Annotated in this window: 57 protein-coding genes, 9 tRNA genes, 3 pseudogenes, 1 riboswitch and 1 other annotated feature; of the genes and pseudogenes, 21 read left to right on the top strand and 48 right to left on the bottom strand. The window is 40.9% G+C overall.

What is annotated here, in order from left to right:
* Positions 1-2: 2 nt before the first annotated feature.
* Both D2908_RS07165 and D2908_RS07160 read right to left on the bottom strand, forming a co-directional pair.
* A complete protein-coding gene (locus tag D2908_RS07165) occupies positions 3-182 on the bottom strand; it encodes a type II toxin-antitoxin system HicA family toxin (RefSeq protein ID WP_165847463.1) in 180 nt (59 codons plus the stop codon).
* Between the two features lie 147 nt (positions 183-329).
* On the bottom strand, positions 330-527 hold the full coding sequence (locus D2908_RS07160; protein ID WP_049531865.1) for a hypothetical protein: 198 nt from the start codon (positions 525-527) through the stop codon (positions 330-332).
* 307 nt (positions 528-834) lie between these two features.
* Between D2908_RS07160 and D2908_RS07155 the strand changes: the two genes are divergently transcribed.
* Positions 835-2,106, top strand: coding sequence for a replication-associated recombination protein A (locus D2908_RS07155; protein ID WP_117305954.1), 1,272 nt, complete (start codon positions 835-837; stop codon positions 2,104-2,106).
* A 264-nt stretch (positions 2,107-2,370) separates the two neighbouring features.
* A tRNA-Lys gene (locus D2908_RS07150) sits at positions 2,371-2,443 on the top strand.
* Between the two features lie 83 nt (positions 2,444-2,526).
* Here the strand turns inward: D2908_RS07150 and D2908_RS07145 are convergent.
* Positions 2,527-3,183 (bottom strand): annotated as a pseudogene (locus tag D2908_RS07145) (hypothetical protein).
* Positions 3,184-3,421: 238 nt separating this feature from the next.
* On the opposite strand from D2908_RS07145, the gene D2908_RS07140 reads away from it, so the two are divergent.
* Positions 3,422-3,955: a hypothetical protein gene (locus tag D2908_RS07140; RefSeq protein WP_117305953.1), complete on the top strand. Its 534-nt coding sequence runs from the start codon at positions 3,422-3,424 to the stop codon at positions 3,953-3,955.
* Positions 3,956-4,010: 55 nt separating this feature from the next.
* Here the strand turns inward: D2908_RS07140 and D2908_RS07135 are convergent, their stop codons facing one another.
* The 5 genes from D2908_RS07135 to D2908_RS07115 form a co-directional block, all read right to left on the bottom strand.
* The gene (locus tag D2908_RS07135; protein ID WP_117305952.1) at positions 4,011-4,679 is read right to left on the bottom strand and encodes a hypothetical protein; all 669 of its coding nucleotides are present in this window, start codon (positions 4,677-4,679) and stop codon (positions 4,011-4,013) included.
* A gap of 83 nt (positions 4,680-4,762) precedes the next feature.
* The gene (locus D2908_RS07130) at positions 4,763-5,611 is read right to left on the bottom strand and encodes a hypothetical protein (protein ID WP_117305951.1); all 849 of its coding nucleotides are present in this window, start codon (positions 5,609-5,611) and stop codon (positions 4,763-4,765) included.
* Positions 5,608-6,573 carry a hypothetical protein gene (locus D2908_RS07125; protein WP_117305950.1) on the bottom strand — a complete coding sequence of 322 codons (966 nt, stop codon included), beginning with the start codon at positions 6,571-6,573 and terminating at the stop codon, positions 5,608-5,610. The genes D2908_RS07130 and D2908_RS07125 overlap by 4 nt, the downstream gene beginning before the upstream one ends.
* Positions 6,574-6,579: 6 nt before the next feature.
* Entirely contained in the window at positions 6,580-7,455 is an 876-nt protein-coding gene (locus D2908_RS07120) for a beta-carotene 15,15'-monooxygenase (protein WP_117305949.1), read from the bottom strand.
* 217 nt (positions 7,456-7,672) lie between these two features.
* Entirely contained in the window at positions 7,673-7,834 is a 162-nt protein-coding gene (locus tag D2908_RS07115) for an antitoxin YezG family protein (RefSeq protein ID WP_240628277.1), read from the bottom strand.
* Positions 7,835-8,213: 379 nt separating this feature from the next.
* Here D2908_RS07115 and D2908_RS07110 point away from each other — a divergent pair, with 379 nt between their 5' ends.
* The 3 genes from D2908_RS07110 to D2908_RS07100 all read left to right on the top strand — a co-directional run bounded on the left by D2908_RS07110 (position 8,214) and on the right by D2908_RS07100 (position 10,016).
* Positions 8,214-8,645 (top strand): Rrf2 family transcriptional regulator, encoded by a 432-nt coding sequence (locus tag D2908_RS07110; RefSeq protein ID WP_084864588.1) that lies wholly within the window; start codon positions 8,214-8,216, stop codon positions 8,643-8,645.
* 95 nt (positions 8,646-8,740) lie between these two features.
* A complete protein-coding gene (locus D2908_RS07105) occupies positions 8,741-9,745 on the top strand; it encodes an NADP-dependent oxidoreductase (protein WP_117305948.1) in 1,005 nt (334 codons plus the stop codon).
* Positions 9,746-9,845: 100 nt separating this feature from the next.
* On the top strand, positions 9,846-10,016 hold the full coding sequence (locus tag D2908_RS07100) for a hypothetical protein (protein WP_206269741.1): 171 nt from the start codon (positions 9,846-9,848) through the stop codon (positions 10,014-10,016).
* Positions 10,017-10,320: 304 nt separating this feature from the next.
* Here the strand turns inward: D2908_RS07100 and mgaSpn are convergent, their stop codons facing one another.
* A complete protein-coding gene (mgaSpn, locus tag D2908_RS07095; protein ID WP_117305947.1) occupies positions 10,321-11,799 on the bottom strand; it encodes a virulence factor transcriptional regulator MgaSpn in 1,479 nt (492 codons plus the stop codon).
* Positions 11,800-12,084: 285 nt separating this feature from the next.
* Here mgaSpn and D2908_RS07090 point away from each other — a divergent pair, with 285 nt between their 5' ends.
* The 5 genes from D2908_RS07090 (at position 12,085) to D2908_RS07070 (ending at position 14,044) form a co-directional block, all read left to right on the top strand.
* Entirely contained in the window at positions 12,085-12,321 is a 237-nt protein-coding gene (locus D2908_RS07090; protein ID WP_117305946.1) for a GlsB/YeaQ/YmgE family stress response membrane protein, read from the top strand.
* Between the two features lie 75 nt (positions 12,322-12,396).
* Positions 12,397-12,969, top strand: coding sequence for an alkaline shock response membrane anchor protein AmaP (gene amaP, locus D2908_RS07085; RefSeq protein ID WP_049497566.1), 573 nt, complete (start codon positions 12,397-12,399; stop codon positions 12,967-12,969).
* An 11-nt stretch (positions 12,970-12,980) separates the two neighbouring features.
* Positions 12,981-13,151: a DUF2273 domain-containing protein gene (locus D2908_RS07080; RefSeq protein WP_049497564.1), complete on the top strand. Its 171-nt coding sequence runs from the start codon at positions 12,981-12,983 to the stop codon at positions 13,149-13,151.
* A 57-nt stretch (positions 13,152-13,208) separates the two neighbouring features.
* Complete coding sequence (locus tag D2908_RS07075; RefSeq protein WP_117305945.1) at positions 13,209-13,817, top strand: Asp23/Gls24 family envelope stress response protein; 609 nt, start codon at positions 13,209-13,211, stop codon at positions 13,815-13,817.
* Between the two features lie 23 nt (positions 13,818-13,840).
* A complete protein-coding gene (locus tag D2908_RS07070; RefSeq protein WP_049497560.1) occupies positions 13,841-14,044 on the top strand; it encodes a CsbD family protein in 204 nt (67 codons plus the stop codon).
* 153 nt (positions 14,045-14,197) lie between these two features.
* On the opposite strand, the gene D2908_RS07065 is transcribed toward D2908_RS07070, so the two are convergent.
* Entirely contained in the window at positions 14,198-14,653 is a 456-nt protein-coding gene (locus D2908_RS07065; RefSeq protein WP_117305944.1) for a GNAT family N-acetyltransferase, read from the bottom strand.
* 69 nt (positions 14,654-14,722) lie between these two features.
* On the opposite strand from D2908_RS07065, the gene D2908_RS07060 reads away from it, so the two are divergent.
* Entirely contained in the window at positions 14,723-15,382 is a 660-nt protein-coding gene (locus D2908_RS07060; protein ID WP_117305943.1) for an A24 family peptidase, read from the top strand.
* Here the strand turns inward: D2908_RS07060 and trpA are convergent.
* The 14 genes from trpA to D2908_RS06980 form a co-directional block, all read right to left on the bottom strand.
* Positions 15,354-16,130 carry a tryptophan synthase subunit alpha gene (trpA, locus tag D2908_RS07055; RefSeq protein WP_117305942.1) on the bottom strand — a complete coding sequence of 259 codons (777 nt, stop codon included), beginning with the start codon at positions 16,128-16,130 and terminating at the stop codon, positions 15,354-15,356. The two genes, D2908_RS07060 and trpA, sit on opposite strands and share 29 nt — an antisense overlap.
* Positions 16,123-17,346 (bottom strand): tryptophan synthase subunit beta, encoded by a 1,224-nt coding sequence (gene trpB / locus D2908_RS07050; protein WP_117305941.1) that lies wholly within the window; start codon positions 17,344-17,346, stop codon positions 16,123-16,125. The genes trpA and trpB (D2908_RS07050) overlap by 8 nt, the downstream gene beginning before the upstream one ends.
* Entirely contained in the window at positions 17,324-17,923 is a 600-nt protein-coding gene (locus tag D2908_RS07045; protein ID WP_117305939.1) for a phosphoribosylanthranilate isomerase, read from the bottom strand. Before D2908_RS07045 ends, trpB (D2908_RS07050) begins: the two co-directional genes overlap by 23 nt.
* A complete protein-coding gene (trpC, locus tag D2908_RS07040; protein WP_117305937.1) occupies positions 17,910-18,677 on the bottom strand; it encodes an indole-3-glycerol phosphate synthase TrpC in 768 nt (255 codons plus the stop codon). The genes D2908_RS07045 and trpC overlap by 14 nt, the downstream gene beginning before the upstream one ends.
* The gene (trpD, locus tag D2908_RS07035; RefSeq protein ID WP_117305935.1) at positions 18,674-19,678 is read right to left on the bottom strand and encodes an anthranilate phosphoribosyltransferase; all 1,005 of its coding nucleotides are present in this window, start codon (positions 19,676-19,678) and stop codon (positions 18,674-18,676) included. Before trpD ends, trpC begins: the two co-directional genes overlap by 4 nt.
* 10 nt (positions 19,679-19,688) lie before the next feature.
* Entirely contained in the window at positions 19,689-20,255 is a 567-nt protein-coding gene (locus tag D2908_RS07030; protein WP_117305934.1) for an aminodeoxychorismate/anthranilate synthase component II, read from the bottom strand.
* On the bottom strand, positions 20,252-21,613 hold the full coding sequence (trpE, locus tag D2908_RS07025) for an anthranilate synthase component I (RefSeq protein WP_117305932.1): 1,362 nt from the start codon (positions 21,611-21,613) through the stop codon (positions 20,252-20,254). Before trpE ends, D2908_RS07030 begins: the two co-directional genes overlap by 4 nt.
* A 71-nt stretch (positions 21,614-21,684) precedes the next feature.
* Positions 21,685-21,916 (bottom strand) — a binding site (T-box leader).
* Positions 21,907-23,085, bottom strand: a complete 1,179-nt coding sequence (trpB, locus tag D2908_RS07020) for a tryptophan synthase subunit beta (RefSeq protein ID WP_117305930.1) — start codon at positions 23,083-23,085, stop codon at positions 21,907-21,909. (Overlaps the previous feature by 10 nt.)
* Positions 23,086-23,512: 427 nt before the next feature.
* A complete protein-coding gene (locus tag D2908_RS07010; RefSeq protein WP_165847462.1) occupies positions 23,513-24,742 on the bottom strand; it encodes a DegT/DnrJ/EryC1/StrS aminotransferase family protein in 1,230 nt (409 codons plus the stop codon).
* Between the two features lie 42 nt (positions 24,743-24,784).
* Positions 24,785-25,477: a sugar transferase gene (locus tag D2908_RS07005; RefSeq protein WP_117305924.1), complete on the bottom strand. Its 693-nt coding sequence runs from the start codon at positions 25,475-25,477 to the stop codon at positions 24,785-24,787.
* A 198-nt stretch (positions 25,478-25,675) separates the two neighbouring features.
* Positions 25,676-27,418, bottom strand: coding sequence for an ABC transporter ATP-binding protein (locus D2908_RS06995; RefSeq protein WP_117305922.1), 1,743 nt, complete (start codon positions 27,416-27,418; stop codon positions 25,676-25,678).
* Complete coding sequence (locus D2908_RS06990; RefSeq protein ID WP_117305920.1) at positions 27,408-29,153, bottom strand: ABC transporter ATP-binding protein; 1,746 nt, start codon at positions 29,151-29,153, stop codon at positions 27,408-27,410. The genes D2908_RS06995 and D2908_RS06990 overlap by 11 nt, the downstream gene beginning before the upstream one ends.
* Positions 29,154-29,358: 205 nt before the next feature.
* The gene (locus D2908_RS06985) at positions 29,359-29,994 is read right to left on the bottom strand and encodes a DUF421 domain-containing protein (protein ID WP_117305918.1); all 636 of its coding nucleotides are present in this window, start codon (positions 29,992-29,994) and stop codon (positions 29,359-29,361) included.
* Positions 29,991-30,446 (bottom strand): DUF3290 family protein, encoded by a 456-nt coding sequence (locus D2908_RS06980; RefSeq protein WP_117305916.1) that lies wholly within the window; start codon positions 30,444-30,446, stop codon positions 29,991-29,993. Before D2908_RS06980 ends, D2908_RS06985 begins: the two co-directional genes overlap by 4 nt.
* 134 nt (positions 30,447-30,580) lie before the next feature.
* Here D2908_RS06980 and D2908_RS06975 point away from each other — a divergent pair, with 134 nt between their 5' ends.
* The 4 genes from D2908_RS06975 (at position 30,581) to D2908_RS06960 (ending at position 34,053) form a co-directional block, all read left to right on the top strand.
* Complete coding sequence (locus D2908_RS06975; RefSeq protein WP_117305914.1) at positions 30,581-31,408, top strand: exodeoxyribonuclease III; 828 nt, start codon at positions 30,581-30,583, stop codon at positions 31,406-31,408.
* 11 nt (positions 31,409-31,419) lie between these two features.
* Positions 31,420-31,806, top strand: a complete 387-nt coding sequence (locus tag D2908_RS06970; protein ID WP_117305912.1) for a VOC family protein — start codon at positions 31,420-31,422, stop codon at positions 31,804-31,806.
* A gap of 178 nt (positions 31,807-31,984) precedes the next feature.
* A riboswitch (purine riboswitch) is annotated at positions 31,985-32,080 on the top strand.
* 129 nt (positions 32,081-32,209) lie between these two features.
* On the top strand, positions 32,210-32,791 hold the full coding sequence (locus tag D2908_RS06965) for a xanthine phosphoribosyltransferase (RefSeq protein ID WP_117305911.1): 582 nt from the start codon (positions 32,210-32,212) through the stop codon (positions 32,789-32,791).
* The gene (locus D2908_RS06960; protein WP_049497528.1) at positions 32,791-34,053 is read left to right on the top strand and encodes a nucleobase:cation symporter-2 family protein; all 1,263 of its coding nucleotides are present in this window, start codon (positions 32,791-32,793) and stop codon (positions 34,051-34,053) included. Before D2908_RS06965 ends, D2908_RS06960 begins: the two co-directional genes overlap by 1 nt.
* A 29-nt stretch (positions 34,054-34,082) precedes the next feature.
* Here the strand turns inward: D2908_RS06960 and D2908_RS06955 are convergent, their stop codons facing one another.
* The 3 genes from D2908_RS06955 to D2908_RS06945 form a co-directional block, all read right to left on the bottom strand.
* Positions 34,083-34,487: a PaaI family thioesterase gene (locus D2908_RS06955; RefSeq protein ID WP_000651223.1), complete on the bottom strand. Its 405-nt coding sequence runs from the start codon at positions 34,485-34,487 to the stop codon at positions 34,083-34,085.
* 69 nt (positions 34,488-34,556) lie between these two features.
* Positions 34,557-36,038 (bottom strand): UDP-glucose--hexose-1-phosphate uridylyltransferase, encoded by a 1,482-nt coding sequence (locus D2908_RS06950; RefSeq protein ID WP_117305909.1) that lies wholly within the window; start codon positions 36,036-36,038, stop codon positions 34,557-34,559.
* An 18-nt stretch (positions 36,039-36,056) separates the two neighbouring features.
* Positions 36,057-37,235, bottom strand: a complete 1,179-nt coding sequence (locus D2908_RS06945; protein ID WP_117305907.1) for a galactokinase — start codon at positions 37,233-37,235, stop codon at positions 36,057-36,059.
* A 171-nt stretch (positions 37,236-37,406) separates the two neighbouring features.
* Between D2908_RS06945 and galR the strand changes: the two genes are divergently transcribed.
* Complete coding sequence (gene galR, locus D2908_RS06940; RefSeq protein ID WP_117305905.1) at positions 37,407-38,408, top strand: DNA-binding transcriptional regulator GalR; 1,002 nt, start codon at positions 37,407-37,409, stop codon at positions 38,406-38,408.
* Positions 38,409-38,580: 172 nt separating this feature from the next.
* Here the strand turns inward: galR and D2908_RS06935 are convergent, their stop codons facing one another.
* The 3 genes from D2908_RS06935 to D2908_RS06920 all read right to left on the bottom strand — a co-directional run bounded on the left by D2908_RS06935 (position 38,581) and on the right by D2908_RS06920 (position 41,298).
* Positions 38,581-39,618, bottom strand: a complete 1,038-nt coding sequence (locus D2908_RS06935; protein ID WP_117305903.1) for a zinc-binding dehydrogenase — start codon at positions 39,616-39,618, stop codon at positions 38,581-38,583.
* Positions 39,619-39,972: a stress response transcriptional regulator NmlR gene (gene nmlR, locus D2908_RS06930; RefSeq protein ID WP_117305901.1), complete on the bottom strand. Its 354-nt coding sequence runs from the start codon at positions 39,970-39,972 to the stop codon at positions 39,619-39,621.
* Between the two features lie 435 nt (positions 39,973-40,407).
* Positions 40,408-41,298 carry a cation diffusion facilitator family transporter gene (locus tag D2908_RS06920; RefSeq protein ID WP_117305899.1) on the bottom strand — a complete coding sequence of 297 codons (891 nt, stop codon included), beginning with the start codon at positions 41,296-41,298 and terminating at the stop codon, positions 40,408-40,410.
* 132 nt (positions 41,299-41,430) lie between these two features.
* On the opposite strand from D2908_RS06920, the gene D2908_RS06915 reads away from it, so the two are divergent.
* Both D2908_RS06915 and D2908_RS06910 read left to right on the top strand, forming a co-directional pair.
* On the top strand, positions 41,431-41,985 hold the full coding sequence (locus D2908_RS06915; protein WP_117305897.1) for a TetR/AcrR family transcriptional regulator: 555 nt from the start codon (positions 41,431-41,433) through the stop codon (positions 41,983-41,985).
* A gap of 26 nt (positions 41,986-42,011) precedes the next feature.
* A pseudogene (locus tag D2908_RS06910) lies at positions 42,012-42,344 on the top strand (glucuronide permease).
* A gap of 85 nt (positions 42,345-42,429) precedes the next feature.
* On the opposite strand, the gene D2908_RS06905 reads toward D2908_RS06910, so the two are convergent.
* From D2908_RS06905 to D2908_RS06865, 10 genes and pseudogenes are all read right to left on the bottom strand, one after another.
* Positions 42,430-43,950, bottom strand: a complete 1,521-nt coding sequence (locus D2908_RS06905; protein WP_117305895.1) for an ABC transporter permease/substrate-binding protein — start codon at positions 43,948-43,950, stop codon at positions 42,430-42,432.
* Positions 43,943-44,671: an ABC transporter ATP-binding protein gene (locus D2908_RS06900; protein WP_117305893.1), complete on the bottom strand. Its 729-nt coding sequence runs from the start codon at positions 44,669-44,671 to the stop codon at positions 43,943-43,945. Before D2908_RS06900 ends, D2908_RS06905 begins: the two co-directional genes overlap by 8 nt.
* Positions 44,672-44,742: 71 nt before the next feature.
* Positions 44,743-44,862 (bottom strand): annotated as a pseudogene (locus D2908_RS10150) (polyketide cyclase); the annotation flags it as partial.
* 50 nt (positions 44,863-44,912) lie between these two features.
* On the bottom strand, positions 44,913-45,356 hold the full coding sequence (locus D2908_RS06895; RefSeq protein WP_117305891.1) for a MarR family transcriptional regulator: 444 nt from the start codon (positions 45,354-45,356) through the stop codon (positions 44,913-44,915).
* Positions 45,357-45,500: 144 nt separating this feature from the next.
* Positions 45,501-46,694 (bottom strand): O-antigen ligase, encoded by a 1,194-nt coding sequence (locus D2908_RS06890; protein ID WP_117305889.1) that lies wholly within the window; start codon positions 46,692-46,694, stop codon positions 45,501-45,503.
* A gap of 137 nt (positions 46,695-46,831) precedes the next feature.
* Positions 46,832-48,274, bottom strand: a complete 1,443-nt coding sequence (gene gtfA, locus D2908_RS06885; protein WP_117305888.1) for a sucrose phosphorylase — start codon at positions 48,272-48,274, stop codon at positions 46,832-46,834.
* Between the two features lie 240 nt (positions 48,275-48,514).
* Positions 48,515-49,348 (bottom strand): carbohydrate ABC transporter permease, encoded by an 834-nt coding sequence (locus D2908_RS06880; protein WP_117305886.1) that lies wholly within the window; start codon positions 49,346-49,348, stop codon positions 48,515-48,517.
* Positions 49,349-49,361: 13 nt separating this feature from the next.
* Complete coding sequence (locus D2908_RS06875; protein WP_165847461.1) at positions 49,362-50,228, bottom strand: sugar ABC transporter permease; 867 nt, start codon at positions 50,226-50,228, stop codon at positions 49,362-49,364.
* A gap of 13 nt (positions 50,229-50,241) precedes the next feature.
* The gene (locus tag D2908_RS06870; protein WP_117305883.1) at positions 50,242-51,501 is read right to left on the bottom strand and encodes an extracellular solute-binding protein; all 1,260 of its coding nucleotides are present in this window, start codon (positions 51,499-51,501) and stop codon (positions 50,242-50,244) included.
* A 32-nt stretch (positions 51,502-51,533) separates the two neighbouring features.
* Positions 51,534-53,696 carry an alpha-galactosidase gene (locus D2908_RS06865; RefSeq protein WP_117305881.1) on the bottom strand — a complete coding sequence of 721 codons (2,163 nt, stop codon included), beginning with the start codon at positions 53,694-53,696 and terminating at the stop codon, positions 51,534-51,536.
* A 107-nt stretch (positions 53,697-53,803) separates the two neighbouring features.
* Here D2908_RS06865 and D2908_RS06860 point away from each other — a divergent pair, with 107 nt between their 5' ends.
* Positions 53,804-54,664: an AraC family ligand binding domain-containing protein gene (locus D2908_RS06860; protein ID WP_117305879.1), complete on the top strand. Its 861-nt coding sequence runs from the start codon at positions 53,804-53,806 to the stop codon at positions 54,662-54,664.
* A complete protein-coding gene (gene birA / locus D2908_RS06855) occupies positions 54,661-55,602 on the top strand; it encodes a bifunctional biotin--[acetyl-CoA-carboxylase] ligase/biotin operon repressor BirA (protein WP_117305877.1) in 942 nt (313 codons plus the stop codon). The genes D2908_RS06860 and birA overlap by 4 nt, the downstream gene beginning before the upstream one ends.
* 293 nt (positions 55,603-55,895) lie before the next feature.
* On the opposite strand, the gene D2908_RS06845 is transcribed toward birA, so the two are convergent.
* The 8 genes from D2908_RS06845 to D2908_RS06805 all read right to left on the bottom strand — a co-directional run bounded on the left by D2908_RS06845 (position 55,896) and on the right by D2908_RS06805 (position 56,695).
* Positions 55,896-55,983, bottom strand: a tRNA-Ser gene (locus tag D2908_RS06845).
* Between the two features lie 6 nt (positions 55,984-55,989).
* Positions 55,990-56,063 (bottom strand) — tRNA-Ile (locus D2908_RS06840).
* Positions 56,064-56,193: 130 nt separating this feature from the next.
* Positions 56,194-56,266: transfer RNA gene (locus D2908_RS06830), tRNA-Phe, on the bottom strand.
* Between the two features lie 3 nt (positions 56,267-56,269).
* Positions 56,270-56,343: transfer RNA gene (locus D2908_RS06825), tRNA-Met, on the bottom strand.
* 10 nt (positions 56,344-56,353) lie between these two features.
* A tRNA-Ser gene (locus D2908_RS06820) sits at positions 56,354-56,443 on the bottom strand.
* Positions 56,444-56,455: 12 nt separating this feature from the next.
* A tRNA-Ile gene (locus tag D2908_RS06815) sits at positions 56,456-56,529 on the bottom strand.
* A gap of 13 nt (positions 56,530-56,542) precedes the next feature.
* Positions 56,543-56,616: transfer RNA gene (locus D2908_RS06810), tRNA-Met, on the bottom strand.
* 5 nt (positions 56,617-56,621) lie between these two features.
* Positions 56,622-56,695 (bottom strand) — tRNA-Pro (locus D2908_RS06805).
* Positions 56,696-56,768 lie beyond the last annotated feature (73 nt).

Below are 56,768 nucleotides of genomic sequence, written 5' to 3'. Positions count from 1 at the left end.
TTTTACAACCCAGCTTGCTTTCTTATCCCTCTTTCAGTGTACTTATTCAGCTCACCATGAGGGATTGTGATAAGTCTTTCCCCTTGCTTCTCCATTTTAATATGGGAGCCTTTACCGCCTTTGGTCTTTATCCAACCATGAGCCGTAAGGAGTTTAACCATCTCTTTTTGTGTCATAGGCATAGCGCTTTTACCTCCTGACAACACCATTATAACACGTGCTACACGTATTGTAAAGAATGAGACGTATTATTCTCTTATACCATCAAAGATCCTAGATTCAGTTCTAAGAGCTTCTAATTTATTCATACCTATTTTTCTAATTCATAATTATTTAGAATGAACTTCTTGGTAAGCAAAATCAAGTTTAGGTTTAATGTTTTCGTACAAATCCAAAATCTCTTTTGGAGTATCTTCCCGGAAGAGAAATTTTCTTTTTCCTGAAATAACTTGATCACTAAGAATCCAATGACGAATTTGTTTTGTAAAAATCAAAACTTCCTGACTTGGTAATTCCATCATTTCCATTCCTTATCACCTCTCTTTTCATTATAGTTCATGCAATAACATTTAGCAATGTTATTTCTCAAATCAGCAATTCCACTTCTTTAGACTCAACTATCCTATTTTGAGTTTTAAGGGAAATCCATTCTCTCATGCTGATACCTCTCCTCATCAAATTAAATAGTCAAAAAATTTCTATCTCACACCCTGAATATTACAAAACCATTGAAATATCACAACTAATAGGCTAGAATGGACATAGTAAGATGTATTAGATGAGTCATTCTACTCAAAAAATATGACACTAAAATCCACGTTAGAAAGGACTGCTATGCCAGACAATCTCGCGCTTCGCATGCGCCCTAAAACTATCGACCAGGTCATCGGTCAGGAACATCTGGTCGGACCTGGAAAAATCATCCGCCGCATGGTGGAGGCCAACCGCCTGTCCTCCATGATTCTCTATGGCCCTCCGGGAATCGGAAAAACCAGCATTGCCTCAGCTATTGCTGGAACTACCAAGTATGCCTTTCGAACTTTCAATGCGACAGTTGATAGTAAAAAGCGACTGCAAGAAATTGCTGAGGAAGCTAAATTCTCAGGTGGCCTTGTACTGCTACTAGACGAGATTCATCGTCTTGACAAGACTAAACAAGACTTCCTCTTGCCTCTCTTAGAAAGCGGACTGGTCATCATGATTGGGGCGACGACTGAAAATCCTTTCTTTTCTGTCACTCCAGCCATCCGTAGCCGTGTTCAGATTTTTGAGTTGGAACCCTTGTCTAACCAGGATGTCAAAGGAGCCATTCAAATAGCCCTGACTGACTCTGAGCGTGGTTTTGATTTTCCAGTAGAACTAGATGCGGATGCGCTGGATTTCATCGCAACATCTACAAACGGAGACCTTCGTTCTGCCTTCAACTCGCTGGATTTAGCTGTTCTCTCTACTCCTGAGAATGATAAGGGCATCCGCCATATCACTCTAGACATCATGGAAAATAGTCTTCAGAGAAGCTACATCACTATGGACAAGGATGGAGACGGACACTACGATGTTCTCTCAGCCCTGCAAAAGTCTATCCGTGGCTCAGATGTTGATGCCAGTCTTCACTATGCTGCCCGTTTGATTGAGGCTGGTGATTTACCAAGTCTCGCTCGCCGTTTGACTGTTATCGCTTATGAAGATATCGGTTTGGCCAATCCTGAAGCCCAAATTCACACCGTGACTGCTCTGGATGCTGCACAAAGGATTGGTTTCCCAGAAGCACGCATTCTCATCGCCAATGTCGTGATTGATTTGGCACTTTCTCCAAAATCCAACTCTGCCTATGTGGCTATGGACAAGGCACTTGCTGACCTCAAAACATCAGGACATTTGCCTATTCCGCGACACCTGCGTGATGGTCACTATAGCGGTAGCAAGGAATTAGGCAACGCACAAAACTATCTCTATCCACATAACTACCCAGGTCACTGGGTCAAGCAAGACTATCTGCCAGAAAAAATTCGTAATCAGCACTATTTCCAAGCAGAAGATACTGGTAAATATGAACGGGCTTTGGCTCAAAGAAAGGAAGCCATCGACCGTTTGCGAAAAATCTGAAATCCTTTTCAAAAAATTGCACTTTCCTCTTGATTTTTTTTAAAAAAGTGGTATCATATAAATATAGAAACGCTGTGGTGTACGACTTCACACTTAAGTGTTGACCGACTATTTTTTGTATTATTAGGGAAACAAAAGTCTTCTAACAGCATGTAGGCCGTCTCACACGGAAACAGCTTCAGTTAGAGCGAGTTGCCCACCTGCTTAATTGCGCGGGTTCAATACAAACCGTGAAGTTTCGGCACCAATACAGCTTTTTTCTTTGCCTCCTTAGCTCAGCTGGCAGAGCAGCGGACTCTTAATCCGTGGGTCACAGGTTCGATCCCTGTAGGGGGCATCTAAATACAACAGGAAAAGCCTTGTAATATAGGGCTTTTTTGTTTTTCTAAGTATTTAGGAGCCATCCCAAAAGATAGATGCTCAATGTTCCACTTCTTCCTTAAATCGTACTTTTCCTTGACTATATAATCGCATAATCCTCACAAAGCGAACGGCATTGTTTTGGTTATACATAAGAAAAATTATAAAGAATAATATGCCAGCAAACCACACACCATAGCTTTCATTAATCGGTTGACCAAATTTTAGAGGAAGAGTCAAGAAATACAAAAAAATAATAGATAGACACTATATTTATTAGATAGCGAGCAAATCGATAAGGTAGAGCAGACAGTTGTCTGGGATCAAACTGATTTTTCGCAAACAAATTATGAGATGCGGCATAGTAAAAGACTTTCTCTGTCGTCGGCTGTGCTTTGCGAACATTTTTATAGAGTGCTCGTTCAAGTAAAGCAACCAACGAGAAAAACTGCATCAACCAAAATAGAAAAATACAAGTTAGACTAAACCAGTTATAGACACCAATAAACTTGAGGGAAAAGAAGCCCGAAATTGCAGGTCCACCTGCTAGTAAGAGAATTACCAAATCAGGAATAAAGGCATTCGTTTCCCAGCTTTTTCAGTATTGAGCAACCTACTCTTTGGAGCAACTAGAGCCTCTCCTGTCTTTTGGTCATAATAAACAGCCTGTCCATCACATTCGCCGATAAAGACACGACGGCGTCCGAGAAAAAACATACTTACCTCTTTCTATTTATGAAAACAAGTCTTCAAATTTTGGAATTTTATTATCCTAGTATACCATAAACCAACTTACTAGGTCATAGGATAGCTAAGAGCCACATCTTGCAAAAGGGTTGACAGAACTTCACTCCATAGGATATGATGAGAATACCTAAAATTTTATCTCTCCACGTCCTATACGCATTCTACTGAAAAAGTGTTGGCGAGTTCAATTCTATAGATGGAGGTTTCTATGAAAATCTATTATTCAAAATTTGTCGGTGGTGGCTATCTACTCTTTGCATCGGGTGTATTCTTTCAATTTTTCTTTTTTCTCGCGCATGGATTGATCGACTTTTCGCAGCTTAGTCTTCTCACTGTGGTTCCAACCATCCTCTTTTTCGCTGCTATCTATTCAACGATTGCAGGCATCAAAAGACTGACTAGTCGCAAAGTCTCCTTTGAATTCACCTTTGAGGGGATTTATGTCTATCCTGGACTCTTCTCCTCAAAAGAAATCTTCATCCCTAAAGAAGAATTGTTGCGAGCATCGTATGTCGAAGTGGATGTCAGTGACCCCGACCATGTCAACAGCAAGGCTTACTATATTGATTTTGACCTGAGAGAGGTGACCCAGCTAGAGGATATCTCTAAGTCAAACGTCATCATCGATACAAGTGTTCTGAAATTGTGTCTCGCCCTTAGCCTCTGTCGATTTAGAGAGGAAGAAAAAGCCGAGTTGGCGACCTATCTAAAAGAAAACTACGGAATTGATTTCTTATATTAGAAAGTAAAAAAGCCCTGATGTAGGGCTTTTTGCGTTGCTAGCGATTTAGCACATGCTACGCTCCACTTTCATCCTGTTCTTTCTTAAATCGCACTTTTCCTTGGCTATATAATCTCATAATCTTCACAAAGCGAACTGGATTGTTTTGATTATACACTAACACGAGTGCAAAGAGTAATAATCCAGCTATCCAAAATTCATAACCTAATTCAATTTCCTGACCAAATTTTTGAGTATAGCTATAAAAAACATATAACAGGTAGATATTAGTGGCAACTATTAGAAAACGAACAATTCGGAAGATTTTAGTAGACAACTTAGCTGGATCAAAGTTATCTTCCCCCACCATCAGGTTATGAGAAGCCGCATAGTAAAAAACCTTTTCTGTCGTCGGCTGGGCCTTGTGTACATTTTTATAGAGAGCTCGTTCGAGTAAAGCAACCATAAACAAAAACTCAGCCAACCAAAATAATAGGATAAAGGTCAAACTGGTCCAGTTATAGACCCCTATACTCATAGCTGCAAGGAAGCCAAAGCCACCCGTTCCACCGGCCATGAAGAAAATCACCAATTCAGGAATATAAGCGTTGGTCTTCCGAGCCCCTTCAGTATTGAGTAGGACACTCTTGGGAGCAGCTAAAGCCTCTCTCGTCTTTTGGTCATAATAGACCGCTTGACCATCACATTCGCCGATAAATACACGACGGCGTCTGAGAAAAAACATATTGACCTCTTTCTATTTCCTTTGTTATATTTCCTTCTTAACTCTACTATTTCTGTACCGTTCAACTGCCTTCAGCCATCGAATCATATTATTTTGCCACAGCAATAGAGCTGCGACAGCTGGCCCTCCCACTCACGGTATTCTTCTGGGTATTTCCACTTATAATAGGCATGGAGGAAATAAGGAAAACCGATAAAAATAACGATGGCGAACAATACAAAATTACAAAAAATCCATAACAGCAGAAATCCAAAGCCTTTTATTGAGTTTAAAATATCTATTTCAAAGAATCCCAAAAGATGCTTTACGATCATAGCTACTCCTAAAATCCCCATACCATAGAGAGCAATCATTTTTGCAATCTTATTCCGAAATGTCTCTTTCAACACCTCACCATACATGAGTTTCCTTAACCCCGCTAGCTCAATATTAAACATCCAGTAAATAATCATCACAATGAAACCAACTATACCAATAATTTCCCAAGAGGCCAAATTTGCTAGCAGAAAGTCTAAAAATATTAGATCCATTTCCAATAAGAACCAAATCATAAATGTAAAAGCATGAAACTGATAACGATACGGTAATAAGTACGTTCGTTTAATAAATTTTCCAATCACAACCAAGGATAACCAGATAATAAGCAAAATCAGAAAAACATTTACTGTTAAAGACTCGTGCTTAGCTATTGGAAGGGTCAAGGTATCACTTTCATGGAACTCCATAGAGATAGCCAGCAAGATAAAGTTAAAGCCGACAGGAAAAATAAGGCTTAAAATAAAACTTAGAATGCGAAACCAAAGGGAAACATGGCCATTCTTAAAAAATTTCGCAGTCTTATCATGTTGCTCTTGCTGTAACTTTCTAAAACCATCATCTTCAAGGTTTAAACTTTCTTCAAAACTTGCCTTAAAAATAGATTTTTTCTTCATTTACTCTCTATCTCTTCTTTTTTAATCTGATAATAAATAAAACTAATAGTGGTATCCAAAAGAATTGAATAACCGAAAATTCTTATGGTTCCTATGAGCCAACTTGGGCTATTTTCAGCATCTATATTCAATAGTTTTAAACACACTGCTAGAGTTAAAAATAAGACAACTTCTATGGTTAAGCGGTGCTTGGCCTTTTTGAAATCTAGGGCCTTCAAAAAGAACTGACTCCGACCTTCCTTCGGTACTTCTTCCCAATAGGTCTTGTCCTTACTTCTTAGATAAAGGAGATACCCAACTTCGACGATTAATCTCGAAAAAGCTGAAGTAAAGACTATATTGCTCACAATCCCAAACGCTTGCAAATAATAACCGGATAAACTAGCCAATCCTCCGCCTAACAAAGTAACTCCTAGAATAATCCAAAGGGATGGTTTACTGTAAACACTTGAAAAGGCTATATAGTTAGCAGTTGTTCGTTTTTCTGAAAATCCTTTTCTTAGTTGCTTTTTTAACCAACTGGCATTATAAACAATTAACCCCATGAATAAACCAATGGAACTTAACCAATAAAGCAGCGAGTAGATCAGCGAATTTTTTAGAACCTCATTCGTTAAAATAGTGAGAATATAATCCATTAAAACTAATGAAAGATGAATCCCATTGATTAGTACAAAGAGCATCGCAGTACTAAAGAGTTGATGTTTATAGATGAATGTCTTGCTGAATGACATAATCTGACAGCCCAGCATGAGTAATAGAAGGAGACATAGAAAAAGAAAAGGGACATTAGAAAAGGGATCTACTGTGAATTGCTCCTTGATAAAAAAGTATACGTGAGTCAGGTCGATGCTCAATACAAACAAACCAGCCCAGGCCAAACTCAACATTCTAACAGAAGCTCGCGTGGAACCCAGCGCTTGAAAATATTCCTTATTTAATGCTTCTGACTGACGGTTCATATCCCACTACTCCTCTTCTAGTTGACTGCTTTTGATTAACTTCTTATAATAGCGTTTGCTATACCATTCGCGGTCACTAATCCCCAAATATTCTTTGTATTCCATCGGATACTTATAGATATAGTAGGCTTGAACAATATGGACATCAATGAGAAAGGCCACTAAATAAGCATAGATAACAAACCAAAGAATTAATACTAAACCGAAAGGATAAAAATACCACAAAACCGGTAACTTGTTTACCTGATGATAAATTAAAGATACTGGAAAAAGAAAGACCATTATACCTAGCGTAATCAATAAGACTTTCTTTAGAAGCACCTTTTCTCCTTCATCATTCAATCGTCGTTTCAAATTCTGGATTTTATTAACAATTATCCAGACAAAGAGAGCAATTCCTACTATCAGCTGAAGCCAGAAGCCCAGCAGAGTATAGGCATCATAGGCTACAGCACTTGCAAAGTAGAGCCCTGAAATAAACRCCCCAGATAACCACGGGAAATAAAAAGGAAAATAGGTCCAGAGTTGACTACTCAAGCGCTTTTTCGGCCAAAAAACTGGAATAGAAGCAAGAAGAAAACCAACATAGACTAGAATACTAACAGGCTTTAAAAAACCTCCTATAGATCGAATTAAGACAGCCGCATCATAAGAAAGATAACGAATGTCTGTACCTTTCCCTAAATTACTAGGCAAAGAGATTAATAAAAAATAGACCAGGATGCCAAAAAAGAAAAATACACAAAAAACAACTGTAAAGAGACGATTGAGAAGGCTCATATGGATAGGGTTTGGCATCCCTGCTGTTAATGAATACTTCCCACTGGTTACAATCTTCTTACTGTCTTCAAAATCAGCACCAAATAGACTTAGTCTCTTCATTGCTTAACCTCCAAACCATGACGTAACAGTCTTCCATCCACTAGTAAGAGCTTTGCCAACATTTTTCACCTCTTTCTGATCATGAAAAATATACTTACTTATCTAGTCTGAATGATATTTTAATACTAGTATACCACAAAACCCATGTACCAACGTTTATTTAATCACAAAAGAACGCCTAAAAGACGGTCTTTTATCCAAGCAAATTATTTTTCATTCACTCTATTTTGAAGGTATCCATTACCTCGAACTGCTCTAGTTCTTTTTCAGCTTGAGGTTCAAAACCAAGGTATTTATACTTAAAATATTTTAAAAGAGCACTTGGTCTAAAGCCACTTTGATTCCATGGTGCATAGTCAAATTCAGCAGATAAGTTCATGCCAAGAACCTTTATGAGTCAATCGTTTTTGCCCCACTTTTGCCCCATTTTTAAATCATGACATTGAAAATACCTAAAAGTATTTCCCTAAAATCACTTATATTTCAATATTTTTAATTACTGTCAATATGAAGGTCCTTTCCAAATCCCTGTAGGAGGCATCTAAATCAACAGGAAAAAGCCTTGAAATCAAGACTTTTTTTCGTATCTCTTCTACCAACAGATATTAAAGATATAATTTTATGAACACCCTTTCCTGACATCTCTAATCTGATGACACTCAAAATTTTAAAGAATTTAAAACAAAAGTCTTGCTTTTCTTTTTATTTATGTTATACTTGTTCTTGTATCTGATACAGGTTTATAAAAAGGAGTTCAGATGGATACGAAATTCTCAGTTGCTTTGCATATCTTAACAATGATTAGTGAAAGCAAGGAAATATTAAGTTCTCAAGCACTAGCTACTAGTGTTGGGACTAACGCTAGTTACATTCGAAAAGTGATTGCCTTATTAAAAAATGCAGACCTGATTACTTCACATCAAGGAAAAACAGGCTATCAACTCAGTAAGTCTCCAAAGAAAATGACTTTACTAGAGATCTACTATGCTACTCAAGAAATCAATCACATTAGTTTATTTCCTGTTCATCAAAATAGTAATCCCGATTGTCCCGTTGGAAAACATATCCAAGGAGCAGTTTCACCGCTTTTCGCTAGTGCCGAATCTCAATTAGAGAAGGAATTAGCAAATCAAACTTTAGAAGATGTCATTGACAATCTATATAAGCAAGCCAAACAAGTCCGAAACTGATTTGATAGCAAATCAAGTCAGTTTTACCTGAAACAACATATACTTGTATTAGATACAAGTATAATTAGTCGTATTAAAAAAGAAAAGAGAAGACAATGAAAGCCGCACAACATACTACTTATAACAAAAAGAATATCACACTAAACATCACAGAAATCGCTAAGCCAAGTATTACAGACAAACAAGTCTTGGTCAAAGTCACCGCAGCCGGGGTTAATCCTCTCGATAACATGATTTCCCGAGGAGAAGTCAAGATGATCGTCCCTTACAAACTCCCACAAACTGCAGGTAATGAAGTGGTTGGAATCGTTGAAAGCATTGGCAAGAAAGTTAATAATATTCAGGTAGGAGATCGTGTCTTTGGCCGTCTGCCTCTTGATCATATCGGCGCCTTTGCAGAATACGTAGCTGTCGATAGCCAAGCCCTAGCCAAGGTTCCAGACTATCTATCAGACGAGGAAGCTGCTGCTGTTCCGCTTACTGCCTTGACTATCATGCAGGCTCTTGACCTCATGGGAGCTCAAGCTGGGAAGACGATCTTTATCTCTGGTGGTACAGGCGGTGTCGGTGGAATGGCTATTCCGATTGCCAAAGCTAAAAGTTTGACGGTCATTACCAACGGTTCTGGAGATAGCGCTGAGCGTGTATTGAAGCTAGGAGCAGACCGCTTCATCGATTACAAAACAGAGGATTATACAAAAACTGTTAGCCAGGTTGATTATGTCCTTGATACTCTTGGAGGCGCTGAGACTGAAAAACAAATGTCTATCATGAAAAAAGGTGGTCAGCTTGTTTCCCTCCGTGCTATGCCAAATGGTGACTTTGCCAAACGCATGAATCTACCAAAATGGAAACAGATGATTCTTGGCTTAGCCGGTCGCAAATTTGATAAGATGGCTGACAAATATGGCGTTCACTATCATTTCATTTTTGTAGAAAGCAATGGCGCTCAATTACAAGAGGTAGCTGACCTCTTTAGTAAATTAAAAATCAAGCCCTCTATCGATACAGTTTATCCATTTGAAGAAGTGAATAGCGCCTTAGACAAAGTCGCTAATGGTCGCTCACGTGGAAAAACAGTCCTCAGCTTTAAGAAATAAAAAAGGAGAATATTATGTCATATCTTACTACAACAAATTAATTCGTCACTTGGCAATGAATGAGTGATCCGGAAAAGGTCTAGCCAAACATCAGCAAGACTTGCCAGGCCTAGCCTACTATGTCATCGAGGTTACAAGTAAAGAGGACCTCCTCGTCATTGACCAGAGTACACCTGAAGTTGGGGTGCCAATCACATGGATAAACTCAAGAGAGTTGGAATTTAGTGATGCAGATGGTATCCTAACTCGTGTTCTCATAGCCAACCAATGATAGACAAAGGGTTCGATTCAATCTGTAACACATCCTGTTTCAAGTGTTTTGGTAAAGATTAAAAGGTCTTTCGTTTTCAACTTCAGATACTTACCTCTAGGTATATACTATTTTAAATAAGTTCCAAAATGAATGAAACTAGTAACTCTGCTAATGATAAAAATGAATTGTTTCATATGAGTCTATTTAATGAGTATTTTTCAATTCTCATGATAAATCATATGAAGCTTTTTTAATATTCAAAAAGACTCCACCTATCTATAGGAAATCTACCCTAGAGATGGATGGGGTCTTCTTTCACTCACTAGTCTAATCGAATAAACATCATGGCATTTAACAAAGATATGAGTGAGACCGTGTTTATATTATTTGAATAGATAAGTCTCTTATTTTCAATAGGAGGAATAATAAAATTAGAAATGATGATGTCGTAAGGTGATTCTTTTAGAGAATCAAGTGATAACTCTAATTCAGTCCAAACTTCCAGTTCAAAATTATTGCTACAGTAATAAGAAAGTGTCTCTGCAACGGTTTTTGCATGATACTGATCAAAATTACTCATGACCAGAACCTTCAGCTTTGGCTGATTTTGTAGCAGATTAAGCACCAAATGTTTGGTATGAGTGATGAAGGTATAAGATAGATGATTTACCATCATTGAACTAGAACAAACTTCAAGAGTCTCTAAATAGTGAGAAAGCTCTTTTTTTACATCTGAAACAAATTTAGGAAAAATATTTTGAAAGTTCCTGATTGTATTCCCTTTTTGATCAAATAAAATAAACTCAGTGGACAACTCTTGACGATGCAAATGTGAGGTATTATGCAGATGCCAAATCAGATTATCTTTATTCTCAATCTCAATTTGATACTTGACTGCCATCTGATCGATAAAATCACTCAATAGATGGTAAGATTTTTCAACATAGCTATCCTTTTTTACGCCTTTCAAAAAGAGGCTTTCATCTATGAAAAACATTTTTTGAAAGTAAGACACAAATAATTGGTAAAGCACTTCTTCATCTAACAAGATATTGTATTCTGATTCAAAACTCTGAGCAATACCTTCTATGCTTTCTGCCTGCATCAAAAAATCCAAACTTTGATCATTAAAAGAGTCTTTCTCTACTTCCATAAAATGACCAAACTTTATTCTATACAGGTTCGTAACTAGGAGCAACTTCAGCATCCTATGAGTTGACAAATTCATTGGAAAGCTTGTTTCCTTATAAACCAATTCTAACAGTTGTGACAAGGGCTCTGATGAAAAATTTTCAAATGGCCATTCTAGAAAATAATATTTTTCTGAAAAATATTGTGCAAAAAAGTAACGAATGTCTCTCTCATTTCCAACAATTTGAACAGGAGTCAGACTGATTTCAAATTGAAATTGCTTTCTAATCACTTTATTGATTTGGCTAATAATACGATAGAGCGTAGATGAACTGATATAAAATTCTTTACAAATACTCTCAGCTTGACAACCTTCATTAAAGAAGATAAATTCTAAAATCGAAAAATGAGTTGAATGCTTAAAGAAATGATGGTAAACCATTTCAATATCACTATCATCGGTATTAATAATGCGTATACCATTAGTAGAAGAATGAAAAATCAAGTCAGGAAAAGCAGATTTAACATGGGATAGATCATCTTTGACTGCTCGTTCTGTACAATTTAGTAACTCTGCTAATTCAGAACGATGAAACCATCGTTTATGTTCAAATAATAATTCTAATAATTCTAATTGCCTATGACTTTTTTTAGATAATAAATCTCTCATGAATATCTTTCTCTCTTTATAAATTATCAAATTTTACCTCTTGCAATTATACCATACAGACTAGCTATAGCATACTATAACGACTTTTATTAAGATCCTTTATTTCGTATAATAACACGAAACAGGAAATATATAAACAATTTTTTTATTTTACCGTCTATTGAGGGCGTGAATACAGAATCAAATTCAAGTCGAAACACTATATTTTTGGTTTTTAAAATTATATAATGGCAATAACCAAAATAATTGATTTTTTGATATTAAAATAATAAAGGAGGGTAGGCAATGTTGTGGTCAATTATTGCTGGAGGTCTTATTGGGCTCTTGGCAGGTAGAATCACTAAGAAAGATAGTTCTATGGGAATAGTCGCAAATGTATTCGCTGGTTTAGTCGGATCATCTGTAGGACAATCCCTCTTAGGTAGTTGGGGCCCATCAATAGCTGGAATGGCTTTGATTCCATCTATTGCAGGAGCAGCAATTGTTGTTACTATAGTATCATTCTTTACAGGTAAAAAATAATTACTTGTAGAATAAACTATTTTTAAATAATTAGACAGGTAAAAATAGTTTAATGTTAAATCGAAAGGATTGTATATGTCAAAAACAAAGAAAATATTTTTAATTATTTTCTGTATTTTAATCTTGACAATTTTCCTTCCTGTTTTGATAGATTATCATCAAGTTAGTGATCTAGGCATTCAGCTATTTAGCTGGAGACAGAATCATTTCGTTGAATTCTATCTCTCTAGATATGTATTCTGGGGGATAGTGGCTCTATCAACTTTAGTTTTGTTATCAATGTTAGTTGTGTTGTTTTATCCTAAACGTCATTTGGAAATTCAACTTGAAACTAAAAACGATACATTGAAATTAAAGAATTCAGCAATCGAAGGTTTTGTTAGAAGTTTGGTCAGCGATCATGAATTCATCAAAAATCCAACTGTCCATGTAAATTTACGAAGAAATAAATGTTTCGTTAAAGTAGAAGGTAAAGTTATTCCTTCAGATAATATCGCTAACAGATGCCAGCTAATTCAAAATGAAATAGCTAATGGATTGAAGCAATTCTTTGGTATTGAGCGTCAGGTTAAACTAGAAGTTATAGTAAAAGACTACCAGCCTAAACCAAAACCTCAAAAGAAAAAAACTGCTAGTCGAGTAAAGTAAGGAAGTAAGAAATGGAATGGATTAAACAGTATCGATATCCAATTATAGCAGGTCTAATAGGCGTATTTCTCGCTTGTTTGATTGTCTCCTTTGGCTTCTTCAAAACAATATTTGTTTTAATTTTAGGAGTACTGGGAGTAGCAGCTGGATTGTATATCCAAAACAACTATATAGACAAATAACTATCTATATAGAAAATAAATAAGTAAATAATAAATAATTTAATAAAGGAGTTTCCTATGTCAAACGAAAAAAACACTAATGTTAATGTAGAAAAGAAAAATTCTACTGCTGTATCTCAAGATGTTAAAGGTGAACTTACTTATGAAGATAAAGTAATTCAAAAAATCATCGGCCTATCTCTAGAAAACATTTCAGGTCTTTTGGAAATCGACGGTGGCTTCTTCTCTAACTTAAAAGACAAAATTGTTAATTCTGATAATGTAACTAATGGAGTTAACGTTGAAGTTGGGAAGTCACAAGTTGCTGTTGACCTTAACGTTGTAGTTGAATACCAAAAGAATGTTCCTGATCTATACAAACAAATCAAAGATGTTGTTGTTGCTGAAGTTAGCAAGATGACTGAATTGGAAGTTGTTGAAGTAAACGTAAACGTTATCGATATCAAAACTAAAGAACAATACGAAGCGGACTCAGTAAGCCTTCAAGACCGCGTATCTGATGTTGCTGAATCAACTGGAGAATTTGCTTCAGAACAATTTGAAAAAGTAAAATCTGGTCTTGGTAGCGGTGTTGCTACTGTTCAAGAAAAAGTTGGCGAAGGTTTCGAAAACGCTAAAAGTGCAGCAACTGGTGTAGTAGCTCAAGAAAGCTCTCGCGTAAAATAATCTAATTAAAAGGAGAATTAATCATGTCAGTAGAAGAAAAATTAAATCAAGCTAAAGGTTCTATTAAAGAAGGTGTTGGAAAAGCCATCGGTGATGAAAAAGTGGAAAAAGAAGGAACAACTGAAAAAGTTGTTTCTAAAGTAAAAGAAGTTGCTGAAGATGCCAAAGACGCTGTAGAAGGTGCTATCGAAGGTGTCAAAAATATGCTTCATAAAGAAGAAAAATAAGGTTTACACTTTATATATCATTTTAGAACAAAAAAAGAGAACGTCAGTACACTAACGTTCTCTTTTTTTGTTTATAAAAACCTAACAAAATATGAAACTGTATCAAAAGTAATTGTTATTCAGAATATCTTTGGAATCAAAACTTTTTGCATTCTATCTCAACTTTCTCATAATGTATTTCCGTTTTGGTGCTTCAATGATTTCCACGATCTCAAAACCTTCTTTTTGGTAAAGATTGTAAGCTCTTTGATTTGCCTCGTAGACATTTAAAGAAATACTAACTATATCTCCATTTTTAAAAGCCAAACTAACAAATTTCCTTAAAGCCTGGCCACCTAAGCCTTGCCCCTGTTTCTGGGGATTGATAAAAAATCTTCCAATATGAAGATTGCTGTCTTCTTGCCTGATTTTCTGGATAAGCCCGACAAACTCTTGTCCTTCAAAGATTGAAAAGATTCCTTCCAACTCTTGCAAGGCTTGAATGGTCAAGGGAAAAGGAATCATTGTTCCCATCCATTGTTCTTGAAAGGATTTACCAAGGGAGTTGGACCATTGGCATACGAGCTGAGCATTTTCTATACTCACCTTTTCTTCAAAACGAATTGTCATCTTTCCCTCCTCATCTTATCTATGTTTCTCCATTATACTACTTCTCCCATTTTTTACGAATAGATAAGTATGATTGATTTTTATTTTTTTCTTGTCGGGAGCATTCTCGCTTCCTTTCTTGGTTTGGTCATTGACCGTTTTCCAGAGCAATCCATTATCAGTCCAGCTAGCCACTGCGATTCCTGTCAGACTCGCTTACGTCCCTTAGATTTGATTCCGATTCTCTCGCAGGTGCTCAATCGCTTTCGCTGTCGCTACTGCAAGGCTCCTTATCCAGTCTGGTATGCCCTTTTTGAACTAGGCTTAGGACTCCTCTTTCTGGCTTGGTCTTGGGAATTACTTTCCTTGGAGCAAGTCATCCTAATCACTGCTGGTTTGACCTTGGGCATCTACGACTTTCGCCATCAGGAATATCCCTTACTGGTCTGGATTGTCTTTCATCTACTCCTAATGGTCTGCTCCGGTTGGAATCTGGTCATGATTTTCTTCCTTGCTCTTGGAATTGTGGCTCATTTTATCGATATCCGCATGGGCGCAGGGGATTTTCTCTTTTTAGCTTCCTGCTCTCTCGTCTTTAGTGCGACCGAATTGCTCATCTTGATTCAATTTGCTTCTGCGACAGGGATTCTAGCCTTTCTCCTGCAAAAGAAAAAGGAAAGACTTCCTTTCGTGCCTTTCCTCTTACTCGCTGCTTGTATAATTATTTTTGGTAAGCTACTGCTTGTTTGATGAAGTCCTCAATCGGCTCTCCTTGGTGGAGAGCTTTTACAATTTTCGAACCAACAATAACACCATCTGACACCGCATTGAAGCGTTCTAAATCGTCTTGACTAGATACGCCAAAACCTGTCAAGACTGGGATGTCAGCCACTTGATGCAATTGTGCCAAGTGCTTGTCCAAGTCTGCACGGTAATTGCCAGATTTCCCTGTCACCCCGTTGATGGCAACGGCATAGACAAATCCTTCTGCCCCTTCAATCAACTCTTTCTGGCGCTCAATCCCTGTGGTCAAGCTTACTAAAGGAATCAAAGCAATGTCTGTATCTGCCAAAAATGGTTCTACAAAGTTAGCATGCTCATGAGGTAGGTCTGGGATAATCAAACCCTTAACCGCTGTATCTGCCAAATCTTTGACAAAGTTCTCCACACCGTACTGAAAGAGGGGGTTAAAATAGGTCATGATGACAAGTGGAATCTCTGTCTCAATGGTTTTCAAGGTTTCAACCAAAGCCTGGGTAGAGGTCCCGTGGGCTAGACTGCGCAAGCCAGCCTCTTCGATAACAGGTCCATCTGCAACCGGGTCTGAAAAGGGAATGCCCACTTCAATGGCAGAGACTCCCAAGTCTTCTAAAAAGTGGATTGTTTCAGCAAGACCAACCAAACCTTTCTCGTGGTCTCCAGCCATGATATAGGGAACGAAAATTCCTTTTCCAGCTGCTTTTATAGCATTTAATTTTTCTGTTAGTGTCTTAGGCATGAGCTTCTCCCTTCTTTGCTGCATCTGCTTCCAAGCGGTCTTTGACTTGAACCACATCCTTGTCCCCACGACCTGATAGACAAACAATCATGGATTTGTCTGGACCCAGTTCTTTGGCTAATTTCACTGCGAAGGCAATGGCATGGCTAGATTCCAAGGCTGGGATAATCCCTTCCACACGAGACAAGAGTTGGAATCCTTCCAAGGCTTCCTCATCTGTCACTGGCACATAAGTTGCACGCTTGATATCGTGGTAATGAGAATGCTCTGGACCGATACCAGGATAGTCCAAACCTGCTGAGATAGAGAAGGCTTCAAGAATTTGACCATGAGCATCTTGAAGCACATCCATGAGGGAACCGTGAAGAACACCTGGACGACCCTTGGTCAAGGTAGCTGCATGGTGCTCCGTATCCACACCAAGTCCTGCTGCTTCAGCTCCATACATGGCTACAGACTCATCTTCCACAAATGGATGGAAGAGACCAATGGCATTAGAACCACCACCAACACAGGCTACTAAGGCATCTGGCAGATTTTGACCTGTCAAATCACGGTACTGTAGTTTAGCCTCTCGACCAATAACACTTTGGAAGTCACGAACGATTTCTGGGAATGGATGAGGTCCCAAGGCAGAACCAAGGATATAGTGGGTATCATCGATATTAGCCACCCAAGAACGAAGGGCTGCATTGACCGCATCCTTGAGCACGCGCGAACCGTCTGTCACTGCCTCAACCTTGGCTCCCAAAAGCTCCATACGGAAGACATTGAGGGCTTGGCGTTTGACATCTTCTTCACCCATGTAAATGGTACATTCCATGTTAAAGAGAGCCGCGGCTGTTGCAGTTGCCACACCGTGCTGACCGGCACCTGTTTCAGCGATAATTTTCTTTTTATCCATGCGTTTGGCAAGCAAAACTTGTCCCAAGGCATTGTTAATCTTGTGAGCCCCTGTATGGTTAAGGTCTTCACGTTTAAGATAAATCTTGGCTCCGCCGATATGCTGGGTCAAATTTTTTGCGTAGTAAAGAGGAGTTTCACGTCCCACATACTGGCGCAAAAGTTGGTTTAATTCCTCTTGAAAACTTGGGTCTGCCTGACTTTCACGATAGGCCTTCTCCAACTCCAAAACTGCTGTCATTAATGTTTCTGGGACGAAACGTCCTCCGAATTTTCCGTAAAATCCATCTTTATTTGGTTCCTGATATGCCATGTTTTACCCTCTCTATAAATCTTCTAATCTTTTTATGATCTTTTTGTCCATCTGTCTCCACTCCGCTTGATACATCTACTGCATAGGGAGTAAAGTGTTGAATTGCTTTTACGACATTGTCTTCATTAAGCCCACCTGCGATAAAGAAGGGCTGAGTTAATCCAATCGTATCCAGTTGCCCCCAGTCAAAGGTTTGGCCACTCCCAGCGACAGGTGCATCAAAGAGTAGATAATCTGCCTGAGAATTGGGGACATGCCCCTCTCCATCCACCTGCACAGCCTGAATGCTGGCACAAGGCAAATCCTCAAACACATCATCCACTACCTGACCGTGAACTTGAATCAAGTCTAAACCAACTTTGTCAATCGCTTCTAGCAGTTCTGCCCGACTTGGTGAAACAAATACCCCAACCTTTTTGACATCTGCAGGAATGATTTCAGCTAACGCGGAAGCCTGATCCAAAGTCACCTGTCTTTTACTAGGTGCAAAGACAAAACCGATGTAGTCCGCTCCTGCTGAAACGGCTGTTTCCACCGCTTCCTTGGTCGATAGTCCGCAAATTTTAACCTTTGTCAATCTGCAACTCCTTGATTCTCTGGGCTACATCTTCTGCCTGCATGAGAGCCGTTCCTACTAAAATGCCGTTAAAGTATGGTGCTACTCGCTCTGCATCCTGCCCTGTGAAAATGGCAGATTCAGAAATGTAGAAGCAATCGTCCTTGAAGTATTGTGCCAAGTCTACGCTAGTCTGTAAATCAACTTCAAAGGTTTTCAAATTGCGGTTATTAACCCCGATAATTTGAGCTCCAAGTTTATGAGCCACTTCCAGTTCAGCTAGATTGTGAGTCTCTACCAAGACTTCCAGACCAAGCTCTGTCGCATAGTCGTAAAGTTCCTTGAGGCGCTCTTCGAACAAGGCAGCCACAATGAGCAAGATGACTGTCGCACCTGCATTGCGTGCTCGGATGATTTGCTTTTCATCGATGATAAAGTCCTTGTTAAGCGTTGGAATGTTTACCTGACTGGAAATCTCCCGTAGATAATCCAAATGCCCTTTAAAGAAAACCTCATCTGTCAGAACAGAAATCATCACTGCTCCGTTTTCTTCATAAGTTTGGGCCTGTTGCACAATATCCACATCGAGGTTGATATCTCCCAGACTTGGGCTTGCCTTCTTAACTTCAGCGATTACCTGTAAACGGTCTTGGTGTTGTTTTAGATAGTCAGCCAAGCGATAGGTCTGGCGCAGGGGCTGGATTTCCTCCAGCTCCATCTGCTCGACCTCACATGCCTTCTGCTCCAAGATTCGTGCTAAAAATTCCTGACTCATTTTTGGTACTCCTGTAATAGTCTGAGTTTTTCAAGGGCCTTACCACTAGCAATCACTTGACGTGCCAATTCAACTCCTTCCTTGATACTATCTGCCTTACCATTGGCATAGAAACCAAGACCAGCATTTAAAACTGTCGTTTCCAAGAATGGACTTGGTTCATTTTTCAGAACGCTGAGCAAAATTTCTGCATTTTCCTGAGCATTGCCTCCACGAATATCTTCGATAGCGTAGCCTTCCATCCCCAGATCTTCTGGAGTGAAGCTTGACAAAGTGATTTCTGCATTTTCAAGAAGAGCAATCTTGGTTGTTCCATTCAAACCAGCTTCATCCAATCCTTCTGGCCCAGCTACTACAATGGCACGTTTGCGACCCATATTTTTCAAAACCTGAGCTGTACTTTCTAGCAGCTCTGGACGACTAATCCCAAGCAACTGTGTTTCCAAGGCCATTGGGTGAATCAGAGGACCAGTCAAGTTCATAATCGTTGGAATTCCCAATTCCAAACGAGCTGGCATGATGTATTTCATAGCTGGATGCATGTTTTTGGCAAAGAGAAAGACGATTCCTGTTTGGTCAAATACCTTACCTAGTTCAGCTGGTTTGAGGTCTAGGTTGATGCCCAAAACTTCGAGGACATCTGCAGAACCAGATTTAGAAGAAATGGAGCGGTTACCGTGTTTTGCCATATGAACACCACCACCAGCCAAGACAAAGGCTGCAGTTGTGGAAATATTAAAACTGAAGGATTTGTCTCCACCTGTACCACAGTTATCCATGGCATCGTGAATTTCAGTTGGAATGTGTTGGGCATGGCCTCTCATGACTTGGGCAATAGCTGTACGTTCTTCAGGTGTTTCTCCCTTCATCTTAAGAGCTAAGAGGAGAGAAGCAATCTGTGCCTCTGTTACACGTCCAGTTACGATACGCTCAATGACATCCGTCATTTCCACACCTGATAAATTCTCAAATTTTGCTAGTTTTTCAATAATCTCTTTCATCCTAGTTTCCTCACTTTACAACCTTCTCGATAAAATTCCGAATAGAAGACAAGCCATCTGGCGTTCCAATGCTCTCTGGATGGTACTGGAAGCCATAAATCGGTAGGTTTTTATGTTGAATCCCCATGATAGCTTGGTCATCAGTCGAACGAGCTGTCACTTCAAAGTCTTCTGGCATTTCCTCAATCAAAATACTGTGGTAACGCATGACCGCACGGCCATCCTCGATACCTTGATACAAAACAGATGGCGCTTCAAAGTTGATATTACTCTGTTTCCCGTGCATGACTTTTGGAGCCAAACCTAACTTACCACCAAAGACTTCTGCGATGGCTTGGTGACCCAAACAAATTCCAAGAATCGGCTTCTTGCCAGCAAAGTCACGAATCATATTTTCCATCTTTCCAGCATCAACTGGCCAACCCGGGCCGGGCGAAAAGACCAGACCATCTGCTTTTTCAGCTTCTTCGTAAAGCTTAGGATCATCATTTCTCAAGACCTGAACTTCTGCAAAATTCCCAATGTATTGAGCCAAGTTATAGGTAAAAGAATCATAGTTGTCAATCAATAAAATCATGGTCTTAGTTCTCCAATTCTAGTCATAGATTTTGCTTTGTTAATGGTTTCTTGATATTCGTTTTGGGCGATGGAATCGTAGACAATCCCTGCCCCAGCCTGCACATAGGCTATTTGATTTTTGAGAACCATCGTTCGGATAGCGATGGCGAAATCCATATCACCCGTAGCAGACAAGTAGCCGATTGCTCCTGCGTATACTCCCCGTTTTTCTGTTTCCAGTTCATAGATGCGTCTCATGGCTCGAATCTTTGGTGCTCCTGAAACTGTTCCAGCAGGAAGTGTTGCTTTCAAGGCATCCATAGCAGTGAGTTCTGGAAGCAAACGCCCCTTGACCACGCTGGTCAAATGCATGACATAGCGGAAGAGCTCCACTTCCATATACTTGGTGACTTGGACGCTTGCCGTTTCAGAGATGCGACCAATATCATTACGACCCAAGTCCACCAACATTCGATGCTCTGCTGTTTCCTTCTCATCCGAAAGCAGGTCTGTCGCCAAAGCCTTGTCCTCTTCATCCGTAGCTCCTCTTGGTCGTGTACCCGCAATCGGATTGGTTGTCACGATGCCATTTTTGACAGAAACCAAACTTTCTGGACTAGCTCCGATGATTTGATAATCCCCAAAGTCATAGAAATAAAGGTAATTAGATGGATTGGTCACGCGGAGATTTCTGTAGAAGTCAAAAGGATTTCCAGTCACTTCTGCTGAGAAGCGCTGACTGAGTACACATTGGAACATGTCACCATTTCGAATCAAGTCACGCGCTGTTTCCACCATTTCCTCAAACTTCTGAGGGGCGATATGGGGTTTGAAGTCCAGAGGAGATAGATCCAAGTCTTCAAATTCATTTGGAGCAGGAATGCGTAATTCCTCAAGCACTTGGTTCAAGGCTTTTTCCAAGTCTTCTTGACTACGCTCACTATAGAGAGCATCCTCGATGACATGAATTTTTTCCTTCTTGTGATCAAAGACCATGTAACTCTCATAGACGAAGAAATGCATGTCTGGCGTTCCAATTGTGTCCTCAGGAATTTGACCAATTTCTTCATAAAGAGAAATCATATCGTAACCCACAAAACCAATGGCTCCTCCACCAAAAGGGAGGTCTGAATGGTGCTGGCTCTTATGAGTCACTTCATAAAGAAAATCCAAGGGATCCCGGTCAATCACTTGACCATTTTGATAAAGGACTCCATTTTCAAACTGAATCTCAAAAACTGGATTATAGGCTAGGATAGAAAAACGAGCGGTTTCCTTGTCTCTCGGAATACTCTCTAAGATAACCTTGTGTTGCCCCTTTAGGCGCATATAAGCCAGGATTGGTGATAAGACATCTCCATGAATGATTCGTTCCATTGTAATTTCCCTTTCGATTCTAATTCTAGTTGGTAGCGACTGTATAAAAAATCCCCACGCAAAATAACTTGCGTGAGGACGAAATTCGCGGTGCCACCTCAATTATAGGATTTCTCCTATCTCTCATTCCTGTCTCAGAACCTTCCTGTAACAGGCTGTGCGATAAAGGGCACTCCCTTGAGAATTATGTTTTCTTCTCTTGTTTCAAATGGACCCAACCTTACAGTTTTCTCTGCTTGTTTCCAGCAACCACAAGCTCTCTGTGAGAGAAAGGACTGTAATTTTTCCATCTATTATTTTTTAGCTTCTAGGTAGTCTGCAATCGCAGCTACGTCCTTGTCTCCACGACCAGAGACGTTGATGATGATAATCTCATCTTTACTTAGTTTCGGTGCACGTTTAACTGCTTCTGCGATAGCGTGTGAACTTTCAATAGCTGGGATAATTCCTTCAGTCTTACTGAGAAGGAGCAAGGCTTGAACCGCTTCTTCGTCTGTCGCTGCTACATATTCAACGCGACCAGAATCTTTAAAGTAGGCGTGTTCTGGGCCAACCCCTGGATAGTCCAATCCAGCTGAGATAGAGTAAACTGGAGCTAGCTCTCCATCTTCCTTAAAGACTGCATAGGTCTTCATACCGTCGACAATTCCGATACTACCTTTTGTCATAGTAGCTGCGTGCTTGTCTGTGTCAACTCCATGACCAGCAGCTTCGACCCCAACCAATTTAACTTCTTCATCAGCCACATACTGAGAAAAAGCACCGATGGCATTGGAACCACCACCTACACAGGCAATAACGTAGTCTGGTAAACGGCCTTCTTTTTCCAAGATTTGACGGCGAGATTCTTCACTAATGACTTTTTGGAACTCATGGACAATGGTAGGATAAGGATGAGGGCCTACAGCAGATCCCAAAACGTAGAAGGCTTCAAGGTCATTCATCCATGCTCCAAAGGCTGCATCAACCGCATCCTTAAGAGTTCGTGTCCCAGTTTCAACCGCGTGAACAGTTGCTCCCATCATCTCCATACGGAAAACATTGAGACGTTGACGTTCCACATCCTCTGCTCCCATGTAGACATCACAGGCCATACCAAACTTGGCTGCAGCTGCTGCTGTCGCAACACCGTGCTGACCAGCTCCTGTTTCCGCAATAACCCGTTTTTTGCCCATACGTTTAGCCAGAAGAATTTGTCCTAAAATGTTGTTGAGCTTGTGAGAACCAAGGTGGTTAAGGTCTTCACGTTTAAGATAAATCTTAGCTCCACCTAGGTGCTTTGTCAAACTTTCCGCAAAATAGAGCGGTGTTTCGCGACCGGAATAGTCCTTCAAGTAATGACGAAATTCTGCCAAAAACTCTGGATCTTCCTTGTACTTATCAAAAGTCACTTCCAATTCATCTAGTAAAACCTGAATTGGTTCTGGTACAAAACTACCACCAAATTGTCCAAAATATCCTTTAGTTGTCATAAAATTTTCCTCTTTCTGTATTCATTTGACCTTTTGTTTGCTTTTAATAGTAGCCAAGGAGCTGTAGATAGAACTCAAGTTCATCAAAGCGACTTAAGGCCCTAATAAAAGATAAACAAAATGACGGATAGAAAAAAGCCCACACACAGAATTAAATTCCATGTGAGGGCGTTGGTAACGCGGTGCCACCTCAATTATAAAGGGACTATCCCCCTTTACATCTCTACCTTGTCTAACAACAAGTTGCACTGTAAGGTGTGCGCACCGAATTTTCATTGTTTCGAATTCATTTTTTAAATCAGCCCACTTTCACTACTTCCAACCACCTGTTCACAATCACCACAGGCTCCCTGAAGATCAAAAATAACTACTTTTCTGATTTATTGAGAATATTATATGCTATTGTTCTATCTTTGTCAAGATTTTTTTATGAATTTTTTTCAGAATCAAGGATTTCTTCGGAAATTCTCACCAAAGTCTGAACGATATAGTCTACTTCATCATCGCTTAATTTAGTGTGAAGAGGGAGCGTAATTTCATTTTCAAAGAAGGCATAAGCCTTAGGATAGTTCGCCATATCAAAACCAAGATTCTTATAGGCTGTTAGCAGAGGAAGCGGTTTGTAGTGGACGTTACTTGCAATTCCTGCTTTAGCCAATTCTTGGATGATAAGATTGCGTTCTTCTAGGCTCGCTCCTTCTACATGAGTAATATAGAGGTGGCGTGAAGATTCGACAGTTTCAGTCTTGTGTGCCAAAGGATGGATGCGAGAACCTGCAAAACCACGATCATAGCGGTCCACAATGTCCTTACGACGTTGCAACAAACTTGGATAGCGATCCAATTGTACCAGACCAAGTGAAGCCATGATATCTGTCATATTGCACTTGTAGGCTGGTGTGACGATATCGTATTCCCATGAGCCTAGCTGCATCTTGGCAAGAGCATCCTTAGTTTGCCCGTGAAGGGAAAGGATTTGGAATTCCTTGTACATCTCTTCGTCATCAATCGCTGGATTGGCTTTCCAAGTAGCACTTCCACCCTCTGCCGTTGTAAAATTCTTAACGGCGTGGAATGAGAAGGAAGTGAAGTCAGCGATAGAACCAGCTGGTTGTCCTTTGTAAGTAGATCCCAAAGCATGGGCACTATCAGAGACAATCACGATACGGTTAAAGGCTTTTTGCCACTTGCTTGAAGCAGTAAAGAGGTCACGTTTCTTCTCCACTACTTGGAATAAACGGTCATAGTCGCAAACAATCCCTGCAAGTTCTACTGGAATGATGACCTTGGTATTTTCAGTGATAGCTTGCTCCAGCAGGTCATAGTCCATCTCAAACGTATCTGCTTGGATATCCACCATGACTGGTGTTGCTCCCACGTGAGTGATGACACTACATGAAGCTGTATAGGTCATGGCTGGAACGATGACTTCATCACCAGGTCCCACTTCCAAAACGCGCAAAATCAACTCAAGAGCGGCAGTCGCAGAGTTGAGGCAGACAGTCTTAGGAGTCTGTGTGTATTGAGACAAGCGACGCTCCAGTTCTTTGGTCTTAGGACCAGTTGTAATCCAACCAGAACGAAGAGTATCCGCTACTTCAGCAATTTCTGCTTCCGTAATATCGGGTGGTGAAAATGGAATATTGTAATTTGGCATTGATTTGCTCCTTTTATCTGTACTCATTTTCTTATGACTACTTTATTTTAGCACTTCAAACACGGTTTGAAACATGATTTTGATGTCTCCAAGGAAACTAAACTCTCGGAGATAGGCGAGGTTATAACGCATCTTTTCCGGAAGGACGTGTTCAACATAGGCTTGGTCAACTGATAAACCTTTCTCCGTCATTTGACTGATGATAGTGTCCTCATCCTTGTAGTGAATGCTAGCTGGAGAGGTAATCCCTGCTGGTAAGAGCAAGGTCGCCATCATTTCAGGACTATACTGCTCTGTGTAGCGCGGCACTTCAGGTCGTGTACCGACAAAGGACATCTCGCCTTTAAGAACATTGACCAGCTGAGGCAGTTCGTCCAAACGGACACGGCGGATGAAATTCCCAACCTTGGTAATACGACTATCATTAGCAGAAGTCACCAGACTGCCTTTTTTATCTGCATCCGTCACCATGGTACGAAACTTCCAAATCTTAAACCGACGGTTGTACTGTGTCACGCGCTCTTGTTTATAAATAACTGGCCCCTTGCTATCCAACTTGATCCAAATGCTCAAGATGAGAAAAACTGGGGAAGTCAAAATCAGCAAGATCAAAGCCAGAATCCAATCCAAGCAACGCTTGAAAATCAGCGAACCCTTCCTTTTAGAGACAAGCTGGTAGTAAGACTCAACCTCGCTTGATTTCATTTCCACGGGCAAGGCTTCCCATTTCAGCATGCTGTTTCTCCTTTGTTTTTATTATACTATTTGTCAACATTTTTCATTATACCACAAAATGGAAAAGGCGGTGAAAGAAAGCTGTAATTTGAAGGATTTCCTTCTTATTAATCTAGGAAACTAGTCGCAGGCTGTTCAAAGTACAGCTTTGAGGTTGTGTATAAAGTTGACCTGGTTTAAAGAGATTGTCAAAGAGTATTAGGACATAGCCCCTGCCTGCAAGCTATACATCTTGTGATAGGTTCCTCCCAAGGTCAAGAGTTCCTCATGAGTACCACTCTCGATGATGCGCCCCTTGTCCAAAACATAGATACAGTTGGCGTCTTGGATAGTAGAAAGACGGTGGGCAATGGCAATGGTTGTCCGTCCCTGTCTCATCTTATCCAAAGAAGCTTGAACCAAACTTTCTGTCTCAGAGTCAATATTGGCTGTCGCTTCATCCAAAATCAGGATTTTAGGCTGACTGGCGACTGTTCTGGCAAAGGCAAGAAGCTGGCGCTGACCAGTAGAAAAGCTCGAACCACGCTCGGAAACAGGAGCATCGTAGCCCAGCGGAAGGTCCTGAATAAAGGAATCTGCATCAACAAAAGCAGCTGCAGCCCGTACCTGCTCATCACTAAGATCTTGGTACATGGCGATATTGGACTTAATGGTTCCATGATAGAGGAAGGGATCCTGCAAGACCAGTCCGATATTTTTTCTCAGTTCTTCCTGACTGTAGTTCCTAATATCCACATCATCCAAGAAAACTCGCCCTGACTGAAATTCATAAAAGCGCATGAGGACATTGATAATCGAAGATTTCCCCGAACCTGTATGACCCACAAAGGCAATGGTTTCCCCCTTGTTCACTGAAAAGGAAATATCATCCAGAATTGGGTGTTTGCCATCATATGAGAAACATACGTGTTCAAACCGAATATTGCCTTCTTTGACCTCAGCTTCGCCATTTTCTTGAAGGGGCTCATAGTTTCTCTCATCGATTAAGGCAAAAACACGGCCTGCAGAAACCATAGACGTTTGCAGGGTTGAGAAGTTTTGCGTCACTTCAATCAGGGGATCAAAGAGACGATTGATATACTGGATAAAGGCATACATGGTCCCTGCTGTTATTCCCAGATAAAGTCCACGATAGCCAAAGTAGGCCATCAAAACAGTGTAGCCTAAGAGTTTTAGCAAACTCATGGCAGGGCGCAAAAAGAGGGCATCTAAGGCTACAGAACGGTTGGCATAGACCAAGTGTTCTTGGTTAATTTCATCAAATTCTGCTTGCAGACGCTTCTCTTGATTAAAGGTCTGAATAATCCTGATTCCCTCGATGTTTTCAGCTAGCTTGCTATTGATATCCGACAAGAGACTTCTGGTTTTCTCGATAATCTTGACAGACTTTTTCCGATAGAGATTGACCAAAAGGAAAATCAAGGGGAGAAAGAGCAAGACTAAAGCCGTCAAACGAAAATCCAACACCAACATGGTATAAAGGGTTGTCAGAAAGATGAAAACTGCTGAGATAAAGCTGGATAAAATCCCTGAAAACATATCACTGATAGTCTCGGTATCATTGGTCAAACGAGAGACGATAGAGCCTGCTGGCATCTTGTCAAAATAAGACATGCCTAGTTTTTCCATATTGGCAAAGGCATCGCGACGAATATCCCTAACAATACTGTAAGACACCCGAGCAAAGAGAAGATTGCCGACATACTGAACCAGAGTTTGTAGGATATAAAGGCCATAGTAGACCAGCAAGACGGTCACGGCCAGTTGGTTGAGATTGCTGAGATACTGGTCAATAAAGTGGGAGGCCACAAGGGGAATCACACTTTTAATGACCGTAGTCACTAAGAGAAAGCTGAGTGCCAAAAAGGTCAGAAGACCATAAGGCTTAAGATAAGACATCAATCGCTTCAATACAGCCCATTGTTCTTGTTTATTCTGCATCTTCTTCTCCTTTCATTTCCAACTGCTGAGACTGGTAGGTTTGGGCATACCAGCCATTCAAAGCTAGCAGGTCTTCGTGTGTACCCCGTTCGATAATCTGTCCATTTTGTAGAACTAAAATCAAATCTGCATGGACAACTGCACTGAGGCGATGGGCTGTGATGATGGTTGTCTTGTCCTTTCGCGTCTCCTTAAGGTTGTCGATGATGGCATACTCTGTCTTGGCATCCACGGCAGACAAGGAATCATCTAAAATCAAAATATCTGGATCTAAAATCATAGCTCGACTCATAGCCAGACGCTGCTTTTGACCACCAGAAAGACTGACTCCCTTTTCACCAATCAACGTATCAAATCCCTGAGGCATGGCTAGAATGTCTTGGTAAACTTGGGCTAGCTTGGTCGCTTCCTCTACGGCTGAAAGTGGTAAATCAGGATTTCCAAAGCGGATATTGTCTAAGATAGAGGTCGCAAAGAGGAACTGGTCCTGAGGAACATAGCCCATGAGACTGCGAAGGTCTGTCAGACGATAGTCCCTAATATCGTGACCATTTAGATAAATGGCTCCCTCATCCACATCGTACTCACGCAAGAGAAGCTTGATCAAGGACGTTTTTCCAGAGCCTGTCTGCCCAACCAAGCCCAGGGTTTGCCCTTTTTCCAAACTAAAGTGAATATCCGTCAGTGTTTCCTCATTTTCAAAGGCAAAGCTATCAATATCGTACTGCAAGCGCCCGTTTTCAATACCATCCAAAGGAAACTCAGGGTCTTGTACAGATGATTCCTGAGACAAGAGTTCCTCAATCCGTTGATAGGACACCTTCCCCCTCTGACTAATATTAAAGAGGAAACCAATAGCCATAAGAGGCCAAACCAGCATATCCAAATAGCTGATAAAGGTGACCAGATTACCAACTGTAATGTGCCCATCCTGAATCATCAAAGAGCCGACCAAGAGGGTTAAGGCATAGGAAGAACCAACAAATAAGAGAACCATGGGGTCAAAAAGACTATCGTATTTCATGGTTTGCAGATTTTTTTGGAAGGTCAATTCATTGACTGCCTGGAAGGACTTGAGCTCGTCCGCCTGGTAACCGAAAGACTTGGTTACTTTAATACCTGACACAGACTCCTGCACCTTGTTATTGAGTTCAGAAAAGGCAGCTTGCGATTCGCCAAAAGCCGTATGGGTCTTTCTCCCTAGACGACTGGTGGCATAAGCCATGAAAGGCAAGGGTAAAATGGCAACTAGCGTCATCTGCCAAGAAATACTAAAGAGCATGGTCAGTAAAGTCACCAAAGCCGTGATAGAGGCATCCACCGCAGACATAACACCGCCACCTGCTAGACGAGTCAAGGCATTGATATCGTTGGTTGCGTGCGCCATCAGATCCCCCGTCCGATAGGTCTGATAAAAGGCTGGAGACATTTTTGTGAAATGCTCAAACAAGCGAGACCGCATAATCTGCCCCAGACGGTAGGATGTTCCAAGGATATACATACGCCAAACATAGCGCAGATAATACATTCCAAAGGCTGCAAGTAGCAAGTAAAATAGGTCAAGAAGGAGGTCCTGCTGGGTTAATTGTCCCGACGTAATAGCATCAATGACCCGCCCCATAACCATGGGGGGAATGAGATTGAGGACGGAAACCAAAACCAAGGCCACAATCCCGACTAAATAACGGCGCTTTTCTAACTTGAAAAACCACCAAAGTTTTTGAATAATGGACATAAAATTCCTTTCTGATTGCAAATGGAAACCTGAGGCCAATACTCAATGAAAATCAAAGAGCAAACTAGGAAACTAGCCGCCGGTTGCTCAAAGCACTGCTTTGAGGTTGTAGATAGAACTGACGAAGTCAGTAACCTACATACGGCAAGGCGACGTTGACGCGGTTTGAAGAGATTTTCGAAGAGTACAAGACCCCAGGTTTTTCTTATTCATAGGTTACGACTGTGACCGCACCCTTGTCATACTCAGCGATAAAGATATTGGCAACATTTTCATGCCCCTGTTTGCTGAGATTATCAAGCAGCCACGCTTCGCTACGGCCAATCGATTCCAAAACATCTACTTGGATGACACCGTCAGTCACAACTGGATACTTAGGATTTTCATCTCCAATTTGAACCACGATGAGTTGACCATTTTGCTCCTGCACAGCTCGTTTGACCTGTTTCATCTGGAAAATGCCTTGGCTACGAAGTTTGAGAGCTACATCTGCTGCAGACAAGCCAACTGAACGACAGGCTTCTGGGTCAATCTGCCCATTTTTGATGAGGAGAGTCGGTTTTCCATCAATCAAGCGTTTCACAGAACGAACATTATTGTTGAGCCATTTGAGAGTCAAGACCAGAATGGTCCACATAATCAGGATAACTGCATATTGAAGGATACTGATGGAGCTATTGTAAATCACCCCACCGATGATACCCCCGAGCACATAGTTCTGGATTTGATCTATTGCTGAGTTAGGCGCTAGGTTGCCCTTTCCAGTCACATTGATCACGAAAACCAGCGAAAAGAGACCCAAGGCTAGTTTGATTAAAATTTCCATATAATTGAGTGTCATTCGTTCACCTCCACCAATTCAATCGCATCTGTTTGATACAATTCGACTTTCTCTAAGAGATACTTGTCAGGTTCGCTCCCGTTCATGGCACGGTAGACATTTGGACCTACCTTGACAAGCGCTCCATCAGTGGTTGCAGAAGTATTGACATAAACTTCTGATTTATCCACTCCCAAGTCTTTGGAAACAACCTCGATGAAATGAAGTGAAGCCTGAAATTTGTTGTTAGAAACTTGATTGTTTTGATAAGTCGTGATACTGACCAAAAGTAGAGCGAGCAATGTCAAAGCTGAAATCATGACCAACTCACGAAACTTGGTTCCCTTTTTATCATGATAAGCCTTAAAAGCAAAAAATCCTGTGATGGCTAGGAGCACAATCCCAAAACCAATCATGATGCCATTTTGCTGACTGATTTGGCTGAGTACATAGTCATAAGAATAGAATTTCATGTATTTTCACTCCCTTTCATAAAAGCATTCTTACATTATAAACAAAAGAGGCTGATTTTTCAAACCATACGTTGGGGAAATAGACCTTTTTTTGATATAATAAAATCTATAATCTGAATGAAAAAGGTAATTTTATGAAACTGATCTCATGGAATATTGATTCCCTCAATGCAGCCCTAACGAGCGACTCAGCTCGCGCCAAATTGTCCCAAGAAGTCCTACAAACCTTGGTCGCTGAAAATGCTGACATTATTGCTATCCAAGAAACCAAGCTTTCTGCCAAGGGTCCTACAAAGAAACATCTGGAAATTTTAGAAGAACTCTTTCCAGGCTACGAGAACACGTGGCGCTCTTCCCAAGAGCCTGCCCGCAAAGGCTATGCTGGTACTATGTTCCTCTATAAGAAAGAACTTACGCCCACTATCAGCTTCCCAGAAATTGGTGCTCCTTCTACCATGGACTTGGAAGGTCGTATCATCACCCTAGAATTTGATGCATTTTTCGTGACCCAAGTTTACACACCAAATGCTGGCGATAGCCTAAAACGCTTGGAAGAACGTCAAGTTTGGGATGTCAAATATGCTGAGTACTTGGCTGAACTAGACAAAGAAAAACCAGTCCTTGCGACTGGTGACTACAACGTAGCCCACAATGAAATCGACCTTGCAAATCCTGCTAGCAACCGCCGTTCACCAGGATTTACCGACGAGGAACGTGCTGGATTTACCAACCTTTTGGCAACTGGATTTACCGACACATTCCGACACATTCATGGCAATGTCCCAGAACGCTACACTTGGTGGGCACAACGCAGCAAGACTTCTAAAATAAACAATACAGGCTGGAGAATCGACTACTGGCTAACAAGTAACCGCGTCGCTGACAAGGTGACCAAGTCAGACATGATTGACTCAGGAGCTCGCCAAGACCACACACCAATTGTCTTGGAAATTGAACTTTAAGGATTTTCACGATGAACTTCAATGCAGTTATTCCTGAGTTTATGGTATCGAATATCGAACAGTCCCGTTCCTTCTACTGTGATTTACTCGGTTTTAGGATCGAATACGAGCGTCCAGAAGAAAACTTTCTCTTCCTTTCTCTTGAAGAGTGCCAGCTAATGCTAGAGGAAGGAACCCCCGAGGAACTGGCTAACCTTACCTACCCATTTGGCCGTGGAGTCAATCTCTCTTTTGGTATAAAGGATGATCCAAAACTCTATCAAAAAGTGATGGAGGCCAACTACCCTATTTACCGTCCTTTAACCAAGAGAACATTTCGTGTCGGGGATCACTATATCTATCCTCATGAATTTGCAGTTTTGGATCCAGATGGCTATTTTTTAAGATTTAGCGAGTAGAATAATAAAGATTGGGAAAAGTCTTTAAACTTAGAAAAAACCTTCTAAATGTTAGCTAATAAGTTAATTTTTGCCCATTTTTATTATATATGTTCGTTTTTTTAGTCAAAACACTAACAAAACATTTGATTTCTAAAGCTATTTAGTGTAAAATAAAAATATTGGCACAAGCCTAATTAAAATTGAATATCGTTTTACTTGTTTATGTCGGGAATTGGCACGACGTTTCTACAAGGTGCCAGAACACCTAACAATAAGTAAGTTAGCTTTGGGTATGGTTTTTTTCGCCATGCCTATTTTGAGGGACTTACTTAGAGATTAAGTAGGTCCTTTTTCTATTAGTTTTACTTGATAGAAATTTGAAACAAGCAAATGGATTGCCTTTTAGACTTTAGGAGGTCTTATGAAATTATTAGAAGAGCGCATCCTCAAGGATGGGCAGATATTGGGTGATAACATCCTCAAAGTAGATTCCTTTTTAACTCACCAAGTTGACTTTAGCTTGATGCGAGAGATTGGTAAGGTTTTTTCGGAAAAATTTGCTTCTGCTGGTATTACCAAGGTCGTGACCATTGAAGCGTCGGGTATTGCCCCAGCCGTTTTTACAGCTGAAGCCTTAAATGTCCCTATGATTTTTGCTAAAAAAGCTAAGAACATCACTATGAACGAAGGCATCTTAACTGCAGAAGTCTACTCCTTTACCAAACAAGTGACTAGCACCGTTTCTATCGCTGGTAAATTCCTCTCACCAGAGGACAAGGTTTTGATTATCGACGATTTCCTTGCTAATGGACAAGCTGCCAAAGGCTTGATTCACATCATCGAACAGGCCGGAGCCACAGTCGAAGCTATTGGTATCGTGATTGAAAAATCTTTCCAAGATGGTCGTGATTTGCTTGAAAAAGCAGGCTATCCTGTCCTATCACTCGCTCGCTTGGATCGTTTTGAAAATGGTCAGGTCGTATTTAAGGAGGCAGATCTCTAATGCAAACTCAAGAAAAACACTCGCAAGCAGCCGTTCTTGGCTTGCAGCACTTACTAGCTATGTACTCGGGATCCATCCTGGTTCCTATCATGATTGCGACAGCCCTTGGCTATTCAGCTGAGCAGTTGACCTACTTGATTTCCACAGATATCTTCATGTGTGGGGTGGCAACCTTCCTCCAACTCCAACTCAACAAATACTTTGGGATTGGACTCCCAGTCGTTCTCGGAGTCGCCTTCCAATCCGTTGCTCCCTTGATTATGATTGGGCAAAGCCATGGTAGTGGCGCTATGTTTGGTGCCCTTATCGCATCAGGGATTTACGTGGTTCTTATTTCAGGCGTCTTCTCAAAAGTAGCCAATCTCTTCCCATCTATCGTAACAGGATCTGTTATTACCACGATTGGTTTAACCTTGATCCCTGTCGCTATTGGCAATATGGGAAATAACGTTCCAGAGCCAACTGGTCAAAGTCTCTTGCTTGCGGCCATCACTATTTTGATCATCCTCTTGATTAACATCTTTACCAAAGGATTTATCAAGTCTATCTCCATTTTGATTGGTCTAGTTGTCGGAACTGCCATTGCTGCTACCATGGGCTTGGTTGACTTCTCTCCTGTTGCAACAGCACCACTTGTCCATGTCCCAACTCCACTCTACTTTGGGATGCCAACCTTTGAGATCTCATCTATTGTCATGATGTGTATCATCGCAACAGTGTCTATGGTTGAATCAACTGGTGTTTACCTAGCCTTGTCTGATATCACAAAAGATCCAATCGACAGCACGCGCCTTCGCAACGGTTACCGCGCAGAAGGTTTGGCCGTACTTCTTGGAGGAATCTTCAACACCTTCCCTTACACAGGATTTTCACAAAACGTTGGTTTGGTTAAATTATCAGGTATCAAGACTCGCCTGCCAATCTACTACGCAGCTGGTTTCCTCGTTCTCCTTGGACTCCTTCCTAAGTTTGGCGCCCTCGCCCAAATCATTCCAAGCCCTGTCCTCGGTGGTGCCATGCTGGTGATGTTTGGTTTTGTATCGATTCAAGGGATGCAAATCCTCGCCCGCGTTGACTTTGCTAACAACGAACATAACTTCCTTATCGCAGCTGTTTCCATCGCTGCAGGTGTCGGACTCAACAATAGTAATCTCTTTGTCAGCATGCCGACAGCCTTCCAAATGTTCTTCTCAAACGGAATCGTTGTAGCCAGCCTACTCGCCATTGTCCTCAATGCCGTATTAAATCATAAAAAGAAATAAGAAAAAGAGGTGCGAGCCTCTTTTTTATGTTATATCCTCACCTGTCTGTCTTCTGACCGCTGGCCTGTGACAAACATGGTAAAGGTTGCCTTGCAGACATTTCTGCCTTCTTGATTAGTGATATCGACATCCACTACACAGGTTGTGCGACCTTGATGGACACATTCTCCTTTAATGGTCAGCACATCGTCGAGTTTTCCTGCCTTGAGGTAGTTGATAGAGGACTGGAGCGTCACTCCATCAAGTCCCAACGAGATGACCACCAAACCACTGATTTGGTCACAAAGGGTAAAGAGATAGCCACCATGAGCATTGCCATAGTAGTTGAGCGACGAGTCCACTACTTTTGTCGTCACCACAACGTGACCATCTCTCATTTGTTCAATTTCGTAATTTTCAAAGGCAGATATAGCGTCAAAATGAAAATCTTTCATCGTTTCCTCCTGATATTTCAAACGACACTATGATACTACTTTTTATAGAACTGTGCAAGGAGAAAGTTCCTAGTCTGACAAAATTCCGACCTGCTCTATAAAGCGCATAAAGGCTGCCTGTCCTTGCTCCGTCTGCTTATAAACTCCTGCATCCTCAAGTACACGCGCAAAGATAGCACCCACAGAGTCCTTAACGATTTCAAGGGCTTTTTCTTTATCTGTTAGGTCTGGATGTTGGACTTTGAGTTGGTCTGCCCATTCCTGATGATAATCGGCAACTGTATCAGCTTCTCCTACAAGGTAGGCTGCAACTTGCTCTACTTCTTCTTTCAGACGTGGTGGTAAGATTGCCAAGCCCATGACTTCAATCAAGCCGATATTTTCCTTCTTGATATGCTGAACATCCTTGTGGGGATGATAGATGCCATCAGGATGCTCTGCTGAAGTCTGATTGTCCCGTAAAACCAAGTCCAACTCAAACTGGCCATCGCGTTTACGGGAAATGGGTGTAATGGTATGGTGTGGTGTTCCATTACTTTCTGCCAAGACTTGCACCCTTGGATCTGAATACTGGCGCCATTCTTGCAAAATCTTATCAGCCAAGTTAATCAGATCCTCTTTGGAATCCGAAGTCAGACGCAACACTGACATTGGCCACTTGACAATCCCAGCCTTGACTTGCTCAAAATCAGTAAAAGAGAAGGTTTTTCGTAAGGGAGCCAATTCCATAGGAAATACGTGACGGCCTCCTTGATAGTGATCATGAGTTAGAATAGAGCCCCCCACAATCGGCAAGTCGGCATTAGAGCCTGCAAAATAGCCTGGAAACTGCTCTACGATATCCAGCAGACGTTCAAAACTCTGACGACTGATGGCCATGGGACGATGCTGCCCATCTAAAAAGATACAATGCTCATTAAAATAAGCATAGGGCGAGTACTGGAAGCCCCACTCCTGACCAGCCATTTCAAAACGGATAATGCGGTGATTGCTGCGAGCTGGGTGGTTGACCCGACCATGGTAGCCTTCATTCTCTAGACAAAGCTGGCACTGAGGATAATTGCTAGCTTGCACCGACTTGGCTGCCGCAATCTCTTTGGGATCCTTTTCAGGCTTAGAGAGATTGATGGTAATCTCCAGTTCACCGTAGTCAGACGGTACACGATAGGCGAGATTTTTAGCAATGGCCTTGAGTTTGATGTAGTCATTTTTCTGACTGAGTTGGTAGAAATCCGCAATCGCTTGCTCTGGAGAGTGGGCATAGGTTTCCCAAAAGTCACGATTGACCTGACTGGGACAAGGGGTCACCAAGTCCATCAGTTCAGCACCGAGGATTTCACGCGCAGTCTGACTATCCTCAATCGTCTCTAATCGAACGGCTTCCTCAACCAGCTGGTCCTTGAGGTCAATCAATTTATCCAAATTTGTCTCAACTTCCAAAACACCATCTCCTACTCGTGCCAAGACACGATTGGTCAGGTAGATGCGATCCATTTCCTCAAATGAACTTTCAGAAATGATATGTGTTACAAATTTATCTATTAAGGTCACTATAGAACCTCCTTTTGACTAATCAAGGACGCGAGTCCCACCTGCAACTTCAGCGATATAGAAGCTTGGAGCGTAGCCAACTACTTCCTCGTAGTGTTTGCCTACAGCTTCCTTAAAGGCCTCAACAGCATCTTTTTGTACCAAGGCAATGGCACAGCCGCCAAAACCAGCCCCTGTCATGCGAGCACCGAGAACACCTTCTTGATCCCAAGCTGTGTGAACAAGGGTATCTAATTCCAAACCAGTTACTTCATAGTCATGCTCTAGGGAAACGTGTGACGCATTCATCAAACGACCAAATGTTTCCAAATCTCCTGCTTGAAGGGCTACCTGAGCTTTGAGGGTACGTTGGTTTTCAAGCACAGCATGGCGAGCACGTTTCAAACGATTTTCGTCTTTAATTAGATAGCCGTATTGGTCAAAGGCCCACTCATCCAATTCACCCAAAGTCTGAATATCCAAGGCAACTTGCAACTCTTCCACTGCTTTTTCACACTCAGCACGACGTTCATTGTACTTAGAGTCTGCTAGTTCACGACGTTTATTGGTGTTCATAATAACAACGACATTGTCTTTCAAATCAAGCGGCACCAAGTCATACTCCAAGGTGTTGGTATCAAGGTAAATAGCACGTTGATCTGCACCCATGCCGATAGCAAATTGATCCATAATGCCAGAGTTAACTCCGATAAAGTTGTTTTCTGTTTGTTTTCCGATTTTAACCAAATCGAGACGCTCTAATTTTAAATCAAAGAGATGCTCTGCCACGACTCCTGTCAAGAGTTCCAAGGATGCTGAAGAAGACAAGCCCGAACCATTTGGGATATTCCCATAAACATAAAGATCAAACCCTTTGTCAATCACGTGCCCAGCTTCTTGCAAGAAATGGAGAACCCCTTTTGGATAGTTAGTCCAGTTGTGCTCTTTTTCAAATTTGAGATCAGCAAGAGGAACTTCGATGATGCCCTTGTCCTCAAAGTTGGCTGAGTAGAAACGCAAGATTTGGTCGTCACGTTTGCGAGCCGCCCCATAAGTTCCCAAGGAAATAGCAGCAGGAAAAACGTGCCCACCATTGTAATCCGTGTGTTCACCAATCAAATTGATACGGCCTGGTGAAAAGAAGGTTTGGTTTGCTTCTTGACCAAAAACGGCAAGAAAATCTTTACGAAGGGCTTCAGCAGTAAGATGTTGTGTCATATGAATTCTCCTTTGACTGTCCGACTGTCCATTAAGTCACCTTAACGTGTAATCGTTTTCTTCTATTGTATCCAAGGGATTTCCCAAGGTCAATCCTTTTTACTAAACTTTTACTAAAATGTAGGTAAAAAGCAGAAAAATATGATATACTAACCTCATCAAGGAGGATTTATGGCTACCTTAAAAGACATTGCACAACTAGCTTCTGTCTCTATCGCGACCGTATCCCGTGTTCTCAACCGCGACCAGAGCCTATCTGTTACAGAAGAAACCAGACACCGTATTTTAACTGTCGCTGAAGAGCTGGGCTACACTAAGCACCTCAAGACAGGCGAGTCCCACAAGCCCAAGCAAAAGATTGCCATTATCCAATGGGTCAGCGAACAAGGGGAGCTAGACGACCTCTACTACTACCAGATTCGCCTAGGAATAGAAAAAAGAGCCCAAGAGTTGGACTATGATATCTTGCGCTATTTTAATGACCATCCTTTTACCCTAAGCGAGGAAGTGATTGGGATTCTCTGCATCGGAAAGTTTAGCCGAGCTCAGATTTCTACCTTTGAAGAATACCAAAAGCCCCTAGTCTTTCTAGACAGCGATACACTTTCCCTAGGACATTCCTGCATTATCACAGACTTTCACACTGCCATGAAACAGGTCGTTGATTATTTCCTCAGCCAAGGAATGGACCGTATCGGGATTCTAACAGGGCTTGAGGAAACAACAGACCAAGAAGAAATCATTGAGGATAAGCGGCTGGAAAATTTCAGAAACTACAGTCAAACAAAAGGAATCTATCATGATGAACTGGTCTTTCAAGGTAGCTTTACCGCCCAGTCTGGCTATGACTTAATGAAACATGCCATTCAGAACTTGGGTAACCAACTGCCACCAGCATTTTTTGCTGCTAGCGATAGTTTAGCCATTGGTGCCCTCCGTGCCCTCCAAGAAGCTGGAATCAGTCTACCAGACCGCGTCAGCCTCATTTCTTTCAACGACACCAGCCTGACCAAGCAGGTTTATCCTCCCCTTTCCAGCATCACGGTTTATACTGAAGAAATGGGTCGAGCAGGTATGGATATTCTGAACAAGGAAGTACTCCATGGTCGCAAAATCCCTAGCCTGACCATGCTGGGAACCAGACTGACTCTGAGAGAAAGTACTCTGCCATAACTCCACAAATTAATACTCTTCGAAAGTCCCTTCGAACCGCGTCAACGTCGCCTTGCCGTACTCAAGTAAAATCTGCGACTAGTTTCCTAGTTTGCTCTTTGATGTTCATTGAGTATAAACATAACAAAAAATCCTAATAGAGAGTCTCAAATCTCCATTAGGATTTTCTTTTTTAGTCCATCACAATCATAGATTTAATGGTCTTACGTTCATCCATATCTTTGTAGGCTTGGTCGATATCTTCCAGTTTATAACTTGAAGTAAAGACGCGACCTGGATTGATATCACCATCAAGAACAGCTTTTAGTAAAAATTGTTTATCATAGGTTGTCGTAGAAGCTGCTCCACCTGCCACAGAGATATTTTGCATAAAGGTCGAACCAAGAGCACGGTTATTATAGTGTGGAACTCCTACAAATCCCATGCGTCCTCCATTATGAAGAACACCAAGTGCCTGTTCTACAGCAGCCTCCGTACCGACGCACTCAAGTGCTGCATCTGCTCCTCCTCCGAGGATTTCACGTACCTTGGCAATACCTTCTTGACCTCGCTCAGCTACAACAGATGTCGCTCCTGACTCCAGAGCCATCTTTTGACGGTCTTCATGACGGCTCATAAGAATAATTTGCGACGCACCACGCATCTTAGCCGCGATGACAGCACATTGACCGACAGCCCCATCACCAATGACCACAACCTTATCCCCTTTTTGAACATTTGCAACACGCGCCGCATGATAGCCTGTTGGCATGACATCAGCAAGAGTCAAGAGGGACTTGAGCATGCCTTCTGTGTAATCAGAAGGTTGTCCAGGAATTTTAATCAATGCCCAGTTTGCATAGTGGAATCGAATGTATTCTGCTTGGAAATCGCCTCCCAAGTTGTTACCAATATGATTGTCGCAAGAGCCGTCAAATCCAGCAAGACAAGCATCACACTTCCCACATCCATGTGTAAAAGGGACAATCACAAAATCACCTGATTTTACTGTTGTAATGGCTTCTCCAGTTTCTTCAACGATTCCAATCGCTTCGTGTCCACTATTCTTGTGTCCAGCTTTCGTTTCTGGATTACGGTACCTCCATAAATCCGAACCACAAACGCACGCGCGAACTACACGAATAATCACATCATCTGCGTCTATAATTTGCGGACGTTCAATGCTGGCAAGGCCAACCTGGCCTGCCTTTGTATATACTGCTGATTTCATTTAAAATTTTCCTTCCTTGTAAAGTTTAATTTTGAGATTTAAACGATTTAAAGCTACCTGTAACTGAGACAAGCGTTCCTCTAATTTTTGCTTTTCTTCTTCTAAAATACCAAGCCTCTCCTGTCTCGTCTCATCCCCCTTTTGGTAGAGCGACATATAGTCAACTAAACTATCTATAGAGACACCCGCCGAACGAAAACACTTAATAAATTCCAGCGCTTCGATATCCTGATCTTGAAAATCACGAATCCCAGTAGCAGTACGAGTAATCGGTGGCACAAGACCAACCCGTTCATAATACCGAATCGTATCCGCTGAAATTCCCAACAAATCACTGGCAGATTTAATATTCACACGCTAACCTCCTCTCATTTCATTCAGTGAGTTTACGCTATTCTAATTCACTTATCTTATTATATAACTTTGAGTTGACTCCAAGTCAAGCATTTTGTACCTAATCGAAAAATTTTTATCATTATCAGTTCTATTATAACAGATTGAATCTAGAATAGTACAATGTGTCTGCTGAAATATTTCTAAGAATTAATTTGACTTTCCTAATCGATTTGTTCACATCTTATTTCAATCTACTATATTTCCATAGCTTTTCATTAGTCAAAGAGTTTGGAGAAAACGTCTTTCATATAAGATATCATAGAAACTAGGCAAAAAGTCTTAAAAAGCAAAAATCGCATAGTATCAGGTATTAAAAATCCTTGATACTATGCGATTTTTGTTAAGATTTATTTCATTTTCTCTTGAAATTGAGTTTTGTCCCAGTCGCTTTTTCTAGTGTTGATTCCCGTAGGACTTCTCTAAGTCTGTTACCCTCCGCTTATGTTGCGCATGATTAATTTGACTGGTGTCCACTTCGATAGTAACATTCTGAATTCCTCTTCCTTCTATGAGCTGACGTACTTGATTCTTTGTTTCCGTCATCTGCTCCCAATCTTCTAAACAGAGATGGATAATGGCATTATTTTCCAGACCATCCATGGACCAAATGCTGAGTTGATTGACACTTTTGACATTGGTCAGAGCCTCCAAATCCTTCTCCAAATCACCTGTCTCTAGTCCTTCTGGCACAGCATCCAAGAAAATCTTGAGTGTAGACCAAAAACGTGGAAGGGCTTTTGAAAGAATAAATGAAGAAATGACAAGGGACAAAAGAGGATCTAGGATATACCAGTCCGTAAATCGAAGAACAATCGCCATCAGGATAACAGCTACCCACCCTAGCGTATCTTCCAGAAAATGCAGACTCAAAATAGACTCATTCTTTGTCTTTCCCTTACCAACCACCAGACTCGCTAACAGATTGATAGTTATCGCAATAATTCCTAACCAGAGAATCCCCTCATCATTGACTGGTTGCGGATGCAAAATCTTCGTGACATTTTCCAAAATGACTAGAACAGAGCCTGTTACGAGAATCACAGCTGTTACCAAGGCTCCTAGCAGGCTAAACCGCTTATAGCCCAAGGTGTACTGATTGTCTTCTTCACGATTGGAGATTGTTTCTAGAAAAGCTGATATTCCAATTGCAATCGCATCTCCCAAGTCATGAACAGAATCAGCAAGAACAGCGCTAGAACCAAATACTCCACCTGCAATAAACTCAACAATGGCATAAGTCAAATTTAAGAAAAAAGCCACCCAAACAGCATATTTTGCCTTCATATTTCTCATTCCTTTGTTATAATAGATTTATGAACACCTTGTTCATTATCATTATCCACTAAAACTCAAAGAAAGGATAGAAGCAAAACGTCAGCTTTATTCAGTTCTGAACAATTTGCCTCAAGTGTCCATATGACTAACATTGACCGCCGTATCAGCAAAACCAAAAAAGCCATCTTTCAAGCTTTTATACAACTTTTGAATGCTAAGGGCTACGAGGCCACTACTGTTCAGGATATCATTAATCTCGCAGATGTGGGACGATCCACCTTTTACTGTCACTATGAGAGCAAGGAACTACTTCTGGACGAGCTTTGTCGCTACCTCTTCCATCACCTCTTTGAAAGAAAGAAGTCCATTTCAACCGAGGATTACCTCGCCCACCTCTTTCTCCATTTTCAGAAAAACCAAGACCATATCACCAGTCTGCTATTTTCCAAAAATGACTACTTCCTCCGTCAACTCCAGAAAGAGCTAGAACACCATGTTTACCCCATGGTGGCGGATGACTTGCAAGAGGCCTATCCGAACATACCGGCCTCCTACCTCAAACATTTTGTAGTAACCAATTTTATCGAAACACTGACCTGGTGGCTAAAAAAAGGAAAATCTTATACAGAAGACCAAGTAGTGAGATTTTACTTAGATGTGATTGAGATGACTTCTACAAAATCACTCGAGATTTAATCCTGTTACAAAGAAAGGAATCAACCATGTTAAATTCTATTATCCTAGGAATACTGACAATTGTACTAGCTCTCGGTTTTTCACTTCTCCATCTCGCAGCTGCTTTCGCAGCCATGAAAGAAAAAAACTACTGTTGGGGAAATATGTGTATCTTGGTGGGAAGCTGTCTCACCTCACTAGCTCTTGCTATCTTTTTCTTTATCCCGCTTGCAACTGTCATCTTATAGATAGTGGGCTCTAGCATCATCTGCTACGGTGCTTACTGGAATGGGCAACAGCAAGAAAGTCAACATATATCACACCACATTATAAGGGGCACACTAGCGGCTTTGATCACGCTCTTGTTTATCTTACTCTAACATTAAAAATCCCATCTCGAATTATAGACGAGATGGGATTTTGTCTGCTAAAGAAGGGAGCTAGTGACTACCACTGACTTTCCTTTTATTTCTTCAACAAACCTTGTTCTTGTAGAAACTCCTTGGCTACTTGTTCTGCTGACTTGCCTTCAACACCGACTTGGTAGTTGAGCTGGCTCATCTGGCTTTCAGTAATTTTACCAGCCAATTTATTGAGAACTGTCTCCAACTCTGGATGTTTCTTGAGAAGAGCTTCTTTCATCAGTGGAGCCCCTTGATAAGGTGGGAAGAGTTGTTTGTCATCTTCCAAGACCTGTAAATCATAACGCGCCAACTCCGCATCTGTCGAATAGGCATCCGTGATTTGAATGTCACCTGACTGAATCGCCTGATAACGAAGGGCTGGCTCCATGGTCGCTACGTTGAGATTGAGACCGTACATTGATTGCAAGCCCTTATTTCCATCTTCACGGTCATTAAACTCGAGTGTAAAACCTGCCTTTAGCTGCCCTTCCACTTTTTTCAAGTCCGAAATGGTCTTCAAGCCATATTCTTGAGCAATATTTTTCGGAACAGCTACAGCATAAGTATTTTGATAAGACATGGGTTTGAGATAGGCCAGATGATCCTGTTTGGCAATGCCATCACGCGCCACCTGATAAACCTGCTCTGGCTCATGACTCACTTTCGGTGATGGCTGAAGTAAACTTTCAGTCACCGTACCAGTAAATTCAGGATAGATGTCAATATCGCCTTTTTTCAGAGCCTCATAGAGGAAACTTGTTTTCCCAAAATTCGGTTTAACAGTCGCAGTCATGCTGGTATTTTCTTCAATCAGCAACTTATACATATTAGCCAATATTTCTGGTTCCGGTCCCAATTTTCCAGCAATCACCAAGTTTTCTTTCTCTTTTTGAGCGAATAGAGCTGGGCTATAAGACAGACCGAGCAATATGGTCACCAGGGCAAAACCAGAAAAAATCGTCCGCAATTTTGCTTTTTCCATCACTTTTAGTAGGAAGTTAAAGGCAATAGCCAGCACTGCAGAAGAAAGGGCCCCAATCAAAATCAGACTGGCATTATTACGGTCAATTCCCAAAAGGATAAAGGAACCCAGTCCTCCCGCCCCAATCAAGGCCGCCAAGGTTGCCGTACCGATAATCAAGACAGCTGCTGTCCGAATCCCAGACATCATAACAGGCATAGCAAGTGGAATTTCAAACTTCTTGAGCCGCTCCCATCTGGTCATCCCAAAGGCAATCCCAGCTTCTTGTAGACTTGGATCAATTCCCTTGAGCCCAGTGATGGTATTTTGCAAAATCGGAAAGATCGCATAAATCACTAACGCTGTCAAAGCCGGCAAGGTTCCGATTCCCATCAAGGGGATAAAGAGTCCCAACAAGGCCAATGACGGGATGGTCTGGAAAATCCCTGCAATCTGCAAAACCCAATCCGCCAACTTCTCATGATAGCGAAGATAAACAGCCAAGGGAATTGCAAGTAAAATAGCTAGTAACAAGGTCAAGAGGGACAACTGCAAATGTTGAGATAGTGCTGTCATCCAATCACTAAAACGATCCTGAAAAGTTGCAATTAAATTAGTCATGAAGGCTACCTCCAAACAAGTCTGCTACAAAGTCTGTGGCAGGAGCTTTTAAAATTGTCTCGGGATTCGCTACCTGGCGAATTTCTCCATCCTGCAAGACAGCAATACGGTCCGCCAATTTCAAGGCTTCATCCGTATCATGGGTTACAAAAATCGTTGTCATCCCAAATTCTTTATGCAACTCTTTAGTCAGAGCCTGCAACTGTTTTCTCGAAATAGCATCCAAGGCTGAAAAAGGTTCATCCATGAGGAGAATCTTAGGCTGACCAATCATAGCCCGTACAATTCCAACACGCTGTTGCTCCCCACCAGATAATTCATTAGGAAGTCGATGTCCATACTCAGCCACTGGTAAACCGACCTTTGCCAAAAGCTCTTCTGTTTTCTTAGCAATTTCTTCCTTAGTCCAGCTCTTCATTTCTGGAATCAGGGCAATATTTTCCGCGACCGTTAGATTAGGAAATAGAGCAATAGCCTGTAAAACATAACCAGTAGAAAGACGAAGTTCACGCTCATCATAATCTTTGATGCGCTTGCCATCCATATAAATATTTCCATCAGTTGGTTCCAAGAGACGGTTAATCATCTTAAGCATGGTTGTCTTACCTGAGCCAGATGGACCAACTAAAACCATAAATTCCCCATTCTCAATCCGTAAATTGACATCTCTCAAGACATCTTTTTCTGTGTAGCGTAGCGCCACATTTTTGTATTCAATCATTCTGTATCCTCAATTTAAAACTTGCCTCGATTGGTCAAGTCTTCTACCTTAGGCATGACTTTCTTATTGCCTCAATGCTCCACCATTTTCTCGTTTTCTAGACGAAAGATATCATACTGGGCATAGGCAAGGCCATCAATCTGAGTCTGACCATAGCGAACCACATAGTTTCCCTGTCCTAAGAGTTGGAAAAACAAAGTCAAAAGTGGCCTTTACTTATAAACGGCTAGTTTGCTCCATTTTAAAGCTCATTTTCCTTCTCTTTCAGATTAGCCAAAATTCTTTCTTGAAAACTTTCAAACTGACGAATTTCTTCCTCTGAAAATCCTTTATAAAAGATCGTATCCAACTTCTGACTGACACGATGTCCCACTTCTTTTTGGGACTTGCCTAACTCTGTTAAAACCAAATACTTCTTACGTTTATCTTCTCCACATGGACTAATAGTTACAAGATTTTGTTTCTCTAGCTTTTTAAGCATAGTCGTCAGCGTATTATTCGCAAGCCCAGTCGCAAGTGCAATGTCTGTCGCAGTTGCACAACCTGTCTCACTATTCCATAAAACCGCTAAAATCTTGCCCTGTTCACCCCTATAAAGAGACTCAGGATCTTGGCTCAGTAACTTTTGAAAAATCCGCCCATTCAACAAACGAATATGATGGGCTAGCAAATGACTATCTTTCATGATACCTCCAATTTATTTCGATATCGAAATGAATAAACCCATTCTAACACTCAACATTTCATCTGTCAACTATTTCGATTTAGAAATAATTTTCCCAAGTAAAAAAATCTCCCACCCAAGGTAGAAGATTTCAATCTTATCAACTTAATCCGTCATGTCCGATACCAACGTTCGATGCTCCAATGGAATACTGCACATAACTAACAAGAAAATAAAACCTGACTGAATCCAGAAGAGGGCCAAATCAAAGATTCCGTGCACAGCAACCACTGTAAGGAAAGATAGATAAAGACCGATAATCGGACGTTTCCCCGACTCCTGACTCATATCCATCATCATGCGAACAGGAGCAACCGAAGACAAAACTAATAAAATGGTCCCCACAATTCCGTAACTCAGAATCGTGTCAATATAAAGACTATGAGCATGTTCATGATAAGGAGCATGGATACGAGGGTAAGAGTGCATATAGGTCAATGGCCCCTCACCCCAAAAAGGATTTTGCTTAAACAAGGCCATCCCAGCATCCCAGATAGAAATGCGTTCTTCCATAGAAGAGTCTAAAGTCCCCATCCGAACTCCCAAATCACTAGAAAAGAGGAAACTCAAGCCAATTGCAAAGACCCCAATACTGAGCCAAAAGGCCTTCCAGTTTTTAATGGTCGTAAAGAGATAAATAATGGCTCCAGCGATAATAGCAGGAAAGGCAGTTCGATTTTGCGTAAAATTCAAACCAAAGAGATTCACAAAGCCTGCGATCACACAGAATACTTTCAACCAATTCAGTTTGGTCGTTGTAAACAGATAGAAAGCAATCATGATACAGAAACAACAAATAATTCCATAATAATTAGGATTAAAGAAGGTCACTTCTGCCCGATTCTGATGCCAGACCTGCATATTGGGTGAAAGAAAAGCATAGTTGAATTTCTTCACAATTTGGAAATGTTCTAAACTCGCAAAAGCAGCTGACAAGACACTACCAAACAAGATGAGCTGCAAAATCAATCGAAAGAATTTATGTGATAAAATCGACTGATAGTGCAAAAAGAAAACAGTAAATAGAAAAATTCCTACTGAAGCCACAAGACCCATCCAATTTTGTGCAAAAATGGATATAACAGTACTATAGCCAAGAAAAAGAAGTAGCATCGGATGCTCCCCCATTTTCTGAAGAATACTTTTCATGTCTCCTGTAAAAATCAAACTAATAATATATAAACAGAATACAACTACAAAAAGATAAAAGGGTAAAAAGATACTCAGGATAATTCCCAATAAAATCAGCTCTTTACTAGACAACCCTTTCAGCTTTTCAATAAAGCCTATTGATTTCAAAATGAATCCTTTCTCTCCAAATCAGCTGATTCAGATAATAGTAAGCTACCCTTTATTTTACCACTTTTTTAGCAATTTGAAAACAAAGGAAACGTTTCCTAAAATAAAAACCCTAGCGTATTAACCATATGAAGTTTTCAAAATGTTACCTCAACTCCATTCTCAATTACTCGATAGGTCTGACTTTGCAGATCAATTTCTGCTACTGCTGTTACGGACTTATCTTTATTTTGACGTTTGATGACAATGCTGTGAGCTGTTGGTGTCTCTATCTCAATAGTCCCTTCTAGATCAAAGGCTTCTGAACGATTACGGAAAGAAAATAGGTTGAGAAGTGCCTTTACCACAGGACGTCGGACTTCTTCTGCTATTTCCTCATTGCTATAGTAATGACGATTAATATTGCGACCTTCCTTGGTTTCTTCTAATAATTTCAAGTCATTCTTGCCTGCTAATAGCCCCACATAGTAAACCTGAGGAATACCTGGAGCAAAAGCTTGAATTAAACGTGCAAGGAAATACTTGATATCATTATCTCCAAGAGCAGAATAGTAAGTTGAATTGATTTGGTAGATGTCTAAATTGTTATACTCGGCACTCGAGTACTTACGTTTGACATTCGCTCCAACCTTATAGAGTTCATTTGAAGTATAGTCAATCTCCTCATCGGTCAGGATATCCTTGACATCTACTACTCCAATCCCATCATGGGTATCTAGCGTCGTAAATTGCTTCATCGGGCTCATCTTTAACCACTTAGCCAAACGCTCTGTTCTGGAACTGTAAAGAGTATAAAGAGTCACCATTGGAAGGGCAAAATCATAAACATAGTAATCGTGATCCGCTATTTTAAACTGAATCGAGTAGTGTTCATGAATCTCAGGTAAGAGCTCTGCACCGTACTCGGCTGCTATATCTCGGACTTTGTCCAATAAATCCCAAATATCTGGTTCCACAAAGAAATCATTAGTATCCAATTTCTTCACTGCATATGCAAAGGCATCTAGACGAATCAAATCACACCCATTACTTGCCAAGTGCTGAATGGTCTTACGGATAAATTCCATCGTTACTTCTTTGGTCACATCAAGATCAATCTGCTCCTCACCAAAGGTATTCCACAAATGTTCCACTGACCCATCTGCAAACACAATCTCTTGCTTTGGTGCACGATCCTTACGCTTGTAAATTAAATCAACATCAGCCTGTGTCGGACGATTTTCTGGCCAAAACTTATCCCAGTTTAAAAAGAGATCTTTAAATTCACTAGCTTCATGTTTTTCTTGATAGTCCTTATAGTACTTGGATTGACGAGAAATATGATTAATCATAAAGTCAAACATAAGATAGTATTTCTCACCTAAACGCTGAACATCTTCCCAATCACCAAAAGCTGAATCCACTTCGTCATAGTCAACTGGCGCAAATCCACGATCAACTGTTGATGGGAAAAACGGTAAAAGGTGAACTCCTCCAATAGCATCTCCAAAATGCTTTTCCAAATTCTCATATAAGTCTTTAAGATTAGTTCCAAGACTATCCGAATAGGTAATCAACATGGTTTTATTCTGAATTGGCATTATTACTCTCCTTTTTCTAATTAAAGACAAGTCTCATATGACTTGGCTTTTTTGAGTTTATGTATTTTAAGAATTGCTTCATAAGGTACGATTGAAATCAGTAAGCTGAATCGTCCCTTTGTATCTAGAATTGAACACACCCTAAGCTCTGTGTGAAAAATATGAATCCTCCAAGAAGCCAAGGCTTCTTATTCAGATTCCCTATTTTCACTGTGAGCTTTTAACGGGCTTTGTATCTTATTATTTCACTGCTCCGTTGCTCATTCCTGCGATGATATGGCGTTGGAAGAAGAGATAGACAATGGTGATACTGATAATGCCGACCACGTAAGAGGCAAAGCTTGGTCCGTAGTCGTTGAAATATTGGCCTGCGTAGTTGTATTGGAAGAGAGGCAAAGTCCACATTTTGGAATCCCGGTTCAAGATAAGGAGTGGCAACATGAAGTCATTCCAGAACCATAGGGCATTGATGATCATGGTTGTCGCATGCATCGGTTTCATCATTGGGAAGATGATGCGGAAATAGGTTGTAAATTTATTAGCCCCATCGATCTCCGCAGCTTCATCCAAACTTTCTGGGATCGAGATCTTGATATAGCCAACATAGAGAAAGAGGGTCTGTGGAATCGCATAGGTCAAGTAGAGCAAGATCAAACCAAAGGTATTAGCCAAACCGAGTTTACTCATCATAACCGTAATCGGAATCATGATGACTTGGAAAGGTACGAAGATTCCGAGGATTAAGAGGGTATACATGATGGTAAAGGCTTTCCTTTTACTCATATTGCGAGCGATGGAGTAGGCTGCCATAGGGACAAAGATCATTACTGCAAGTAAAGACAAGACAGTGATGACGACAGAGTTCCAATAATAGCTTCCGATCCCATCAGCTAAGAGACGGCTAAAGTTGTCCCATGTGAAGTTGGTTGGAAAGCCAAAGAAATTATCTACAATATCCTTAGTGGGTTTGAAGGAACTAAAGAGGGTAGCAAGGAGCGGCACTAAAATCAGAACCGATCCTAGAATCAATAGAATGTGTTTGCCAATCAGGGCTTTTCTTTCATCTTGTTTCATCATACTTCTCCTCTTAAATTTCAAATTTCTTAGATACTCTCAATTGGATGATTGAAATCACTACAATTAAGAAGAACAAGATTACGGCAATGGCATTGGCATAACCGAATTGGTTGTTTTTAAAGGCATAGTTATAAACCAAGAGCCCAAGTGAGGTTGTGGCATTGTTTGGACCACCACCGGTCATGGCAAAGACTTGGTCAAAGGCAGTCAGCCCACCTTTTAGAGCTAGGATAAAGACCATAGAGACACTTGGTAGCAAGTAAGGCAATTCAATGTTCCAGAAAACTTGCTTGCTAGTCGCACCATCAATCCTTGCTGCCTCTGTAATCTCAGTTGGAATAGATTGCAAACCAGCTAGGAAGATAATGATGGGCATAGCCACCCCTTGCCAAAGAAGGACAAAGACAGCCGCAAAGATTGCTCCCCACTTAGTTCCTAAAAGACTGGTTTGGAGAAATTCAATATGAAGGGCATTCCCAATCGCTGGAAGACCGTAGTTGAAGACTTGCTTGAAGATCAAAGCCACTGTCAAACCAGACAAAACAGCTGGGAAGAAGAACCAAGCACGGAAGAAGGTTTTACCTTTGATTTTAGAGTTCAAGACACGCGCAATGAAGATCCCAAGTGCAATCTCACCAACCACCATGGCAATCGTAATGATTACGGTAAAGCCAATCGCATTCATGAATTTTGGATCCATGAAGAGGAGCTTAAAGTTGTTTAAACCGACAAATTTGTAGTTATAAGTCAATCCTGTCCAGTTGGTAAAACTGTAAAAGGCTCCTTGAAACATCGGCACATAGAAGAAAATTGCTTGTAAGAAGAGGGGGATGACCACAAAAGCCCATGCCCAATATTTTTGTAATACTTTTTTCATAGTCTCTCTACTCCTAATCCACATCCGCTTTCATCGGGTTAAAAAAGGCATTCAAATCATTGACCATACCTTGTTTATCACCAGTCAAGACATAGTTCATGGTCAAGGTATGGAAGTCTGCTTCACTGGTCCAGTATTGTTGCAACCAGACCAAGTGACGATCCGTAAAGGCATATTCGGTCATACCAGCAAGCGGTGAATCTTCTCCTGCTTGTTTGACCCCTTCGATCGCTGTTGGAGATCCGTCCACATCGTAGTATTTTTGCATGACTTCTGGACGGGTCATATATTCCACAAAGGCATTGGCTTCTTTTGAATGTTTGGTGGTGGCTGAGATAGACCATGCCAAGTCTCCCGCACCAACGGTTAAGCTTTGTCCTTTTTCTTTTCCTGGAATCATGAAGGTCCCAATCTTAAAGTTCGGTTTTTGTTCATTAATCGCTGTGATCGCCCAAGACCCATTTGGTGTCATGAGGACATCCCCACGTGCGAAGGCTCCGATAACATCGGTATAGCCAGCACCTTCCCAGTTCTTTTGCTTAGAGCCATTGATGCGAAGGATGTCCATGACCTTGACGTCATCTTTCATAATCGGATCCGACAATTTAATGGCATTTGGTTTTGAATAACGAAGGTATTGATTAGCTTCTTTTCCTCCACCTGTTGCTGTCGCAAAGGCTAATTGATTGTAACCATTGAGTGTCCAAGCATCTGCACCTGCAATCCCAAATGGTGTTTGTCCTTTAGCAACGATATCTTTGACTAACAGTTCAAATTCATCCCAGGTTTCAGGAACCTTCAAGCCCAGTTCTTCGAATTTATCTTTGTTGTAGTAAATTCCATAAGCATTAGCTGTAAAAGGAACGTTGTAAACTTTTTCGTTTACAGCATATTTTTCAGCGTAGCCATTTTTCACGCGTTTCAGGTAGTCTTTGTTGCTCAAATCTTCAAAGACACCTGCTTTTGCCCATTCTTGCAGTTCGATGGACTGTGGGTAAATATTGACTACATCAGGCACATCTCCTGCGAGAACGCGTGTCTTCAATACTTCACCAGCATTTGGTACACTGACGACTTTGACCTTGATTTTAGGGTTTTCCTTCTCAAAATCACTAGCGATTTCTTCCAAGGTTTTGGTCATTTCTTTTTTCTGGTTGAAATACTCGATGGTCACTGTGCCATCCGCAGATTTACCATAGTTGGAGCAAGCGCCGAGCCCAAACAAAGCTAAACCTGTAGTTGCAAGAAGTCCGATTTTCTTATACCATTTCATTGGAAAGCCTCCTTTATAAATTCACACCTTTATTATAGTCTTCTAAAAATATACTGTCTACTCAAAAAATCTCCTTGGGATAAGATAACAGTTAGGCCCGCATACATTAGTTCTGCACCTGAGTAAACTTCACCATTTTCCTGTAATTCATATAGTCCCTCTTCAGCCAAATCTTTTAACTTTAACGTTGTTTCCATGGTCTCTACAACTGATAACATACGCACATAGGTTACAATCGTTTGATTTCCGTAGTTAAATTGTACAGCTGCTTCATTGTATCCAGTATCAGGATTAATTAGTCTATACTGTTGTCCTAACTGAACTACTGGTCGTAATTCTTTATACAAGTTCACCTGATTAGCAATCTCAGCTTTCTCTTCATCTGATAAACTTGTCAAATCAAGCTCATAGCCCAAATTTCCCATCATTGCCACATGACCACGTGTTTCTAACGGTGTCTTTCGTCCCATCTGATGATTCGGTACTGCTGACACATGAGCCCCCATGGAAATGGTTGGATAGAGATAAGATGACCCGTATTGAATTGGTAAACGTGCAATGGCATCTGTATTATCACTAGCCCAGACTTGTGGGAAAAAGCGCATCATACCAAGATCATTTCGTCCACCACCACCAGAGCAGGACTCAAAGAGAATATGGCTGTGCTTCTCTGTCAGATAAGAAACGAGTTCATAAAGCCCCAGCATGTACTGGTGAGATTGCATTTTTGTCTCTAGATCGTTTGATCCATTTCCTAGGTTAGTCATATTACGATTCATATCCCATTTAATGTAATCAATTTCATGGTAAGATAGGAGTTCATCTAAAACATTTTTCAAGTATTCTACTACCTGAGGATTGGCAAGATTAAGGACTAATTGATTCCGAGAATAAGTATGCTCATAACCAGGAACCTGAATAGCCCAGTCAGGATGTTTGCGATACAAATCACTATCAACAGAAATCATCTCAGGTTCTAACCAAAGCCCAAACTGCAAACCTCTTTCGTGGATAGCTGAAATCAGACTTTCTAGACTCCCACCCAGTTTTTCCTCATTAACAACCCAGTCCCCTAAAGCACGATTATCATCAAAGCGATTGCCAAACCACCCATCATCTAATACAAAAAGTTCAATGCCAACTTTCTTCGCTTCATCTGCTAACTCTAACAGTTTTTCTCTCTGAAAATCAAAGTAAGTAGCTTCCCAGTTATTGATTAGAATTGGACGTTCTTTTTTGGAAAATTTACTTGGCATAATGTGCTTCCGTACAAAATTCTGACTTTCATGGCTAATACCAGTTAATCCCTTATCTGAAAAGGTCATTAAAGCTACCGGTGTTTCAAAGTATTCCTCAGGGTCTAACTTCCAAGAAAAGTTTTCCGGATTAATCCCTATAGCCAGCCGAACTTCATTCAATTGATTCTTTTGAACAAAAGCTTCAAAGTTTCCACTATACATTAGTTGAATAGCAAACACATTTCCAGCATCCTCTGTAACTCCTTGATCAAATAATAAAAGAGCTGGTGTTTGAGCATGACCAGAAGCACCACGGTTCGAACTAACTGAAAAGATTCCTTGTTCTACCTGTTGACGTCTGACAGTCTTTTCACGAGCATAAGCTCCCTGCAAAGTTACGATTTCGTAATCTGCAGCTGGAACATCAGCCATAAAAGAAAAATCTTTATGGATGACAACTTCCTGATTGCTATTATTTTCCAATTTGCTGTAACTAGCAATTGTCGCATCATTATCAAAAGCTGTATAATACAAAGTCAGACTAAGTTGAGCCTTAGGATCCTCTAAAATCAAGGCAAGCGTCTCTGTATCGTCCATGCTATGTGGAGAAGGTAAGCCCTGTGGACCATCCTGACCTTTTAAAATCTTTGCTTCTACAAATCGAAAGTCTGTTACTTCAGTTGCATCATGCTGAACCTGTATAGTTGGTTTCCTAAAATCTCCTAAGCCATGTTGTCCAAAAATTTGACGTTGCGTATCCAAACTAAAGGTTCGATTCGTAGCTATTGGATTACCAGAAAAAGCATGATCCCGTTCATAAACACTATTAGAACCTCTATAGTTCTTAATAGCCTTTCCTATATGTCTCAATAGTAAGTACCCATCACGATTTTCAATAATCAAACTTAGATTTTTACTCTCAACATAAAATAGATTATTCTCTATCCTGACTCCCATTTACTTCACCTCATCATTTTCTTGATTTTATTTTATCAACTGAAACCGTTTTCTAAAATAGAAAAATGTCTCAAGAATATGGTAAAATGTTAGGTAGGAGGTAACACATGCTAGTTTTTTCAGAATACCAGACTGGAACAATTGACCTTTCTCTAAGATTTTATGGATATGAGGAATGCACATCTAATTACTCTTTTGGTCCAGCCATTCGAGATACATACGTCCTACATTACATTACTAAAGGACGAGGAAAATTTCAGTACAAGGGCAAAATTGTTGATTTAAAAGAAGGAGATTTCTTTCTTTTAAAACCAGATGAATTAACCTTTTATCAAGCAGATAGTGAAGAACCTTGGGCCTACTACTGGTTAGGAATCACTGGAGGGAAAGCTCCTGACTATTTTGCTCTTTCTCAAATTTCTGACCATTGCTATCTCATCCAATCTGAAACTTGTCATACCCAGACGACCGCAAAACTCATCTCAGACATTGTCCGCTTCGCTCAGATTACAAAATCAAATGAATTAGCTCAACTTCATATCATGGGACAACTCCATGAACTGATGTTCCATCTGGGAACTATTGCTCCCAATCAGAAAAAAAAGAATATTTCATCAACCCACCAACTCTATCTTGAATGCAAACGTTTAATTGATAGCCACTATCCTCAATCACTTACAATTCAAGATTTAGCAAAAGAACTATCCGTTCACAGAAGTTACTTATCAAGCGTATTCAAAGAATTTAATACCTTATCCCCCAAAGAATACCTACTCTATGTTCGAATGCACCGAGCTAAACAACTTCTCGAAAATACTCAAGAGTCTATCAAGGTAATTGCATACTCGGTAGGTTTTTCAGATCCACTCCATTTTTCGAAAGCTTATAAACAATACTTTAATCAGACTCCAAGTCATACAAGAAAAGAATATTCTCAACACCAACTAGTGAGAAAGGAAACACTATGAAATCCTACCAAACCGTCTATCAGATTCTAGCTAAAGAAACCGACTATATCAGCGGAGAAAAAATCGCAGAAGAACTATCCCTGAGCAGAACATCAATTTGGAAAGCCATCAAGCGACTAGAGCAAGAAGGCATTGAAATTGATAGTATCAAAAACAAAGGCTATAAACTGGTGAGTGGAGACCTTATTCTTCCAGAACTTCTAGAACAAAATCTTCCAATTAAAATCAGTTTTAAACCCGAAACAAGATCAACACAACTCGATGCAAAAGAAGCAATTGATTTAGGGAATGAAGCAAACACCCTCTACCTTGCTTCCTATCAAACAGCAGGGCGAGGTCGTTTTCAGCGTTCCTTCTACTCCCCACAAGGTGGCATTTATATGACACTCCATCTTAAACCCAATTTGTCCTATGACCAATTACCATCCTACACACTACTTGTTGCAGGAGCTATCTACAAGGCTATTAAAAACCTAACTTTAATTGATGTCGACATCAAATGGGTCAATGATATCTACCTAAACAATCATAAAATTGGGGGAATCCTTACTGAGGCAATAACCTCTGTAGAAAGTGGCTTAGTCACAGATATCATTATTGGAGTAGGAATCAACTTCACTATTAAAAACTTTCCTCAAGAATTAAAAGAAAAAGCTGCTAGTTTATTTAAAGCACCAGCACCTATTACCAGAAATGAATTAATTATCGAAATATGGCGTTCTTTCTTCGAAACACCCACAGAAGAGCTATTATACCTATACAAAAAACAGTCCTTCGTTCTAGGAAAGGAGGTTACTTTCACACTAGATCAAAAAGATTACAAGGGACTTGCTAAAGACATCTCTGAAAGTGGAAAACTTTTAGTTGAATGTGATAACGGAAAAGAAATCTGGCTCAATAGCGGAGAAATTTCATTAAAAACTTGGAAGAAATGGTAAACTAGTATAGTGAATTGAATCTAGAATAGTATGCTATGGCCGCTGAAATATTTTTAGAAATTAATTTGACTTTCCTAATTGATTAGTACATATGTTATTTCAATCCACTATACAACCTTAAAATGAACAATAGATAAAAATTTTGATTTTTCTTCAACCCACTACAGTTGACAAAAAACCGATTTTTATCGCTCTGAACATCAAAAAAGAAAGGACAAATTTGTCCTTTCTCGATCTTAGCTGACTTCAACCCACTACAGTTGACAAAGAGTCCTTTATAAACTCTCATTAAACGGAGAATAAGGGATTCGAACCCTTGCGCCAGTTACCCGACCTAACGATTTAGCAAACCGTCCTCTTCAGCCTCTTGAGTAATTCTCCAATTAATGGGCACGAGTGGACTCGAACCACCGACCTCACGCTTATCAGGCGTGCGCTCTAACCACCTGAGCTACGCGCCCAAGTTAAAAACTTGGTAATGTAATTTGAACAAAGTTCAAAGCGGGTGACGAGAATCGAACTCGCGACAACAGCTTTGAAGGCTGTAGTTTTACCACTAAACTACACCCGCATACATACTAATAACAAAAATGGCGCGAGACGGAATCGAACCGCCGACACATGGAGCTTCAATCCATTGCTCTACCAACTGAGCTACCGAGCCTTATTGCGGGAGCAGGATTTGAACCTACGACCTTCGGGTTATGAGCCCGACGAGCTACCGAGCTGCTCCATCCCGCGTTGATATAAAAGGAGGATGTGGGATTCGAACCCACGCACGCTTTTACACGCCTGACGGTTTTCAAGACCGTTCCCTTCAGCCGGACTTGGGTAATCCTCCATACTATTCAAATGGACCTTGTAGGACTTGAACCTACGACCACTCGGTTATGAGCCGAGAGCTCTAACCAGCTGAGCTAAAGGTCCAACAAGATCATTATAGCGGCGAAGGGGATCGAACCCCCGACCTCCCGGGTATGAACCGGACGCTCTAGCCAGCTGAGCTACACCGCCATATATCGGGAAGACAGGATTCGAACCTGCGACACCTTGGTCCCAAACCAAGTACTCTACCAAGCTGAGCTACTTCCCGAGTTAAAAAGAAAAATGCACCCTAGAGGAGTCGAACCTCTAACCGCCTGATTCGTAGTCAGGTACTCTATCCA

Source organism: Streptococcus sp. LQJ-218 (assembly GCF_003428885.1).
Classification (GTDB): Bacteria; Bacillota; Bacilli; order Lactobacillales; family Streptococcaceae; genus Streptococcus.
Note: the sequence above shows the minus strand (reverse complement) of the source record. Positions and strands in the feature narration are given on the sequence as shown.

Bases quoted from the DNA above. Each gene is read 5' to 3' on its own strand.
- D2908_RS07165 (WP_165847463.1), bottom strand. From the start codon at position 182: ATGCCTATGACACAAAAAGAGATGGTTAAACTCCTTACGGCTCATGGT.
- D2908_RS07160 (WP_049531865.1), bottom strand. From the start codon at position 527: ATGGAAATGATGGAATTACCAAGTCAGGAAGTTTTGATTTTTACAAAA.
- D2908_RS07155 (WP_117305954.1), top strand. From the start codon at position 835: ATGCCAGACAATCTCGCGCTTCGCATGCGCCCTAAAACTATCGACCAG.
- D2908_RS07140 (WP_117305953.1), top strand. From the start codon at position 3,422: ATGAAAATCTATTATTCAAAATTTGTCGGTGGTGGCTATCTACTCTTT.
- D2908_RS07135 (WP_117305952.1), bottom strand. From the start codon at position 4,679: ATGTTTTTTCTCAGACGCCGTCGTGTATTTATCGGCGAATGTGATGGT.
- D2908_RS07130 (WP_117305951.1), bottom strand. From the start codon at position 5,611: ATGAAGAAAAAATCTATTTTTAAGGCAAGTTTTGAAGAAAGTTTAAAC.
- D2908_RS07125 (WP_117305950.1), bottom strand. From the start codon at position 6,573: ATGAACCGTCAGTCAGAAGCATTAAATAAGGAATATTTTCAAGCGCTG.
- D2908_RS07115 (WP_240628277.1), bottom strand. From the start codon at position 7,834: ATGAACTTATCTGCTGAATTTGACTATGCACCATGGAATCAAAGTGGC.
- D2908_RS07110 (WP_084864588.1), top strand. From the start codon at position 8,214: ATGGATACGAAATTCTCAGTTGCTTTGCATATCTTAACAATGATTAGT.
- D2908_RS07105 (WP_117305948.1), top strand. From the start codon at position 8,741: ATGAAAGCCGCACAACATACTACTTATAACAAAAAGAATATCACACTA.
- mgaSpn (WP_117305947.1), bottom strand. From the start codon at position 11,799: ATGAGAGATTTATTATCTAAAAAAAGTCATAGGCAATTAGAATTATTA.
- D2908_RS07090 (WP_117305946.1), top strand. From the start codon at position 12,085: ATGTTGTGGTCAATTATTGCTGGAGGTCTTATTGGGCTCTTGGCAGGT.
- amaP (WP_049497566.1), top strand. From the start codon at position 12,397: ATGTCAAAAACAAAGAAAATATTTTTAATTATTTTCTGTATTTTAATC.
- D2908_RS07080 (WP_049497564.1), top strand. From the start codon at position 12,981: ATGGAATGGATTAAACAGTATCGATATCCAATTATAGCAGGTCTAATA.
- D2908_RS07075 (WP_117305945.1), top strand. From the start codon at position 13,209: ATGTCAAACGAAAAAAACACTAATGTTAATGTAGAAAAGAAAAATTCT.
- D2908_RS07070 (WP_049497560.1), top strand. From the start codon at position 13,841: ATGTCAGTAGAAGAAAAATTAAATCAAGCTAAAGGTTCTATTAAAGAA.
- D2908_RS07065 (WP_117305944.1), bottom strand. From the start codon at position 14,653: ATGACAATTCGTTTTGAAGAAAAGGTGAGTATAGAAAATGCTCAGCTC.
- D2908_RS07060 (WP_117305943.1), top strand. From the start codon at position 14,723: ATGATTGATTTTTATTTTTTTCTTGTCGGGAGCATTCTCGCTTCCTTT.
- trpA (WP_117305942.1), bottom strand. From the start codon at position 16,130: ATGCCTAAGACACTAACAGAAAAATTAAATGCTATAAAAGCAGCTGGA.
- trpB (WP_117305941.1), bottom strand. From the start codon at position 17,346: ATGGCATATCAGGAACCAAATAAAGATGGATTTTACGGAAAATTCGGA.
- trpC (WP_117305937.1), bottom strand. From the start codon at position 18,677: ATGAGTCAGGAATTTTTAGCACGAATCTTGGAGCAGAAGGCATGTGAG.
- trpD (WP_117305935.1), bottom strand. From the start codon at position 19,678: ATGAAAGAGATTATTGAAAAACTAGCAAAATTTGAGAATTTATCAGGT.
- D2908_RS07030 (WP_117305934.1), bottom strand. From the start codon at position 20,255: ATGATTTTATTGATTGACAACTATGATTCTTTTACCTATAACTTGGCT.
- trpE (WP_117305932.1), bottom strand. From the start codon at position 21,613: ATGGAACGAATCATTCATGGAGATGTCTTATCACCAATCCTGGCTTAT.
- trpB (WP_117305930.1), bottom strand. From the start codon at position 23,085: ATGACAACTAAAGGATATTTTGGACAATTTGGTGGTAGTTTTGTACCA.
- D2908_RS07010 (WP_165847462.1), bottom strand. From the start codon at position 24,742: ATGCCAAATTACAATATTCCATTTTCACCACCCGATATTACGGAAGCA.
- D2908_RS07005 (WP_117305924.1), bottom strand. From the start codon at position 25,477: ATGCTGAAATGGGAAGCCTTGCCCGTGGAAATGAAATCAAGCGAGGTT.
- D2908_RS06995 (WP_117305922.1), bottom strand. From the start codon at position 27,418: ATGCAGAATAAACAAGAACAATGGGCTGTATTGAAGCGATTGATGTCT.
- D2908_RS06990 (WP_117305920.1), bottom strand. From the start codon at position 29,153: ATGTCCATTATTCAAAAACTTTGGTGGTTTTTCAAGTTAGAAAAGCGC.
- D2908_RS06985 (WP_117305918.1), bottom strand. From the start codon at position 29,994: ATGACACTCAATTATATGGAAATTTTAATCAAACTAGCCTTGGGTCTC.
- D2908_RS06980 (WP_117305916.1), bottom strand. From the start codon at position 30,446: ATGAAATTCTATTCTTATGACTATGTACTCAGCCAAATCAGTCAGCAA.
- D2908_RS06975 (WP_117305914.1), top strand. From the start codon at position 30,581: ATGAAACTGATCTCATGGAATATTGATTCCCTCAATGCAGCCCTAACG.
- D2908_RS06970 (WP_117305912.1), top strand. From the start codon at position 31,420: ATGAACTTCAATGCAGTTATTCCTGAGTTTATGGTATCGAATATCGAA.
- D2908_RS06965 (WP_117305911.1), top strand. From the start codon at position 32,210: ATGAAATTATTAGAAGAGCGCATCCTCAAGGATGGGCAGATATTGGGT.
- D2908_RS06960 (WP_049497528.1), top strand. From the start codon at position 32,791: ATGCAAACTCAAGAAAAACACTCGCAAGCAGCCGTTCTTGGCTTGCAG.
- D2908_RS06955 (WP_000651223.1), bottom strand. From the start codon at position 34,487: ATGAAAGATTTTCATTTTGACGCTATATCTGCCTTTGAAAATTACGAA.
- D2908_RS06945 (WP_117305907.1), bottom strand. From the start codon at position 37,235: ATGACACAACATCTTACTGCTGAAGCCCTTCGTAAAGATTTTCTTGCC.
- galR (WP_117305905.1), top strand. From the start codon at position 37,407: ATGGCTACCTTAAAAGACATTGCACAACTAGCTTCTGTCTCTATCGCG.
- D2908_RS06935 (WP_117305903.1), bottom strand. From the start codon at position 39,618: ATGAAATCAGCAGTATATACAAAGGCAGGCCAGGTTGGCCTTGCCAGC.
- D2908_RS06920 (WP_117305899.1), bottom strand. From the start codon at position 41,298: ATGAAGGCAAAATATGCTGTTTGGGTGGCTTTTTTCTTAAATTTGACT.
- D2908_RS06915 (WP_117305897.1), top strand. From the start codon at position 41,431: ATGACTAACATTGACCGCCGTATCAGCAAAACCAAAAAAGCCATCTTT.
- D2908_RS06905 (WP_117305895.1), bottom strand. From the start codon at position 43,950: ATGACTAATTTAATTGCAACTTTTCAGGATCGTTTTAGTGATTGGATG.
- D2908_RS06900 (WP_117305893.1), bottom strand. From the start codon at position 44,671: ATGATTGAATACAAAAATGTGGCGCTACGCTACACAGAAAAAGATGTC.
- D2908_RS06895 (WP_117305891.1), bottom strand. From the start codon at position 45,356: ATGAAAGATAGTCATTTGCTAGCCCATCATATTCGTTTGTTGAATGGG.
- gtfA (WP_117305888.1), bottom strand. From the start codon at position 48,274: ATGCCAATTCAGAATAAAACCATGTTGATTACCTATTCGGATAGTCTT.
- D2908_RS06880 (WP_117305886.1), bottom strand. From the start codon at position 49,348: ATGAAACAAGATGAAAGAAAAGCCCTGATTGGCAAACACATTCTATTG.
- D2908_RS06875 (WP_165847461.1), bottom strand. From the start codon at position 50,228: ATGAAAAAAGTATTACAAAAATATTGGGCATGGGCTTTTGTGGTCATC.
- D2908_RS06870 (WP_117305883.1), bottom strand. From the start codon at position 51,501: ATGAAATGGTATAAGAAAATCGGACTTCTTGCAACTACAGGTTTAGCT.
- D2908_RS06865 (WP_117305881.1), bottom strand. From the start codon at position 53,696: ATGGGAGTCAGGATAGAGAATAATCTATTTTATGTTGAGAGTAAAAAT.
- D2908_RS06860 (WP_117305879.1), top strand. From the start codon at position 53,804: ATGCTAGTTTTTTCAGAATACCAGACTGGAACAATTGACCTTTCTCTA.
- birA (WP_117305877.1), top strand. From the start codon at position 54,661: ATGAAATCCTACCAAACCGTCTATCAGATTCTAGCTAAAGAAACCGAC.